This is a genomic window from Vogesella perlucida (genome assembly GCF_979366545.1).
Genome location: NZ_CEETRO010000006.1, coordinates 55,352 through 110,508, shown reverse-complemented (window position 1 = coordinate 110,508; position 55,157 = coordinate 55,352). Strand labels below are relative to the sequence as shown.

Annotated in this window: 61 protein-coding genes and 1 other RNA gene (1 of these 62 cut by a window edge); 25 read left to right on the top strand and 37 right to left on the bottom strand. The window is 60.6% G+C overall.

Annotation, left to right across the window (positions count from 1 at the left end; genetic code table 11):
- The 5 genes in view from ACZ9XP_RS10525 to ACZ9XP_RS10505 are tightly spaced (at most 13 nt apart) and all read right to left on the bottom strand, a layout consistent with a single transcriptional unit that may run on beyond the window.
- Window positions 1-347: the 5' portion of a CvpA family protein gene (locus tag ACZ9XP_RS10525; RefSeq protein WP_147682293.1), read on the bottom strand. 139 nt of this gene lie to the left of the window's left edge; the window shows 347 of its 486 coding nt (coding positions 1-347); the start codon lies at window positions 345-347; its stop codon lies beyond the left edge, outside the window.
- Window positions 344-1,222 (bottom strand): SPOR domain-containing protein, encoded by an 879-nt coding sequence (locus ACZ9XP_RS10520; protein WP_240803340.1) that lies wholly within the window; start codon window positions 1,220-1,222, stop codon window positions 344-346. Before ACZ9XP_RS10520 ends, ACZ9XP_RS10525 begins: the two co-directional genes overlap by 4 nt.
- Before the next feature lie 9 nt (window positions 1,223-1,231).
- The gene (folC, locus tag ACZ9XP_RS10515) at window positions 1,232-2,521 is read right to left on the bottom strand and encodes a bifunctional tetrahydrofolate synthase/dihydrofolate synthase (protein ID WP_147682291.1); all 1,290 of its coding nucleotides are present in this window, start codon (window positions 2,519-2,521) and stop codon (window positions 1,232-1,234) included.
- Window positions 2,522-2,524: 3 nt separating this feature from the next.
- Complete coding sequence (locus tag ACZ9XP_RS10510; protein WP_147682290.1) at window positions 2,525-2,959, bottom strand: protein YgfX; 435 nt, start codon at window positions 2,957-2,959, stop codon at window positions 2,525-2,527.
- Between the two features lie 13 nt (window positions 2,960-2,972).
- Window positions 2,973-3,329, bottom strand: a complete 357-nt coding sequence (locus ACZ9XP_RS10505; RefSeq protein WP_147682289.1) for a hypothetical protein — start codon at window positions 3,327-3,329, stop codon at window positions 2,973-2,975.
- Between the two features lie 146 nt (window positions 3,330-3,475).
- Between ACZ9XP_RS10505 and ACZ9XP_RS10500 the strand changes: the two genes are divergently transcribed.
- From ACZ9XP_RS10500 to ACZ9XP_RS10470, 7 genes are all read left to right on the top strand, one after another.
- Window positions 3,476-5,395 (top strand): ATP-binding cassette domain-containing protein, encoded by a 1,920-nt coding sequence (locus ACZ9XP_RS10500; RefSeq protein WP_465188386.1) that lies wholly within the window; start codon window positions 3,476-3,478, stop codon window positions 5,393-5,395.
- Window positions 5,392-5,934 (top strand): NlpC/P60 family protein, encoded by a 543-nt coding sequence (locus ACZ9XP_RS10495; RefSeq protein ID WP_240803339.1) that lies wholly within the window; start codon window positions 5,392-5,394, stop codon window positions 5,932-5,934. Before ACZ9XP_RS10500 ends, ACZ9XP_RS10495 begins: the two co-directional genes overlap by 4 nt.
- Window position 5,935: 1 nt before the next feature.
- Window positions 5,936-6,505, top strand: a complete 570-nt coding sequence (locus ACZ9XP_RS10490) for a hypothetical protein (protein ID WP_147682287.1) — start codon at window positions 5,936-5,938, stop codon at window positions 6,503-6,505.
- Between the two features lie 132 nt (window positions 6,506-6,637).
- On the top strand, window positions 6,638-7,189 hold the full coding sequence (locus tag ACZ9XP_RS10485; RefSeq protein WP_147682286.1) for a TRAP transporter small permease subunit: 552 nt from the start codon (window positions 6,638-6,640) through the stop codon (window positions 7,187-7,189).
- 8 nt (window positions 7,190-7,197) lie between these two features.
- Window positions 7,198-8,679, top strand: a complete 1,482-nt coding sequence (locus tag ACZ9XP_RS10480) for a TRAP transporter large permease (RefSeq protein ID WP_465188385.1) — start codon at window positions 7,198-7,200, stop codon at window positions 8,677-8,679.
- A 138-nt stretch (window positions 8,680-8,817) separates the two neighbouring features.
- On the top strand, window positions 8,818-9,906 hold the full coding sequence (locus ACZ9XP_RS10475; RefSeq protein WP_147682284.1) for a TRAP transporter substrate-binding protein: 1,089 nt from the start codon (window positions 8,818-8,820) through the stop codon (window positions 9,904-9,906).
- A gap of 85 nt (window positions 9,907-9,991) precedes the next feature.
- Window positions 9,992-10,264 carry a hypothetical protein gene (locus ACZ9XP_RS10470; RefSeq protein WP_465188384.1) on the top strand — a complete coding sequence of 91 codons (273 nt, stop codon included), beginning with the start codon at window positions 9,992-9,994 and terminating at the stop codon, window positions 10,262-10,264.
- Here the strand turns inward: ACZ9XP_RS10470 and ACZ9XP_RS10465 are convergent.
- From ACZ9XP_RS10465 to argE, 3 genes are all read right to left on the bottom strand, one after another.
- Window positions 10,261-10,626, bottom strand: a complete 366-nt coding sequence (locus tag ACZ9XP_RS10465; protein WP_465188383.1) for a cupin domain-containing protein — start codon at window positions 10,624-10,626, stop codon at window positions 10,261-10,263. The two genes, ACZ9XP_RS10470 and ACZ9XP_RS10465, sit on opposite strands and share 4 nt — an antisense overlap.
- Before the next feature lie 71 nt (window positions 10,627-10,697).
- The gene (locus ACZ9XP_RS10460) at window positions 10,698-12,086 is read right to left on the bottom strand and encodes a sodium-dependent transporter (protein WP_465188382.1); all 1,389 of its coding nucleotides are present in this window, start codon (window positions 12,084-12,086) and stop codon (window positions 10,698-10,700) included.
- 127 nt (window positions 12,087-12,213) lie between these two features.
- On the bottom strand, window positions 12,214-13,386 hold the full coding sequence (argE, locus tag ACZ9XP_RS10455; RefSeq protein ID WP_465188381.1) for an acetylornithine deacetylase: 1,173 nt from the start codon (window positions 13,384-13,386) through the stop codon (window positions 12,214-12,216).
- Between the two features lie 149 nt (window positions 13,387-13,535).
- On the opposite strand from argE, the gene ffs reads away from it, so the two are divergent.
- Window positions 13,536-13,634: signal recognition particle sRNA small type (ffs, locus tag ACZ9XP_RS10450), an RNA gene on the top strand.
- A 233-nt stretch (window positions 13,635-13,867) separates the two neighbouring features.
- Complete coding sequence (locus ACZ9XP_RS10445) at window positions 13,868-14,194, top strand: helix-turn-helix domain-containing protein (protein WP_017509137.1); 327 nt, start codon at window positions 13,868-13,870, stop codon at window positions 14,192-14,194.
- Between the two features lie 64 nt (window positions 14,195-14,258).
- Here ACZ9XP_RS10445 and ACZ9XP_RS10440 read toward each other — a convergent pair whose 3' ends face one another.
- Window positions 14,259-14,711 (bottom strand): universal stress protein, encoded by a 453-nt coding sequence (locus ACZ9XP_RS10440; RefSeq protein WP_147682279.1) that lies wholly within the window; start codon window positions 14,709-14,711, stop codon window positions 14,259-14,261.
- A 109-nt stretch (window positions 14,712-14,820) separates the two neighbouring features.
- On the opposite strand from ACZ9XP_RS10440, the gene ACZ9XP_RS10435 reads away from it, so the two are divergent.
- From ACZ9XP_RS10435 to ACZ9XP_RS10420, 4 genes are all read left to right on the top strand, one after another.
- Window positions 14,821-15,267: a thioesterase family protein gene (locus tag ACZ9XP_RS10435; RefSeq protein ID WP_147682278.1), complete on the top strand. Its 447-nt coding sequence runs from the start codon at window positions 14,821-14,823 to the stop codon at window positions 15,265-15,267.
- Window positions 15,264-15,680 (top strand): hypothetical protein, encoded by a 417-nt coding sequence (locus tag ACZ9XP_RS10430; protein WP_017509134.1) that lies wholly within the window; start codon window positions 15,264-15,266, stop codon window positions 15,678-15,680. Before ACZ9XP_RS10435 ends, ACZ9XP_RS10430 begins: the two co-directional genes overlap by 4 nt.
- Window positions 15,681-15,750: 70 nt before the next feature.
- Window positions 15,751-16,602, top strand: a complete 852-nt coding sequence (locus ACZ9XP_RS10425) for an AAA family ATPase (protein WP_147682277.1) — start codon at window positions 15,751-15,753, stop codon at window positions 16,600-16,602.
- The gene (locus ACZ9XP_RS10420) at window positions 16,602-17,498 is read left to right on the top strand and encodes a tyrosine recombinase XerC (RefSeq protein WP_147682276.1); all 897 of its coding nucleotides are present in this window, start codon (window positions 16,602-16,604) and stop codon (window positions 17,496-17,498) included. Before ACZ9XP_RS10425 ends, ACZ9XP_RS10420 begins: the two co-directional genes overlap by 1 nt.
- 86 nt (window positions 17,499-17,584) lie before the next feature.
- On the opposite strand, the gene ACZ9XP_RS10415 is transcribed toward ACZ9XP_RS10420, so the two are convergent.
- The 7 genes from ACZ9XP_RS10415 to orn all read right to left on the bottom strand — a co-directional run bounded on the left by ACZ9XP_RS10415 (window position 17,585) and on the right by orn (window position 25,426).
- Window positions 17,585-18,532 carry an ABC transporter permease gene (locus tag ACZ9XP_RS10415; protein WP_147682275.1) on the bottom strand — a complete coding sequence of 316 codons (948 nt, stop codon included), beginning with the start codon at window positions 18,530-18,532 and terminating at the stop codon, window positions 17,585-17,587.
- 10 nt (window positions 18,533-18,542) lie between these two features.
- Window positions 18,543-19,643 (bottom strand): ABC transporter permease, encoded by a 1,101-nt coding sequence (locus ACZ9XP_RS10410; RefSeq protein WP_465188380.1) that lies wholly within the window; start codon window positions 19,641-19,643, stop codon window positions 18,543-18,545.
- Entirely contained in the window at window positions 19,640-21,163 is a 1,524-nt protein-coding gene (locus ACZ9XP_RS10405; protein WP_147682274.1) for an ABC transporter ATP-binding protein, read from the bottom strand. Before ACZ9XP_RS10405 ends, ACZ9XP_RS10410 begins: the two co-directional genes overlap by 4 nt.
- Before the next feature lie 337 nt (window positions 21,164-21,500).
- The gene (locus ACZ9XP_RS10400) at window positions 21,501-22,505 is read right to left on the bottom strand and encodes a BMP family ABC transporter substrate-binding protein (RefSeq protein ID WP_147682273.1); all 1,005 of its coding nucleotides are present in this window, start codon (window positions 22,503-22,505) and stop codon (window positions 21,501-21,503) included.
- 226 nt (window positions 22,506-22,731) lie between these two features.
- Entirely contained in the window at window positions 22,732-23,232 is a 501-nt protein-coding gene (locus ACZ9XP_RS10395) for a CinA family protein (RefSeq protein ID WP_465188379.1), read from the bottom strand.
- Window positions 23,219-24,871 carry a glucose-6-phosphate isomerase gene (gene pgi / locus ACZ9XP_RS10390; protein WP_147682271.1) on the bottom strand — a complete coding sequence of 551 codons (1,653 nt, stop codon included), beginning with the start codon at window positions 24,869-24,871 and terminating at the stop codon, window positions 23,219-23,221. The genes ACZ9XP_RS10395 and pgi overlap by 14 nt, the downstream gene beginning before the upstream one ends.
- A gap of 9 nt (window positions 24,872-24,880) precedes the next feature.
- Entirely contained in the window at window positions 24,881-25,426 is a 546-nt protein-coding gene (gene orn, locus ACZ9XP_RS10385; protein WP_147682270.1) for an oligoribonuclease, read from the bottom strand.
- 63 nt (window positions 25,427-25,489) lie between these two features.
- Here orn and ACZ9XP_RS10380 point away from each other — a divergent pair, with 63 nt between their 5' ends.
- The 5 genes from ACZ9XP_RS10380 (at window position 25,490) to ACZ9XP_RS10360 (ending at window position 29,497) form a co-directional block, all read left to right on the top strand.
- On the top strand, window positions 25,490-26,734 hold the full coding sequence (locus ACZ9XP_RS10380) for a M48 family metallopeptidase (protein WP_206211084.1): 1,245 nt from the start codon (window positions 25,490-25,492) through the stop codon (window positions 26,732-26,734).
- Window positions 26,731-27,057, top strand: a complete 327-nt coding sequence (locus ACZ9XP_RS10375; protein WP_465188378.1) for a 4a-hydroxytetrahydrobiopterin dehydratase — start codon at window positions 26,731-26,733, stop codon at window positions 27,055-27,057. Before ACZ9XP_RS10380 ends, ACZ9XP_RS10375 begins: the two co-directional genes overlap by 4 nt.
- Complete coding sequence (gene rsgA, locus ACZ9XP_RS10370; protein ID WP_465188377.1) at window positions 27,054-27,923, top strand: ribosome small subunit-dependent GTPase A; 870 nt, start codon at window positions 27,054-27,056, stop codon at window positions 27,921-27,923. Before ACZ9XP_RS10375 ends, rsgA begins: the two co-directional genes overlap by 4 nt.
- Before the next feature lie 123 nt (window positions 27,924-28,046).
- Window positions 28,047-28,784: a beta-ketoacyl-ACP reductase gene (gene phbB / locus ACZ9XP_RS10365; protein ID WP_147682266.1), complete on the top strand. Its 738-nt coding sequence runs from the start codon at window positions 28,047-28,049 to the stop codon at window positions 28,782-28,784.
- Between the two features lie 227 nt (window positions 28,785-29,011).
- A complete protein-coding gene (locus ACZ9XP_RS10360; protein ID WP_465188376.1) occupies window positions 29,012-29,497 on the top strand; it encodes a GAF domain-containing protein in 486 nt (161 codons plus the stop codon).
- Here ACZ9XP_RS10360 and ACZ9XP_RS10355 read toward each other — a convergent pair.
- Window positions 29,486-30,544 carry a DNA-binding protein gene (locus ACZ9XP_RS10355; protein ID WP_465188375.1) on the bottom strand — a complete coding sequence of 353 codons (1,059 nt, stop codon included), beginning with the start codon at window positions 30,542-30,544 and terminating at the stop codon, window positions 29,486-29,488. The genes ACZ9XP_RS10360 and ACZ9XP_RS10355 overlap by 12 nt on opposite strands.
- Window positions 30,545-30,685: 141 nt before the next feature.
- On the opposite strand from ACZ9XP_RS10355, the gene ACZ9XP_RS10350 reads away from it, so the two are divergent.
- On the top strand, window positions 30,686-31,783 hold the full coding sequence (locus tag ACZ9XP_RS10350; protein WP_465188374.1) for a tyrosine-type recombinase/integrase: 1,098 nt from the start codon (window positions 30,686-30,688) through the stop codon (window positions 31,781-31,783).
- A 77-nt stretch (window positions 31,784-31,860) separates the two neighbouring features.
- Here the strand turns inward: ACZ9XP_RS10350 and ACZ9XP_RS10345 are convergent, their stop codons facing one another.
- Window positions 31,861-32,220: a hypothetical protein gene (locus ACZ9XP_RS10345; protein ID WP_017509117.1), complete on the bottom strand. Its 360-nt coding sequence runs from the start codon at window positions 32,218-32,220 to the stop codon at window positions 31,861-31,863.
- Window positions 32,221-32,410: 190 nt separating this feature from the next.
- On the opposite strand from ACZ9XP_RS10345, the gene ACZ9XP_RS10340 reads away from it, so the two are divergent.
- The 4 genes from ACZ9XP_RS10340 to ACZ9XP_RS10325 all read left to right on the top strand — a co-directional run bounded on the left by ACZ9XP_RS10340 (window position 32,411) and on the right by ACZ9XP_RS10325 (window position 37,173).
- Complete coding sequence (locus ACZ9XP_RS10340; RefSeq protein ID WP_147682262.1) at window positions 32,411-33,547, top strand: imelysin family protein; 1,137 nt, start codon at window positions 32,411-32,413, stop codon at window positions 33,545-33,547.
- 70 nt (window positions 33,548-33,617) lie between these two features.
- Entirely contained in the window at window positions 33,618-35,033 is a 1,416-nt protein-coding gene (locus ACZ9XP_RS10335; RefSeq protein ID WP_465188373.1) for a di-heme oxidoreductase family protein, read from the top strand.
- A gap of 63 nt (window positions 35,034-35,096) precedes the next feature.
- Window positions 35,097-36,107: an imelysin family protein gene (locus tag ACZ9XP_RS10330; protein ID WP_465188372.1), complete on the top strand. Its 1,011-nt coding sequence runs from the start codon at window positions 35,097-35,099 to the stop codon at window positions 36,105-36,107.
- Window positions 36,097-37,173 carry a DUF1513 domain-containing protein gene (locus tag ACZ9XP_RS10325; RefSeq protein WP_465188371.1) on the top strand — a complete coding sequence of 359 codons (1,077 nt, stop codon included), beginning with the start codon at window positions 36,097-36,099 and terminating at the stop codon, window positions 37,171-37,173. The genes ACZ9XP_RS10330 and ACZ9XP_RS10325 overlap by 11 nt, the downstream gene beginning before the upstream one ends.
- Before the next feature lie 156 nt (window positions 37,174-37,329).
- Here the strand turns inward: ACZ9XP_RS10325 and ACZ9XP_RS10320 are convergent, their stop codons facing one another.
- Both ACZ9XP_RS10320 and ACZ9XP_RS10315 read right to left on the bottom strand, forming a co-directional pair.
- Entirely contained in the window at window positions 37,330-38,475 is a 1,146-nt protein-coding gene (locus ACZ9XP_RS10320) for a GGDEF domain-containing protein (RefSeq protein ID WP_465188370.1), read from the bottom strand.
- 157 nt (window positions 38,476-38,632) lie between these two features.
- Window positions 38,633-39,001 carry a YkgJ family cysteine cluster protein gene (locus ACZ9XP_RS10315; RefSeq protein WP_465188369.1) on the bottom strand — a complete coding sequence of 123 codons (369 nt, stop codon included), beginning with the start codon at window positions 38,999-39,001 and terminating at the stop codon, window positions 38,633-38,635.
- A 66-nt stretch (window positions 39,002-39,067) separates the two neighbouring features.
- Between ACZ9XP_RS10315 and ACZ9XP_RS10310 the strand changes: the two genes are divergently transcribed.
- Window positions 39,068-40,240, top strand: a complete 1,173-nt coding sequence (locus ACZ9XP_RS10310) for an alkaline phosphatase family protein (protein ID WP_465188368.1) — start codon at window positions 39,068-39,070, stop codon at window positions 40,238-40,240.
- Here ACZ9XP_RS10310 and ACZ9XP_RS10305 read toward each other — a convergent pair.
- Complete coding sequence (locus tag ACZ9XP_RS10305; protein ID WP_465188367.1) at window positions 40,237-41,229, bottom strand: hypothetical protein; 993 nt, start codon at window positions 41,227-41,229, stop codon at window positions 40,237-40,239. The genes ACZ9XP_RS10310 and ACZ9XP_RS10305 overlap by 4 nt on opposite strands.
- Window positions 41,230-41,369: 140 nt before the next feature.
- Here ACZ9XP_RS10305 and ACZ9XP_RS10300 point away from each other — a divergent pair, with 140 nt between their 5' ends.
- Complete coding sequence (locus ACZ9XP_RS10300) at window positions 41,370-42,632, top strand: methyl-accepting chemotaxis protein (RefSeq protein WP_147682254.1); 1,263 nt, start codon at window positions 41,370-41,372, stop codon at window positions 42,630-42,632.
- Window positions 42,633-42,733: 101 nt separating this feature from the next.
- Here ACZ9XP_RS10300 and nagZ read toward each other — a convergent pair whose 3' ends face one another.
- The 16 genes from nagZ to rpoE all read right to left on the bottom strand — a co-directional run bounded on the left by nagZ (window position 42,734) and on the right by rpoE (window position 55,046).
- On the bottom strand, window positions 42,734-43,822 hold the full coding sequence (gene nagZ, locus ACZ9XP_RS10295) for a beta-N-acetylhexosaminidase (RefSeq protein ID WP_170253462.1): 1,089 nt from the start codon (window positions 43,820-43,822) through the stop codon (window positions 42,734-42,736).
- An 8-nt stretch (window positions 43,823-43,830) separates the two neighbouring features.
- Complete coding sequence (gene acpS / locus ACZ9XP_RS10290) at window positions 43,831-44,226, bottom strand: holo-ACP synthase (RefSeq protein WP_147682253.1); 396 nt, start codon at window positions 44,224-44,226, stop codon at window positions 43,831-43,833.
- Window positions 44,226-44,957: a pyridoxine 5'-phosphate synthase gene (gene pdxJ, locus ACZ9XP_RS10285; protein ID WP_206211088.1), complete on the bottom strand. Its 732-nt coding sequence runs from the start codon at window positions 44,955-44,957 to the stop codon at window positions 44,226-44,228. The genes acpS and pdxJ overlap by 1 nt, the downstream gene beginning before the upstream one ends.
- A complete protein-coding gene (gene recO / locus ACZ9XP_RS10280) occupies window positions 44,957-45,712 on the bottom strand; it encodes a DNA repair protein RecO (RefSeq protein ID WP_147682251.1) in 756 nt (251 codons plus the stop codon). The genes pdxJ and recO overlap by 1 nt, the downstream gene beginning before the upstream one ends.
- Complete coding sequence (locus tag ACZ9XP_RS10275) at window positions 45,693-46,046, bottom strand: antibiotic biosynthesis monooxygenase family protein (protein ID WP_465188366.1); 354 nt, start codon at window positions 46,044-46,046, stop codon at window positions 45,693-45,695. The genes recO and ACZ9XP_RS10275 overlap by 20 nt, the downstream gene beginning before the upstream one ends.
- A 22-nt stretch (window positions 46,047-46,068) precedes the next feature.
- Window positions 46,069-46,959 carry a GTPase Era gene (gene era / locus ACZ9XP_RS10270; protein ID WP_017509102.1) on the bottom strand — a complete coding sequence of 297 codons (891 nt, stop codon included), beginning with the start codon at window positions 46,957-46,959 and terminating at the stop codon, window positions 46,069-46,071.
- Between the two features lie 3 nt (window positions 46,960-46,962).
- Window positions 46,963-47,667, bottom strand: a complete 705-nt coding sequence (gene rnc, locus ACZ9XP_RS10265) for a ribonuclease III (protein ID WP_147682249.1) — start codon at window positions 47,665-47,667, stop codon at window positions 46,963-46,965.
- 3 nt (window positions 47,668-47,670) lie between these two features.
- Window positions 47,671-48,039 carry a DUF4845 domain-containing protein gene (locus ACZ9XP_RS10260; protein WP_147682248.1) on the bottom strand — a complete coding sequence of 123 codons (369 nt, stop codon included), beginning with the start codon at window positions 48,037-48,039 and terminating at the stop codon, window positions 47,671-47,673.
- Window positions 48,040-48,049: 10 nt separating this feature from the next.
- Window positions 48,050-49,009, bottom strand: a complete 960-nt coding sequence (lepB, locus tag ACZ9XP_RS10255) for a signal peptidase I (protein ID WP_147682247.1) — start codon at window positions 49,007-49,009, stop codon at window positions 48,050-48,052.
- The gene (gene lepA / locus ACZ9XP_RS10250; RefSeq protein ID WP_147682246.1) at window positions 49,009-50,802 is read right to left on the bottom strand and encodes a translation elongation factor 4; all 1,794 of its coding nucleotides are present in this window, start codon (window positions 50,800-50,802) and stop codon (window positions 49,009-49,011) included. The genes lepB and lepA overlap by 1 nt, the downstream gene beginning before the upstream one ends.
- A gap of 64 nt (window positions 50,803-50,866) precedes the next feature.
- Window positions 50,867-51,121: a glutaredoxin family protein gene (locus tag ACZ9XP_RS10245; protein ID WP_147682245.1), complete on the bottom strand. Its 255-nt coding sequence runs from the start codon at window positions 51,119-51,121 to the stop codon at window positions 50,867-50,869.
- Window positions 51,118-52,542, bottom strand: coding sequence for a DegQ family serine endoprotease (locus ACZ9XP_RS10240; protein WP_465188365.1), 1,425 nt, complete (start codon window positions 52,540-52,542; stop codon window positions 51,118-51,120). Before ACZ9XP_RS10240 ends, ACZ9XP_RS10245 begins: the two co-directional genes overlap by 4 nt.
- The gene (locus tag ACZ9XP_RS10235) at window positions 52,524-52,997 is read right to left on the bottom strand and encodes a SoxR reducing system RseC family protein (protein ID WP_147682243.1); all 474 of its coding nucleotides are present in this window, start codon (window positions 52,995-52,997) and stop codon (window positions 52,524-52,526) included. The genes ACZ9XP_RS10240 and ACZ9XP_RS10235 overlap by 19 nt, the downstream gene beginning before the upstream one ends.
- Window positions 52,998-53,942: a MucB/RseB C-terminal domain-containing protein gene (locus ACZ9XP_RS10230; protein ID WP_465188364.1), complete on the bottom strand. Its 945-nt coding sequence runs from the start codon at window positions 53,940-53,942 to the stop codon at window positions 52,998-53,000.
- Entirely contained in the window at window positions 53,942-54,439 is a 498-nt protein-coding gene (locus tag ACZ9XP_RS10225; RefSeq protein ID WP_438698997.1) for a sigma-E factor negative regulatory protein, read from the bottom strand. Before ACZ9XP_RS10225 ends, ACZ9XP_RS10230 begins: the two co-directional genes overlap by 1 nt.
- Before the next feature lie 7 nt (window positions 54,440-54,446).
- Complete coding sequence (gene rpoE, locus ACZ9XP_RS10220) at window positions 54,447-55,046, bottom strand: RNA polymerase sigma factor RpoE (protein ID WP_147682240.1); 600 nt, start codon at window positions 55,044-55,046, stop codon at window positions 54,447-54,449.
- Between the last annotated feature and the right edge of the window lie 111 nt (window positions 55,047-55,157).

The window sequence follows — 55,157 nt, the reverse complement described above, 5'->3', positions numbered from 1 at the left end:
ATCACCACCGTCACTAGCAGCATGCCGCGTATCAAGCCGAATACGGCGCCAAAAAAACGGTTTACCCCACCCAGCCCCACTGCATCCAGCATGACCGTGAGCGAAGCCCGCAACACGCCTGCCAGCAGCCACACGCCCACCAATAACAGCAGGAAAGCCGCTACCAGGCGCAGGCCATCGCCGGGCAAGGGGATAAAATCAGCCACCATGGGCGACAGGCTACGCGCCGACCAGAAGGCGATAAGCCATGAAAACAGTGACAGCACCTCGGCCGCCAGCCCGCGAAACAGTGACAACATGATAGAGCCGGCAATCAGCGCCAGAATCAGGTAGTCCAGCCAGGTCATTCCGCCCCCACCACAATGCCGGTCACCCCGGCCTTGCTCAGGCGGCGCATGGCAGCATCGGCCTCTTCGCGCGATTTGAATGGCCCTACGCGCACGCGCGTGACCTCACCCTTGCTGGTTTGCACCTTGCTAAAACGGGCAGCCACACCGGCTGCGGCCAACCTGCTACGCAAAGCATCCACCTTCTGCGGGTCGGACAAAGCAGCAAGCTGGATACTGAACTTCTTGCCACCTTCGGCCTTGGCGGGCGTGGCTTCGGCGACAGTTTCTTTGGCCGGCTTCGCCGGCTCGGGATGTGCCTCACGCCCTTCCAGAATAGCCATCGGGTCGGGGGCTTTTTTCTCGGCGACGGGCTTGGGCTTGTTGTCCTTGGCGGGTCCTTTCGGCGCAGGCTTAGGCTCGGCCTTGGGCTTGGCCTGTGGTTTAGGCTCGGGCGGCACTTCAGGCTTAGGTGCCGGTTTGGGCTCTGGCTTGATAGCCGGCACTGCCGCTTGTACCACCGCTTGTGTTGACGCAGCAGGTGCAACTATCGGCACAGGCTCTGCCACAGGCGGCTTGGCCAGCACAACAGGCGGGCGAGCTGCAGGCAACGAGGCAGTTTCCGGTTCGTCTGGCGGTAGTGTGGCCAGCAAATCCGTCACGGGCTGCGAGGCCGCCACCGGGGGTGCAGGTGGTGCCACCACTGCGGCAGGTTGAGAAGCAGCCTGCAAGCCGGTGATGTCTACCGCCTCCGGCTTCATGGCCTGCTCCGGCAAGGCATCCACCACATTCCACAGTACCGCTGTAGACAAGCTCACCATCACGACAGCGCCCACCAAGCGGCGGCGCGCTCGCTTGCGCAGCAACAGCAATTCGTCATGGGTGGAAAGTGCCATCAGGTGTCCTTATGATGCGCGGTGAAGGCGATGTTCCATCACCTCGGCCACGGTGTGGAAAGAGCCGAATACCACGATTCTATCATTCTCGCCGGCCTGCGATAAGGCGGCATCCCAGGCCAGGGGTATCGTTTGGTAACGGCTAACACCCTTTACCCCCAGATTTTCCAGCTCGTTGGCCATGTCTTCTGCCGTGCGGCCGCGCGGCATGCCCAGCCCACCCACCAGCCACACGTCGAATTCGTCCTTCAGCAAGCCCACCACCGCAGCCATGTCTTTATCAGCCAGCATGGAGAACACGGCGATGCGTTTGCTGGCAAAGGCCATGCGCTTGAGGCTATCGGCCAACGCACGTGCCGCATGCGGGTTGTGGCCGACATCAAGAATGGTAAGCGGGCGGCCCGGCAATACCTGGAAGCGCCCCGGCCAGTCCACCTCCAGCAGGCCGCGCTTGATGGCGCCAATACCTACCGGCAGCCAGGTTTTTACCGCCTCGAGTGCCGCCAGTGCCGCCGCGGCATTCACCATCTGGTATTCGCCACGCAGCGCCGGGATAGGCAGCGCGTGCTTGTGCACAGCGCCCATATGGAACGACCACTGGTTGTCCATGCGCGTAATGCCGAAATCGCGCCCTACCAGCTTCAGGTCCGCACCCAGGTGCGCAGCATGGTCCAGCAGGCTTTGCGGCGGGTTGGGGTCGGCGCAAATGGCCACTTTACCGGCGCGGAAAATACCGGCCTTTTCAAAACCCACCAGCTCGCGCGTATTACCTAGGTAGGCCTGGTGGTCCAGATCCACACTCACCACCACCGACACTGCGGGCTCGAAAATGTTTACGGCGTCCAGGCGGCCACCCAGCCCTACTTCCAGCACAGCCACATCAACGCCCTCTGCCATAAAGGTATGCATGGCGGCCAGGGTGCCGAACTCGAAATAGCTTAGCGAGGTGTCGCCACGGGCATCATTGATGGCCGCAAAGCTATCCACGATGCGCTGGTCGCTCACCGGCTGCATATCGATGGCAATGCGCTCGTTGTAGCGGATGATGTGCGGCGAGGTATACGTACCCACCTTGAAGCCGCCACGACTCAGCATGGTAGACAGCATGGCGCACACCGAACCCTTGCCATTGGTACCGCCCACGATAATGACGGGAAAGCCCGGCTGCAGGCCCATGGCATCCCGCACGGCGGCCACGCGGACCAGGCCCATATCGATTGCCGTTACGTGCAGACCTTCCTGATACTGCAGCCAGTCTTGCAGGCTGCTGTCGCGATGTGGTGGGGTGTTCGTACTCATTCTCTAATTTTCTTCTGCAAGGTTGGCCGCTGGCGTACGGCACCACTGCACGTAGACACGCAGCGCCCGGTGCGTCTGGGCCGGCACGGCATCGCGCCACACCAGCAGGGTCAGGTCTTTTTTATCGGCCGTGCGGCCACACAGCACCACCAGCCAGGGCAGCGCCACACTGGCGGGCAACACGGCCACCCGCTGCAGCTGCACATGGCAGGCACCACGTGCATCCACGGTAAAACTGCCCACCCGCCCTGCCATACCGCTACTGCGCAGCAAGGACACACTGGCCAGGCCGCCGCACAGCAGCAGCACCAGCTGCGATTGCGTATCCAGCACGCTGGCCGCGGCCAGCAAAGCCAGCCACATCAGCAATAGCACCCCGCAAGCCAGCCGGCTGGTCGCCAGGTTGGCCGCAAAAGGCGGGATGGCTGTCTGATGCACGGCAGGCTACCAATCAGGCTGGGTCAACCGGCGAGTTGATGATGTCAGCGTCCACGGTATCCAGCAGCGTGGAGTGGATCTCGACATCGAACCATTCCCAGAAGGTTTTCAGCGAGCGGTCTTGCGGCCACAGCGACTCGTCTTCGTACCACGATGCCAGTTCCAGGCGGAACAGCTGCTCGAAAATCTCGTCTACGTGGGCCACGGCCTCTTCCGGCTCGTCGAACTCCGGCAGCAGGATCACGGTACTGTCTGCGCGCAGCGTATCCAGCGTCAGCTCGATCATGTCGTTGTCCGGCACGGCGTTGAGCCACGCCAGAAACGGGGCTTTGGGTTTGATTACGGCTACCGATCGGTCAACAAAATACATGGCGAATCCTTTCACAGATACCCGCCGGCAGGCAGGCTTCAAGTTGGCGCGCATTGTAGCAGCCACAGGGCGGCAGGCGAAGGGCAAACACACGCTCATGCTACAATCGCCACCATTGCAATTGCCCCGTACACCCACAATACATTATGGCCCTGATTACCGTAGATAACGCTTGCCTTGCCTTCGGGCACCATGCCCTGCTGGACAAAGTGGACTTTTCGCTGGAAAGCGGCGAGGTCGTCGGCCTGATCGGCCGCAATGGCGCTGGCAAATCGTCTTTACTGAAAGCCATCGCCGGCACGGTAAAGCTGGACGATGGCCGCATCATCCAGCAAAGCGATATCAAGGTAGCCTACGTCCCGCAAGAGCCGGTATTCAGTGACGGGCACACCGTATTCGAAGCCGTCGCCGAAGGCCTGGGCGCGCTCAAAGCCCTGCTGACCGACTACCACCACCTGACACAGCAGCTGGCCGACCCTGCGGCCAACCACGAAGCCGTACTGGCGCGCATGACCGACATCCAGCACGCACTGGAAGCGCACGACGGCTGGCAGTTCGACGCCCTGATCAGCACCACCCTGTCCCACCTGGGGCTGAATGCAGACACGCTCGTCAGCGAGCTGTCCGGCGGCTGGAAAAAACGCGTCGCCCTGGCCCGCGCGCTGGCCGCCCGCCCGGACGTGCTGCTGCTGGACGAGCCTACCAACCACCTGGACATGAGTGCCATCGAGTGGCTGGAAGGCCTGATCAAGAACTTTGCCGGTAGCGTGCTGCTGATCACCCACGACCGCCGCTTTCTGGACAACATCGCCACCCGCATCATCGAGCTAGACCGCGGCCTGCTGCGCAGCTACCCCGGCAGTTTTGGTGCCTACCAGGTACGCAAAGCAGAAGAACTGGCTGTAGAAGAAGAACAGAACCGTATCTTCGATAAATTCCACGCACAGGAAGAAGTGTGGATCCGCAAAGGCGTAGAAGCACGCCGCACCCGCAACGAAGGCCGCGTGCGCCGCCTGGAAGAAATCCGCCGCCAGCGCGCCGCCCGCCGCGAGCGCGTAGGCCAGGTCAACTTCCAGCTGGACGCCGGCGAGCGCTCCGGCAAGCTGGTGGCCGAGCTGGAGCATGTGAGCAAGGGCTTCGAAGGCCGCACGCTGATCAAGAACTTTACCAGCCGCATTCTGCGCGGCGACAAAATCGGCCTGATCGGCCCCAACGGCGCCGGCAAAACCACGCTGTTGAAACTGATTCTGGGCGAGCTGGAAGCCGACAGCGGCAGCATCAAGCGCGGCAGCAAGCTGGAAGTAGCCTACTTTGACCAGTTCCGCACCCAGCTGGACGAAGAAACCAGCGTGGCCGACATCATCAGCCAGGGCAACGATTTTGTGGAAATCTGCGGCCAGAAAAAGCACGTAATGAGCTACTTGGAGGACTTTCTGTTCTCGCCACAACGCGCGCGCAGCCCGGTGCGCTCACTCTCCGGTGGCGAGCGCAACCGCCTGCTGCTGGCGCGGCTGTTTACCCGCCCGGCCAACGTATTGGTGCTGGACGAACCCACCAACGACCTGGACATCGATACCCTGGAGCTGCTGGAAGAGCTGATCGAGCAATACACCGGCACCGTCTTTGTGGTCAGCCACGACCGCGCCTTTCTGGACAACGTCGTCACCCAGGTGATTGCCTTTGAAGGCGAAGGCCGGCTGGAAGAATACCCTGGCGGCTACCAGGACTGGGTAGACACCAAAGCCCGCATGGCCGCCATGAAGCAGGATACCCCGGCGCGCAAAGATAACCTGGCGGCCAACGTGGATGCGAAGCCGGAACGCGACCGTAGCGCCCGCACGCAGAAACTCAGCTTTAACGAAAAGCGCGAGCTGGAGCGCCTGCCGCAAGAGATCGCCGACCTGGAAAGCGAACAAGCCCAGCTGAACGAGAAACTGCTGGACCCCAACGCCTACCGCAGCGCCCCGCTGGAAGCACGCGGCTGGCAAGCGCGTATCGAAGAAATCGACCTGCTGCTGCTGGAAAAACTGGAGCGCTGGGAAGCACTGGAGGCAAAACAGGCATGACGAAACGCACCACCCTCGCGCAGCTGGCCAGCCGCCAAGGGCTGGTGCTCTGGGCCACGGCGCTGGCACTGGCGGGCTGCGCCAGCGCCCCACCCACCCCGAAAAAACCGGCCAAACCCGCCAGCCGGCCCGGCATTAGCCTAGCCGGCCTGCAAGCCGAGGGCGCTGGCCGTGAAATCCTGATGTACACCCTGAGCCTGCTGGATATCGATTACAAATTTGGCGGCAGCAACCCGGAAGCCGGGCTGGACTGCAGCGGCATGGTGGCCTACATCTACCAGAACGCCGCCAAGGTAAAGCTGCCACACAATGCCGCGCAGATCGCCAGCCTGGCCCGCCCCATCGACAATAGCCGCATGCGCGTGGGTGACCTGGTGTTCTTCAACACGCTGGGCAAACCGTTCTCGCACATGGGCATCTACATCGGCGACGGCAAGTTCGTGCACGCGCCCCGCAGCAATAGCGTGATTCGCGTGGACCGCCTGGACAACAGCTACTTCGCCGCCCGTTACGAGGGCGCGCGAACCCTGTTCGACTGAGATGGACACCGCGCGCTGGCAGCGCTGGCAAACCCTGCGCCCGCGCCTGCACCGCGACGGCATCAGCCTGCCCGCCGCGCTGCTGCTCAAACAGCTGAAAAGCTGGCTGGATAGCGACGAACTCACGGTGGAAGACCTGCTGCTGGACGAACACGGTGCGGTTTTCTGGCTACACCTGCACCACCCCGCCGCCACCATCCTGCAGCTGCACTGCCAGCCCGAACCCGTCACGCCAGGTGACGACAGCCTGCGCCTGCGCTACCACCTGCAAGCTGACGACATGCAGCCCGGCCTGCGCGGCCACTTGCTGGGCAAGGCAGCCAGTCTGGCTGCCAATAGCGGCATGGCCACGCGCCTGCTGCAAAGGTTGGCCGCATCCCTGCCGTGGCTGGCCATAGACCAACAACACCTCACCCTGCACTGGCGCGACATACCCACCGTACAACGCTGGCTGCACACCACCGTGCTGGGTTACCAGCCGCTACAAAGCTGGCGCATAGCCGCAGTGCACACCTGCCACGACTGCCTGCGTTTGCAGCTCAAACGCCGCCAGCCAGACAACCAAGGGTAATCCCCTACCCGTTTGTACTTTGCAAGTGCCACGCCCTGTGTTTCTATAGCAGCAACCGATAACGGTAGCAGCCTTGGAGAAGGCTGATAAAAAGCAGCTAAAGCTGTAAAAACACTACACAGGAGAAAACCAGTGCATTCACTGCTTGCCTTGTCGCGTCTGATCGACGCGATCAACGCACGCGTGGGCCGGGCTGCGTCATGGCTCGTGCTTGTCGTCGTGCTCATCAGCGCCGGAAACGCGGTCATCCGCAAGGCGTTCGACATCAGCTCCAACGCCTTCCTTGAAATCCAGTGGTATCTGTTCTCGGCCGTGTTCCTGCTGGCCGCGGCGTATACCCTGCAAAAGAACGAACACATCCGCATCGATTTGCTGGCCGGCAAACTATCCAAGCGTGGTCAGGCCATGATCGACATTATTGGCACCGTGTTCTTCCTGTCCCCGGTCTGCGTGATCATCATCATGTATGGCTGGCCCATGTTCATGGACGCCTGGGCAAGCGGCGAAATGTCGTCCGACGCCGGCGGCCTGATTCGCTGGCCTGCCTTCCTGCTGATTCCGGTAGGCTTCTCGCTGCTGCTGGCGCAGGGCGTGTCCGAAATCATCAAGCGCGTAGCTTTCCTGCAAGGCCTGGCTACCGACCCTTCCGAAAAAAACACTGACGTTCACAAGGAGCCGGTATGAGCCTCGACATGCTAGCCCCCATTATGTTCTGCTCGCTGATCGCCTTTTTGCTGATCGGCTACCCGGTAGCTTTTGCCTTGGGCGCGGTCGGCCTGCTGTTCAGCTGGATCGGCATCCACTTTGAACTGCTGCGCCCCGAGCTGCTGCAAGCCCTGCCCAACCAGGTATACGACATCATGCGTAACGACACGCTACTGGCGATACCGTTCTTTACCTTCATGGGCTTGATACTGGAACGCTCCGGCATGGCAGAAGACATGCTGGATACCATCGGCCAACTGTTTGGCTCGGTACGCGGCGGCCTGGCCTATGCGGTGATCTTTGTCGGCGCCCTGCTGGCTGCTACCACCGGCGTAGTGGCCGCCTCGGTAATTTCGATGGGCCTGATCTCGCTGCCCATCATGCTGCGCTACGGCTACGACACGCGTATTGCCACTGGTGTCATCGCGGCATCCGGCACCCTGGCACAGATCATCCCGCCATCGCTGGTGCTGATTGTGCTGGCCGACCAGCTGGGCACCTCGGTAGGTGACATGTACGCTGGCGCCATGGCACCAGGCCTGCTGCTGTGCCTGTTCTACGCCATCTTTATCTTCCTGATCACGCTGTTCAAACCACAGTGGGCCCCAGCCCTGCCACCCGAGGCGCGCACCCTGCGCGGCGCACAGCTGGCCAAGCGCGTAGTCCTGGTGATGATTCCGCCGCTGCTGCTGATCTTCCTGGTGCTGGGCACTATTTTCCTGGGTATTGCCACGCCTACCGAGGGCGGTGCCATGGGCGCAGTCGGTGCCATCATCCTGGCGCTGATGAACAAACGCCTGGACATGAAGCTGCTGCAACAAGCCATGGACTCCACCGTGAAGCTGTCCACCTTCGTGGTGTTCATCCTGATCGGTGCCCGCGTGTTCCGTATCGCTTTCCTGGGCGTTAACGGCGACCAATGGGTAGAGCACCTGCTGACTGGCCTGCCAGGCGGTGCTACCGGCTTCCTGATCGTTGTGAACATCATGGTGTTCTTCCTGGCGTTCTTCCTGGACTTCTTCGAGATCGCCTTCATTCTGGTACCGCTGCTGGCCCCGGTAGCACAGAGCCTGGACATCAACCTGATCTGGTTCGGGGTGATTCTGGGGGTGAACATGCAGACCTCCTTCATGCACCCGCCGTTCGGTTTTGCGCTGTTCTACCTGCGTAGCGTGGCACCCAAGGAAGTGAAGAGCACGCAGATCTACTGGGGTGCCGTACCTTACGTGCTAATCCAGATGGTGATGGTAGGGCTGCTGATTGCCTTCCCGAAACTGGTAACCGGCTCGCTGCATGAAGAAGTCAAGACCAACGCAGAAGACGCCGCCGCCATCATGCAGCAGATGGACAGCGCCCCGTCCGCCGAGCTGCCAGCCGACATTCCGGCAGCCGACGCCTCGGCCAGCGAAGCCTCGGCACCGGAGAGCAGCCAGTCTGACGACCTGCTCAAAGAGCTGACAGGCAAATAAACCACACAAAATGAGGCGACAGATGTCATGTCGCCTCTATCGAAACAAGCTGCTGGACATCGTATCCGGCAACAAATAGATTTTCAGGCAAACCACAAAGCCTGAGAGCACAGCAGTAAACAACACTAGGAGATCACTGTGGAAAGACGCTCGTTTCTGAAGAAAGCCGGTGCAGCCGGCCTGGCCACCGCAGCGGTGGCAGCCCCGGCGCTCGCCAATGACGGCCCAACCGTCCGCTGGCGCCTGGCATCCAGCTTCCCGAAAAGCCTGGATACCATTTATGGCGCAGCCGAACAGCTAGGCAAACGCGTTGCCGAGCTGACCGGCGGCAAGTTCCAGATCCGCTCCTTCCCGGGCGGCGAGATCGTACCGGGCACCCAGGTGCTGGACGCAGTACAGAACGGCACCGTGGAATGCGGCCATACCGCCAGCTACTACTACGTGGGCAAGAACAAAGCCTTTGCGTTTGACACAGCCCTGCCCTTCGGCCTGACTTCCCGCCAGCAAAACGCCTGGCTCTACTACGGCGGCGGCATGGCGCTGATGCGCGAGTTCTTTGCCAAATACAATGTGGTGAACTTCCCCGGCGGCAACACCGGCACCCAGATGGGCGGCTGGTTCCGCAAAGAAGTGAAATCCCTGGCCGACCTCAAAGGCCTGAAAATGCGTATCCCGGGCTTTGGTGGCGAAATCATGGCCGCACTGGGCGCCGTACCGCAAACCCTGGCCGGTGGTGACATTTACCCTGCGCTGGAAAAAGGCACCATCGACGCTACCGAATGGGTAGGCCCGTACGATGACGAGAAGCTGGGCTTCTATAAAGTAGCCAAGCACTACTACTACCCGGGCTTCTGGGAACCGGGCCCGAACCTGTCTTTCTATGTATCCAAGAAAGAATGGGACAAGCTGCCACCAGCCTATAAGGCTGCGTTTGAAGTCGCCGCAGCGGAAGCCAACATCAGCATGCAAGCCGAATACGATGCCAAGAACCCGGTAGCACTGGTGAGCCTGCTGCAAAAAGGCACCAAGCTGCACCAGTACCCGGCCGACATCATGAAAGCCGCGCAAAAAGCCGCCTTCGAGCTGTACGAAAAAGAAGCCAGCACCAACCCGGATTTCAAGAAAATCTATACCGAGTGGAAGAAGTTCCGCACCTTGCAGCACGGCTGGTTCAACCTGGCCGAGAACAAGCTGGAAAACTTCATGTACGCTAACAAGGTGAAGTAAGCCTTGAACAAAAAAGCCGCGCACTGCGCGGCTTTTTTCATTTGCCTATACTGCATGGCGTACACGGACAAACCAAGGAGCCCCCATGCGCAAGCTTATTCTGGTTTTATGGCCATCGTTCTTGACCGCCCTGCTGGCCACCACCTGCTTCTTCTCGGTTTTCGACCCCTACGAGCTGGCACTGCATGGCAAACAGCTTTTCCGCGATGAGCTCAGCGCCTATTCGGTATTCTTTCTGCTAGCCTGGCTTTTTGGCGGACTCAACGGCTTGATACTGCTACAGCTGAACAAACCCGCCAGAGACATCAACGGCTTTGATGCCCCACCCGTGGACCCGGACGCTTACCAACGCGACTAAACCGCAGACACCGCCGTCACGATCACGTAGTACTTGCTTACCGGCTCCAGCACACGAAACTCGCCGCGAAAGCCCGCCGGGATCACCGCTGCCTCACCCGGGCCAAATGTCTCGGCATGCCCTGCCTCGTCTACAAGACATACGCGGCCGGTGATCACGGCAAAAAATTCGTGTTTGTTATCGGCAAAAGCAATGCGCCAGGCACCGGTTTCGCACGACCAGATGCCCGCAGCGCACACGCCATCTGTGCTGTCATAGACCGGCCAGGTATGCCGCAACGGGTTACCTGCCACCAGCCGCTGCGGGTTGGGACGGTCTTGTTGCGGCACGATATTTTGCTGGCTGATACGAACAATTTTCATGACATCTCCCATAAACAAAAAGGTTGGCCGCACGCTGCGGCCAACCTTGCTTCACTGACAACCCACCTGCATTACAGCAAGCCCAAACCCTTGAGCATCACCAGCAAGATCAGCAGCGGGGTCACAAACTTCAACAGCACATACAGACCTGCCACCACCTTGCCATTGGCCAGTCGGCCTTCGTTGCTCAGCGCGGCGGCCATATTGCCCTTGCCCCACACCCAGGACACAAACAGGCAGATGAAAATCCCGCCCAGCGGCATCAGGATATACGACGAGATATAGTCAAACAGGTCGAAGAAGGTCATGCCGAACGGTTTGACATCGGCCAGCAGGCTGTTGGACAGCGCGCAGGTCGCACCAATCAGCGCCAGCAACAGCAGGTTGATCAGCGTGGCTTTCTTGCGCGATACACCCAGACGGCCTGCCATCACCGATACCGGCACTTCCAGAATGGACAGCATGGCACCGGTAGCGGCCACGGCTGCCAGCACAAAGAACAGCACCATGAACAGGTGGCCCATCGGCATGCTGGCAAACACCGCCGGAATGGTAATGAACAAGAGCGACGGGCCCGCCTCCGGCTTGAAGCCGAAGCTGAATACCGCCGGGAAGATGGCAATACCGGCCAGCATGGACACAAACAGGTCGGCACTCATTACGCGCAGCGTGGTAGCGGGAATGTTCTGGTCATCACGGAAGTAGCTGCCATAAGTCATCATGGTGCCCATGCCGATAGACAGCTTGAAGAAAGCCAAGCCCATAGCCACCAGCACCACTTCGCCGGTGATCTTGCTCCAGTCCGGGGTAAACAGGAACGACAGCCCATCCATGGCGCCCGGCAGCATCAGGCTACGCGCACAAATCACCAGCAGCAGCAAGAACAGCACCGGCATCAGCTTTTTGGTCACCGCCTCGATACCCTTGGCCACGCCCATCAGCAAAATGCCGCCAATCATCAGCAGCACGGCCCACTGCCACAGCAGCGACTGCACCGGGTCGCTAATCAAGGCACCAAACGCAGCCGACGTCACCGCCGGGTCGCTGGACAGGATGTCGCCGCGCACTGCCTTGAACACATAGGCAAACACCCAGGCGGCCACTTCGGAATAAAACGACATGATCAGAAAAGCGGCGATCACCCCAAAACCACCAATCAGCCACCACGGCTGGCCAGCGGGGGCCAGGGTACGCAAGGTGGTCACCGCATCGGCCTTGGCCTTACGGCCCAGCATGATCTCGGCAATCATCACCGGCAGGCCTACCAGCAAGGTGGCCAGCACGTAGACCACCAAAAAGCTGGCACCACCGTTGGCACCGGTAACGTAAGGAAACTTCCAGATATTGCCCAGCCCCACGGCTGAGCCCAGCGTTGCGGCCAGCACGCCAAAGCTGGAGGTAAAGGCGTCCCGGCTATTGCCCGCAGTCTGTTGTGCTGCGGGTCTTGTTTCGTTTTTCATATGCGGTCCAACGTCAAAACCAATAACAAACCCGCCCTGCTTGTGACAGGGCGGGTACTCGGCCCCTTATTCGGGAGCAGGGATTCTGAGGCTGGACGCGTCGGGCGTAAAGTAGTTTACCGCCGCTTTATGCCTGTTTCAGGCGCAAGAACAGCTGATCCAGCCAGGCATCGCAGGCCGCCAGCTGCGCCTGGGCGACAAATTCATCCGGGCGGTGCGCCTGCTCGATAGACCCAGGCCCGCACACCACGCAAGGGATGCCGGCCTCGTGAAAACGACCGGCCTCGGTGGTGTACGCCACCGCATCGTGGCTGCAGCCTTGGCATAGCGCCTCGACATGGCGGGTAATTTCGCTACCCGGCGTGTATTCGAACGGTGGGCAATTCACCAGGGCTTCGAACTGGATATCCGCCTCGGGCGCCACCTGCTGCATCTCGGCCAGCAAAACTTGCGCATAGTCTTTGACGGATGCCACAAAACGCTCGTGCTGATCACCCGGCAACCAACGCATCTCGAACACGAACTCGCAGTCCTTGGGCACGATATTGGCCGCATTGCCGCCTTTTATCAGCCCGGTTTGCAGCGTGGCAAAGGGCACATCATATAAAGGGTGGCGACTACCGAATGACTGCTCGGTATCCGCCAGCTTACGGATGTGCGTCACCAGCCGCGCCGCATACTCGATTGCATTCACCCCCTGCGGTGTGAGCGACGAATGCGCCGCACGGCCACACACGTGCACGCGGTAGTGCGCGATACCCTTGTGGGCGATCACCGGGCGCATCATGGTAGGCTCCCCGATAATGCAACCCGCCACCGGCACCTGGCGGGCGATCAGGTCATCGATGAGCCGCCCCACCCCCAGGCAGCCGACTTCCTCATCATAGGACAGCGCAATGCCCAGGCTGCGCGTCATGCCACCGTCGGCCTGAAGCTGCTGCCAGCGCGGCACGGCGGCCAGCACGCAAGCAATAAAACCCTTCATGTCGGCACTGCCGCGACCATATATCCGGCCATCGCGCACGGTCATGTCAAAAGGCGGAAACTGCCATGACTGGCCGTCTACCGGCACGACATCGGTATGCCCCGACAGCACCACGGCAGGCAGCGCCGGGTCACCGATATGCGCAAACAGGTTAGCCTTGGTTTTTTCATCATTAAATGTGAGCGTACTTGCCACGCCATACTGCTCAAGCCAGCTCGCCACCCACTGGATCAGCGCCAGGTTAGAGTCGCGGCTGGTGGTATCAAAGGATAACAATCGGGACAGGATCGCTTCGGTGTGGGGCAGACAAGTCATGGCGGGTGCCTTTCAACAGGTGGTGTGCTATGGGCAGCATACCCAATTGCCAGCGGCATGCAAACTACGGCAAGCTGGCTTTTTCGGCTAAAAAACCCGCGCCAGGCTTGGCAGACCGGTCTAAGGCATGTATTATGCGTTCTCTCTACGGCGGGCCCCCCCGCATTGTACGGTAGCCAACCTGGTCAGGTCCGGAAGGAAGCAGCCACAGCTATTCAGTGCAAGTGCCGGGGTTCAGGCTCGCCACCCCTCCCCCCTCGTCTTATCCGTTCCTCTGCTTCACAAATTTTGATTGAACTAAATTTGTTGATCAAAATCTATTGACAATCCCTAGAGCATTTTTCTTTTGATCGCTTAAAAATACTGCTATCATATGCAGTACATAAAGGGACTCGGCAATGACCTTGTTCCATAGTTTCATCTTTAAAACGTCACCCGGATAGCATCCGGATCCCTGAATTGAACAGAAGCGAGGAACGCTATGAAACTGTTTGACAAAATCGCCAATCCACGTGAAATCCGCCGCAAACTGGGCCTGAACCAGCAAGAATTCTGGAGCCGCATCGGCGTTACCCAGTCTGGCGGCAGCCGCTACGAAAGCGGCCGCAACATGCCCAAGCCAGTACGCGAACTGCTGCGCCTGGTCCATGTTGAACAAATCGACCTGACAAAAGTACGTCGCGAAGATTTCGAAATCGTGGAATACCTGAAAGAGACCCACCCTGACCTGTACAAGAGCCTGCGCAAAGCCGTACGTGCCCGTATGGATGCCCAGACCGAAGGCAGCGCAGATACTGCCGAAGCCTGATCGTCAGCGTGTGAAAACCCCGGCTAGTTGGCCGGGGTTTTTTTATGGCTAACAAGCCAGCCCGTCAGTCATCACCCGGGTTGCGCACCAGCAGCACAGGCACATCCGCCTGCTTTAACACGCCCTCCGCCACACTGCCCATCAGCAAGTGCAGCAAGCCCCCCAGGCCGTGCGTCCCCATCACCATCAGGTCGGCACCCCAGCTATTGGCATCTTCGACAATCACGCTGGCAATACGGTCGCCCCAGCTTTCCAGAATATGCGACTCTGCCGTGAGCCCCTGCGCCAGCACCTTGGCATGGCATGCGGCCAACACCTGCTCGCCAGCCTGCTTGATAGCCCCCTGCAGCTCGGCCGCATCCAGAAACTCGGCACCGCCCCAGCCAAATTGGGCCAGATCGACCACATGCACCAGACGCACCGCCGCGCCGACTTCTTTCGCTAGCTTGCATGCCTCAGCCAGCGCCAACGCAGATGTGGTGCTGTCGTCTACCGGAATATAAATACGCTGATACATATGACCTCCTGTCTCACGTGTTATTCAAGTCTAGCGCAAGCCATCACACAGGGATTGATAAAGATTAACAGCAAGCGCAGTATTACATCATTGGAATAAGGACAATCGCATGGCTCGCATCGTACTAGACCTTCCGCAAAACATGGTGTTCCGCACCGAACTGCAAGTCGCCATTGCCGACATCAACTACGGCGGCCATATGGGCAATGACGCTGCGTTGCGCCTGGCACACGAAGTACGCTTGCGCTGGCTCAAATCACTCGATTACACCGAGCTAAATATCGAAGGCTTCGGTATTATCGTTAGTGACGCTGCGGCAATGTACAAGGCTGAAGTGTTTCATGGCGATACACTGTGCTTCGAACTGGGCCTGACAGACCACAACCGGTACGGCTTTGATATCGTCTACACCGCCAGCAACACCCGAACTCAACAAGAAGCACTACGCATCAAGACGGGTGTGGTGTTTTTTGACTATCAACAACGAAAAGTTGCCCCGGCCCCCATGGCATTCACTGCCCGGCTGGCGGCACACGAAAAAGGAAACGCGCCATGAAAAAATACGCGCCAAACAGCCCGGAAGCCCTGGCACGCATTCTTGCCATGTTCATGATTACCGATGGCAATATGGACCCGCGCGAAATCGAAACCCTGGAAAACCTGCACGTCTACGAGCTGCTGGGGCTGAGCCGCAAAGACTTCATCAAGGTACTGGTAGATTACTGCGATGATATCTCCGATGAAGCCGAAGAAGACGGCACCATCCACCTGCTGGCCTCCGAGCGCACCAACGTCATCCTGGATGGCGTAACCGAGCGCAACAAGCGCGTGATCTGCTGCGCACTGGCGCTGGACATTTGCAAATCGGACAATACAATCAGTGATCCGGAAATGCTGCTGCTACGCCACATGATGCACTACTGGCACATTACCCTGGACGACCTCCAGGCCGAGCTGGCAAAAAACTAAGCCAGCCACCGACAGCAGCCGCCGCCAGGCGGCTGTTTGCATTTATGCATAACAACACACAGGCTAAACCATGACAACCCGCTTCAACGGCACCGACAACTACATTGCCACCGATGACCTGATGATGGCCGTCAACGCCGCCATCACCCTGCAGCGCCCGCTACTGGTAAAAGGCGAACCCGGTACCGGCAAGACCATGCTGGCCGAGGAAATTGCCCGCGCACTGGGCAAACAGCTGATCGTGTGGCCGATCAAATCCACCACCAAGGCACAGCACGGCCTGTACGAGTACGACGCCGTGTCGCGCCTGCGCGACTCGCAGCTGGGCAATGACAAAGTGCACGACATCCGCCACTACATCCGCCAAGGCAAACTGTGGCAAGCCTTTGCCAGCGACGAGCAGGCCATCCTGCTGATTGACGAAATCGACAAGGCCGACATCGAATTCCCCAACGACCTGCTGCGCGAGCTGGACCAAATGGAGTTCTTTGTGCACGAAACACAAGAATTCATCAAAGCCCGCCATCGTCCCATCATCATCATTACCTCGAACAATGAAAAAGAGCTGCCGGACGCCTTCCTGCGCCGCTGCTTCTTCCATTACATCCGCTTTCCGGACCGCGACACCCTGCAACAAATCATCCAGGTGCACTACCCCGACATCCGCCAGCAGCTGGTACGCGAAGCGCTGGAAGTGTTCACCGGCATTCGCGATATGAACGGCCTGAAAAAGAAGCCCACCACCTCCGAACTGCTGGACTGGCTGAGGCTGCTGGATAGCGAAGGCATTAGCGAACAGCAGCTGCAACAGCACCGCGACAGCAATACCCCGCCCCCCATGGCCGGTGCATTGCTGAAAAACGAGCAAGACATGCACTTCTTCGAGCGCCTGATGCAAATGGCCAAAATGCGGCGCGGCTAATGGACGCACACTGGCAAGCCCTGATTGACGCCTACGACGACCAGCTAAGGTTGGCCGCACGCAGCGAGCACACCCGCATCGCCTACCGTCGCGACCTCACCAAGCTGGCCGAGCTGCTAGGCAGCAGCCAGCCCGAGCAGACCGACGGCCCAGCCATCCAGCGAGCCCTGGGCCAGCTGCGCCGCCACGGCCTGTCGCCGCGCACGCTGGCGCGCATGTTGTCTACCTGGCGCAGCTTGTTTGAATGGATGATCCGCCGCGAATGGCTGGCGGCCAACCCTTGCGCTGGCGTACGCGCCCCACGCGCCGGGCAGCGCCTGCCCAAGACGCTGAGCGTGGACAGCGCCATGCAGCTGCTGGACGCCCCCGCCGAGGACGAGCGCGATATACGTGACGCCGCCATTTTCGAGCTGATGTACTCCTCTGGCCTGCGGCTGTCCGAAACCGTGTCGATCAACCTGGCCGACATCGATCTGCGCGAAGCCCTGCTAAAAGTACAAGGCAAAGGCAACCGCGAGCGCATGCTGCCCATCGGCAAACAGGCGGTCGCCGCACTGCAACGCTGGCTGCCACTACGCCAGGCTGCCGACGGTGAGGAAGCGCTATTTGTCTCCAGCAAAGGCGTACGCATCAGCAGCCGCCAACTGGCGCGCCGGCTGGAACGCTGGGCGCTGCACAGCGGCAGCGAACAGCACGTGCACCCGCACATGCTGCGCCACTCCTTTGCCAGCCACATGCTGCAATCCTCTGGCGACCTGCGCGCGGTGCAAGAGCTGCTGGGCCACGCCAACCTGGCCACCACGCAGATCTACACCAGCCTGGATTTCCAGCACCTGGCCAAGGTGTACGACACCGCCCACCCGCGCGCCAAGCTGGGCGATAAAGACAAACAGTAAGGCCGAACAAGCATGGCCGTCCGGCACGGCGCCAAAAGAAAACCCCCTGCCACCGGCAGGGGGTTTTGTCATGGCTTGCGGCCAACTTAGCGTGATTTCACAAAGGGCACGCCAATGGCTTTCGGCGCCACGGCTCGGCCCATGAAGCCCGCCAGCAATACCACGGTCAGCACGTATGGCAGCGCCTGGATGAAGGCATCCGGAATGCTGCCGATCAGCGGCAGCTCCACGCCCTGCAGGCGAATCTGGATCGCGTCGGTAAAGGCAAAAATCAGGCAGCCCAGCACGGCAGACCACGGGCGCCACTTGCCAAAGATCAGCGCAGCCAGCGCCAGATAGCCTTTACCGGCCGTCATGTCCTGAATAAAGGCGCCGGTCTGCGCCAGCACCAGGTAAGCGCCGGCCACGCCACACAGCGCACCACCGATGGCCTGAGCCATATAGCGCACACCCTTCACGCTGATACCCGCCGCATCTGCTGCATGCGGGTTTTCACCGACGGCGCGCAAACGCAGGCCGAAGCGGCTCTTGTACACCACCCAGCTCACCACAAAAATCAGCAGCAGGGCCAGGTACACCAGAATGTTATGGCCAAAGAAGGTTTTCAGCGCCGGACTGTGGGCAATGGCATCGGCAAACGGCAGGTCGATGGCGGTAAAGCGCGCCTCATCCGACAACGTAGGCGTGCGGCCACCCTGCTGGAACCAGGCCAGCGCCAGCACCGGGGTAACACCCGACACCATCATATTGATGGCCACGCCGGAAATCAGCTGGTTGCCGTTATAGGTAATCGACACCATGCCATGCAGCATGGCTACCGCCATACCGGCGGCAATGCCGGCACCCAAGCCCACCCACGGGGACTGCGCAATATACGCCACGCAAGCAGCAGCAAACGCTGCGGCCAACATCTTGCCTTCCAGCGCCAGGTCTACCACACCGGAGCGCTCGGAGAACAAACCGGCCAGCGCCGCCAGTACCAGCGGGGTACTCACACGCAGCGTGGCATCCAGCACACTAAAAATCATGTCCATGCTGTGCTCCTTACTGGTTCTTCAGCATGCGTTTGAACGCAGCCGATAGCGGGGTCTGGAACAGGTTTTCCAGCGCACCACAGAACAGGATGATCAAGCCCTGGGTAAAGATGATCATCTCGCGTGTAATGGCCGGCTTCTCGAACGACAAGTCCAGGCCGCCCTGCGTCAGCGCGCCAAACAACAGCGCCGACAGCAGGATACCTACCGGGTGGTTACGCCCCATCAGCGCCACCGCAATACCGACAAAGCCGATACCGTTGGTAAAGCCCATATTCATGCGGTGGGTCGAGCCCAGCAGCTCGTTGATGGCCGCCAGGCCAGCCAAGGCACCCGATACGCACATTACGGCGATAATCACCTTATCTACCGGGATACCGGCATAGCGGGCGGCTTTTTCGTTCAGGCCCACGGTACGGGTCACAAAGCCTTTCGGGCTATGCCACACCACCAGGTAAAACAGCACCAGGGCGATCAGCGCCAGGAAGAAGCTGGCATTCAGCGGTGTATTGGGCAGCTCGACACCCAAGGGCGCAAACAGCTCGTGCAGCATGGACACCCAGGCGTTCTGGGCGAACTCGCGGGTAGCCGGTGTTTGCGAGCCTTCCATGCGCAGCTTGTCGACCAGCAGCCAGGTCATCAGCGAGCTGGCAATAAAGTTAAACATGATGGTGGTGACCACAATGTGGCTGCCACGCTTGGCCTGTAGATAGCCCGGCACCAGCGCCCACGCCCCGCCAAACAGGATGGCGGCCAACATGGCCAGCGGAATCACCACATACGCCGGCAAGTAATCAAACTGCAAGCACACCAGGGTCACGCCCAGGCCGGCCAGATACATCTGGCCTTCGCCGCCGATATTGAACAGGCCGGCATGAAACGCTGCCGCTACCGCCAGGCCGGTAAAAATAAAGCTGGTGGTGTAAAACAGCGTGTAGCCGATGCCTTCCGGGTAACCAAATGCACCGTTAATCATCAGTTTCAGGCACTCCACCGGGTCTTCGCCGATCAGTGCAATCACCAGGCCGGATACAAACAGTGCCGCAAACAGGTTCAGCAGCGGCATCAGCCACAGGCTGGCCCAGCGCGGCATATTGGCTGGCTGACTCATTTATGTCCCCCCATCAACAAACCCAGCGAGGTGGCGGTGGCTTCAGCCGCCGGCAGCTCGCCGGAAATGGCACCACCGTTCATCACGATAATGCGGTCACTCAAGGCCATGATCTCGTCCAGCTCCACCGACACCAGCAGCAGGGCCTTGCCCTCGTCACGCAGCTGCATCAGGCGCTTGTGAATGAACTCGATCGCGCCGATATCCACGCCACGCGTAGGCTGGCCGATCAGCAGCAGATCCGGGTTAGCGTGAATTTCACGCGCCAGAATCACCTTCTGCTGGTTACCACCCGAGAACAGGCCGATACGGCGGTGCGTCAGCGCCGGGCGTACGTCGAACTCGTCGATGAAACGACGGCAGCGCTCGATGATGGCCTTGCGGTTAAACAGGAAGCCACGACGCACGCTCGGGTCATCGTGATAGCCCAGGATAGCGTTTTCGAAGGTCATGAAGTCCTTCACCATGCCCTCGCGCGAACGGTCTTCCGGAATATGGGCAATCCCCAGCTTGCGGTAGGCAGCCGCCTTCGGCTCGCGGGTTTTCAGCGTCGCCAGCTCCATGCCCTTGAACTGCACCGAGCCAGACGTGGCCTCGCGCATGCCGGACAGCACTTCCAGCAGCTCGGACTGGCCATTGCCGGACACACCGGCAATACCCACGATCTCGCCAGCATGCAGGTCAAAGCCGATATCCTTCAGCAGCGCTACACCACGGCTGTCTACCAGGTTCAGGCCGGAGACGCTCAGCACCTTTTTGCCCGGCACGGCAGCGGCCTTGTCCAGGTGCATGTTCACCTTGCGGCCAACCATCAGGTCGGCCAGGTCTTCCTTGGTAACATCTGCGGTGCGTACCTGACCCACGATTTCGCCAGCACGCATAACCGTGACATCATCGGTGATATCCAGCACTTCGCGCAGCTTGTGCGTAATCAGGATCACCGTCTTGCCCTGGTCGCGCAGCAAGCGCAGGATGCGGAACAGATCGTCCGCCTCTTGCGGTGTCAACACGGCGGTGGGCTCGTCCAGAATCAGCACATCGGCACCGCGATACAGCGTTTTCAGGATCTCCACGCGCTGCTGCGTGCCCACCCCCAGCTCGCCCACAATCGCGTCCGGGTCAACTTGCAGGCCGTAGTCCTGGTTCAGCTTTTGCAGATGGGTACGCGCGGCAGCCAGGCTGCCCTCCAGCGTCACGCCGCCTTCAGCACCCAGCACAATGTTTTCCAGCACGGTAAACGGGTCTACCAGCATGAAATGCTGATGCACCATGCCAATGCCCAGGCCAATAGCCGCATGCGACGAACGAATGCGCACGGCCTTGCCGTTAATCTTGATCGTTCCGGAATCCGCCTGATAGTAGCCGTAGATGATGCTCATCAGTGTGGATTTGCCGGCACCGTTCTCGCCAATAATGCCGTGAACGGTACCTTTGCGAACTCCGAAAGTAATGTTCTTATTGGCATGCACTTCACCGAAGTGTTTGTTCACGCCAATGAGCTCGATGGCTAATTCGGCCATAGTGATCTCGCTCTCGGTTAAAATGCCGTTTCCATATAGCGCCCTGCATACGGCAGGCACAACAAAGCGCGGCAAGCAGGGTATTGCTTGCCGCACGCGCCACGCGAAACGCGATAATCAGACAGTAGCCAGCCCGGCTGGCCACCTCCCCCGGCGGGCCGCATGGCAAGCCTGCCAAGCAGCACACGGGGACCTACCCCTCCCGGGCCAAGCTGCAGCCGGGTCGATCTGCAGCGACAGGCTTCACTATACCGCCACCGCAGACACAATAAAGTGCGGCAAGCAGAATGAACTGCTTGCCGCACAAGTCGTCTGGATCAAACAGACGATTACAACATTATTTTACCGGGCAGCTATTGCCAGCGCGGTAGTCAACCACTTTTACCTTGCCAGAAATGATGTCTTTCTTGGCCTGGTTCACTTTGGTTTCGATATCTTTGCTGATCAGCTTGCGGTTGTTCGCATCCAGCGCCCAATCCACACCGCCCTCTTTCAGGCCCATGGTCACCACGCCTGGCTTCCAGGTGCCTTTCTGGCCATCCAGCATCAGCTGGTAAACAGCATTGTCTACGCGCTTGAGCATGGAGGTCAGCACAAAGCCCGGGAACAGGTGGTTCTGGTTGGAATCCACACCGATACCCAGTTTGTTCTTGTCTTTGGCAGCTTGCAGCACGCCCATACCGGTACCGCCGGCGGCGTGGAATACCACGTCTACGCCACGGTCAAACTGGCTGCGAGCCAGCTCGCCACCGCGTGCCGGGTCGTTAAACGCTTGCGGGGTGGTGCCGGTCATGTTGGATACCACCTCGACCTTGGCATCGGCTGCCTTGGCGCCCTGGGTATAGCCACAGCCGAAAGCACGAATCAGCGGCACATCCATACCACCGATGAAGCCCACTTTTTTGGATTTGGACGCCAGGGTAGCCGCCATGCCCACCAGGTAGGAGCCTTCCTGTTCCTTGAAGATCACCGACTGTACGTTTTCACCTTTGGCCACATCATCCACGATGGCGAATTTCACTTTCGGGAATTCAGCAGCAACGGTCTGTACAGCCTGGGTAAAGGAGAAACCAACAGCAATGACCAAGTCAACGTTCTTGCGCGCCAGGTTACGCAGCACTTGTTCTTTTTGTGCTTCGTTAGCGATCTGCGCTTCGCGGTAAGCAACACCAGTGGCTTTCTTGAAACGTTCGGCGCCGGTGTAGGCTGCTTCGTTAAAGCTCTTGTCAAACTTGCCAGCCTGGTCGTAGACCACGGCAGGGGTAAAGGCAAAACTGGATGAAGCCGCAGCCATCAGGGTTGCAGCAGCAACAGCCAGGCTCTTTTTCTTGGTAATTTGCATGAGATGTCTCTCCCAACGTCGTGTCTGTAAAGTGGCTGACTCATAGTAGCGATAATCTTGCCGCTACACACGGCCAACATATTAGTAAAGCAGGCTTACCGTCGCATTAGCGCCAACGGGCCTGCCTCAATTATGCGAGCAGGGGCGTGATTATACGCATAGCCGCACGGTGCGACACCTGCGTTTTTGCATAAATATCACACCAACAGCACACAAAAAGCATTTTTTATTGCGATTGCACCGCGCCCTGTCCGGAAAGACAGCTCTGCAAAAAGTCCAGCACCCACACAACCGCCTGAGCACGCACTGCATCACGGTCGCCATCAAAATGACAACAGCGCGTCTGCGTGCCAGCCGCATGCGCCACGGCAAAACATACGGTTCCTACCGGCTTTTCTGCCGATCCGCCGCCTGGGCCCGCAATGCCGGTAACCGCCATGGCCCAGTCGGCCCCGGCCAGCGCACGCACCCCTTCCGCCATGGCAGCAGCAACCGGCAAGCTCACAGCACCGTGCGCCTGCAATGTTGCCTGCGGCACGCCTAACAAACGCTGCTTGGCTTCGTTGCTATACGTCACCACAGACAGATCGAACCAGGCAGAGCTGCCAGGAATGGCGGTCAGCGCTGCCGCCACGCCGCCGCCGGTGCAGGACTCGGCTACCGTCACACGCTGCCCTGCTGCGGCCAACTGTTGGCCCAGCTGCGCCGCCAGCTCATGCAGATGCATGGTTGCGCTCCATAAAATGACGCATCAAGCCGCGGGTAGAGGCATCGTGAGCCGCGACTTGCCCTGCCTCCAGCTCGGATAGCAAACGGCTGGCCAATTGCTTGCCATACTCGACGCCCCACTGATCAAACGAGTTCACCCCCCAGATCACCCCCTGCACAAACACCTTGTGTTCGTACATGGCCAGCAACATGCCCAGGTTGTAGGGCGTTACCTTGTCCAGCGCGATGGTATTGCTGGGCTGGTTGCCCGGGAACAGTTTCTGCGGCAGCAGCATATCGAGCTCGTCGCCACTGATATGGCTCAGCTCTTGCAGCACTTCCGCCTCGGTCTTGCCGCGCATCAGCGCCTCGGTCTGGGCAAAGCAGTTGGCCACCAGCACCCGGTGCTGATCACCCACCGGGTAGTGCGTATTCATGGCAATAATGAAATCGCACGGCACCAGGCGCGTGCCTTGGTGCAAGAGCTGGAAGAATGCATGCTGGCTATTCACCCCCTCCTCGCCCCAGATCACCGGGCCGGTGTCAAAATCCAGCTGCTCGCCATAACGGCCCACCCGCTTGCCGTTGGACTCCATATCCATCTGCTGGATATGTGCCGGCAAGCGGCGCAGGCCGTGGTCGTAAGGCATGATGGCGTGCGTATGCGCGCCATAGAAGGTGTTGTACCAGATACCAATCAAGCCCAGCAGCACAGGGATATTGCGCTCGAACGGGGTGTTAAAGAAGTGCTCGTCCATCCGCGCGCCGCCGGCCAGAAACTCGGCAAAACGCTCTGGACCAATCTGCAGCATGACCGGCAAGCCAATCGCCGACCACACGGAATAGCGGCCACCCACCCAGTCCCAGAAACCGAACATATTGTCCGTATCGATACCAAATGCCTGCACCGCAGGCGCATTGGTGGATACCGCCACAAAATGGCGAGCGATATCCGCTTCGCCCGCATGCTGCAAAAACCAGCGCCGCGCCGCCTGGGCATTCAACAGGGTTTCCGGCGTGGCAAACGATTTCGATGCCACGATAAACAGCGTGGTAGCGGCATCGCACTGCTGCAGCACTTGCGCCAGATGCTGCCCGTCCACATTGGACACATAATGGAAAGTCAGCGCCGGGTCGGCATAGGGCTTGAGCGCCTCGGCCACCATCAGCGGCCCCAGGTCTGAGCCGCCAATACCGATATTCACCACCTGGCGCACACGTTGGCCGCTAAAGCCCAGCCACGCCCCCGAACGCACCCGCTGCGCAAAGGCTGCCATACGCTGCAGCACCGCATGCACCTGCGGCACAACATCCTCGCCATCCAGCGGCAGGCTGGCATGCGCTGGCAAACGCAAGGCGCTATGCAGTACAGCGCGCTTCTCGCTGATATTGATACGCTCACCGGCACGCATTTTGCGCATCCAGCCAGGCAGGTCTGCTACCTGGGCCAGCTCTTGCAACAGCTCCAGCGTGCGGTCGGTAATACGGTTTTTGGCGTAGTCCAGCATCAGGCCATCCAGCTGCAGGGAATAGCGGTCAAAACGCTGCGGATCCTGCGCAAACAGCTCTTTCATGTGCAGATGGCGCGTGGCGCGCTGGTGCTGATGCAGGCGGGCCCAGACGGGCTGCTCGTTAATGCAGGTACGGTCGGTAGACATGGGCAGGCATTACACTTTCAGGAAATGTTCGCGGTAGTAGCGCAGCTCTTCGATGGACTCCAGAATATCGGCCAACGCCTCGTGCTTGCCCTTCTTCACCACACCTTTGGCCAGCTCTGGCCGCCAGCGCTTGCACAGTTCTTTCAGGGTGGAAACATCCAGGTTGCGGTAATGGAAATACGCCTCGAGGTTTGGCATCCAGCGCGCCATGAAGCGGCGATCCTGGCAAATGGAGTTGCCGCACATGGGGGATTTGCCCGCCGGTACATGCTGCTGCAAGAATGCCAGCAATACCTGCTCGGCTTGCGCCTCGCTGACAGTGGATGCCTTGACGCGAGCCACCAGACCAGACTTGCCGTGGGTGTTCTTGTTCCAGTCATCCATGGCATCCAGCACGCTATCAGACTGATGCACGGCAATCACCGGCGACTCGGCCACCACATTCAGCTGGCTATCGGTGATGATCATGGCTACCTCTATAATGCGGTCGCCATCCGGGTTCAGGCCGGTCATTTCCATGTCCAGCCAGATGAGGTGTGTCGGTTCTTGCGGCATAATGAGCTTCTTTCAAAATTCAGCCATTTTCTGATATTTACCCACACAGGGCAAACGCACTTGATGAATGCATTTTCATGGGCCACCCTGCTAGCCCTGCTAAGCAGCCTGGCGATACAAGCCTGGCTAGCACACCGCCAGATCCGGCACGTGCGCCACCACCGGCAGCAGCTACCCGCCAGCTTTGCCCACAGCATTACCCTGGAAGCCCACCAGAAAGCGGCTGACTACACCTGCGCCCGTACCCGGCTGCATATTGCCAGCCTGCTACTCGACACCGCCACCGTACTGCTACTGACCTTTGGCGGCGGTATCAGCCTGGCAGCACAGCTGGCTGACAGCTGGTTTGACAGCACGCTGCTTGCGGGCATGGCCACGATCGGCCTATGCCTGTTTGCCAGCAGCTGCGCCGGGCTGCCGCTTTCCCTGTATCGCACCTTTGTGCTGGAGCGCCGCTTTGGCTTCAACCGCACCACGCCTGCGCTTTTTGCCGCCGACCTGCTACGCGGCCTGCTACTGGGCATCGTGATCGGCGCGCCGCTCCTCGCCGCAGCACTATGGCTGCTAGAGCACGGCGGCGCGTACTTCTGGCTATGGCTCTGGCTAGCCTGGTGCAGCTTTGTGCTGCTGCTCAGCTGGGCTTACCCCACACTGATTGCGCCACGCTTCAACCGCTTTACACCGCTGCAAGACGTCACATTGCAAAGCCGCATCCAAACACTACTGCAGCGCTGCGGCTTTACCAGCAACGGCTTGTTTGTGATGGACGGCTCACGTCGCTCCGCCCACGGCAATGCCTACTTTACCGGCCTGGGCAAAAACAAGCGCATCGTGTTTTTTGACACCCTGCTAACGCAGCTGGATGCCGACGAGATTGAAGCCGTACTGGCGCACGAGCTGGGTCACTTCCACCACGGCCACATCCGCAGCCGCTTGGCACTGACCTTTTTCAGCACGCTGCTTTTCCTGGCAGCCTTTTCCCTGCTACTGCACAACAGCGCTTTCCATACCGGCCTGAATGTCAGCCAGGGCAACCCGGCCAACTCGCTGCTGTTATTCATACTGTGCGCGCCCGCCTTTACCTTTTTCCTGGCGCCGCTGGGCAGCCTGCTATCGCGCCATCAGGAATACCAGGCAGATAGCTACGCCGTAGCTCACAGCTCGGCAGGCGCCCTGCAAAGCGCCCTGATAAAACTCTATCGTGACAATGCAAGCACGCTCACGCCAGACCCGCTACACTCCGCGTTTTACGACTCCCACCCACCGGCGAGCCTGCGTATCGCCCACCTGCAAGGAACCACAACATGAATCTGCTCGAGCTTCACTGCGAAGCGCAACACGGCGCCCACCCGCTAAGCCAGCAAACCGTTAGCGAACTGCTGGGCCACCTGCCGCAATGGCACGTAGAAGGCATCGAACTGGTCAAAACCTTCATGTTTGACGACTACTACAAAACCATGGCATTCGTGAATGCACTCGCTTGGGTAGCCCACGCAGAAGACCACCACCCTGACATGTCGGTGCACTACAACCGCGCCGTGGTGCGCTTCAGCACCCACGACGCTGGCGGCCTGACGCTGAATGACTTTATCTGCGCAGCCAAAGCAGAAGCCCTGCTCCCCCGCGCATGAAACAGCCAGGCCAGATTATCCGCAGCTACGGCCGCCGTTTCATTGTAGAAACCGCCGGCCGCACCTATGACTGCACCAGCCGCGGCAAGCGCGTGGATTTTGCCTGCGGCGACCATGTGCAGCTCAGTATCATCAATGACGAACAAGCCGTCATCGAATCGGTAGACGAGCGCAGCAGCCTGCTGTATCGCCAGGACGATTGGCGCACCAAGCTGATTGCGGCCAACGTGAGCCGTATCATCTTTGTAACCGCCGCCGTACCCAGCCCCAACGAAGAGCTGCTGAACCGCTGCCTGCTCGCCGCAGAAGCCGCCGACATCGAGCCGGTCATTCTGGTCAACAAGCGCGACCTGCCAGAAACAGCCGCCTGGCTAAGCAAGCTGCAAGCTTATGAAAAGCTGGGTTACAAACTGGCCGTGGTCAGCGCACTGGATGGCGCCGCCGAACTGCGCCCACTGCTACAAGGCCACACCAGCGTACTTGTCGGACAATCCGGCATGGGCAAGTCCACGCTGACCAACGCCCTGCTGCCCGAGGCTGCCGCACGCGTGGGGGACATTTCCGTAGCGCTGGATTCAGGCAAGCACACCACCACCCACGCTGCGCTTTACCACCTGGATAGCGAAAGCCACCTGATCGACTCGCCCGGCTTGCAAGAGTTTGGTCTGGGCCACATTGACGCAACAACATTGCCAGCGCTATTCCCGGAAATTCGCCCTTATATTGGTCAGTGCCGCTTTCACAACTGCAGCCACCGCATGGAGCCATCCTGCGCGATCAAGCAGGCTTGTGACGAGGGCCATATCACCCCGGCCAGGCTGACCTTGCTGCAAAAACTGGTGACTCACGCCCAAAATGCAAAATAAATAATATCTATAAGGGAAAACACCATTTACATTTCATGATGCTGACTCTAATCTGTCACCCAGAAGAAAAATTTCAACGGTAATGTGTGTACCCACATTACATACAGACAAGGAGTCAGCACCATGACAAAACGTATCGCACTGGTTACCGGTGGCATGGGTGGTATCGGTACCGCCATTTGCAAAGCCCTGGCGCAAACCGGCCATACCGTCGTCACCACCTACAGCCGCCCCGGCAAGGAGCAAGCCTGGACAGCTGACATGAAAGGCCTGGGCTTTGAGGTACACGCCGTACAATGCGACGTGAGCGATTTCGACTCCTGCCAGGCTGCCATCGCCAAAATCACGGCCGACATCGGCCCGGTAGACGTACTGGTAAACAATGCCGGCATTACCCGCGACAGCAGCTTCCGCAAACTGGGCAAGGCCGACTGGGATGCTGTGATCAGCACCAACCTGGACTCCCTGTTCAACGTATGCAAACCGGTAGTGGACAGCATGCTGGAGCGTGGCTTTGGCCGCGTCATCAACATCTCGTCCATCAATGGCCAGAAAGGCCAGTTTGGCCAGACCAACTACTCTGCCGCCAAAGCTGGCATGCACGGCTTCACCATGGCACTGGCGCAAGAAGTGGCGCGCAAAGGCATTACCGTCAACACCATCAGCCCAGGCTATATCGGTACCGACATGGTGATGGCGGTACCGGAAGACGTACGCAACAAGATCATTGCCCAGATCCCGGTTGGCCGCTTGGGTCAGCCAGAAGAAATTGCCGGCTTGGTGAACTACCTGGCCAGCGACATCGCAGGCTTCATTACCGGTGCCGACTTTGCTATCAATGGCGGCCAGCACATGATGTAAGCCTGCCCGCAGGCAGACAAAAAGCCGGGGCTCCACCCCGGCTTTTTTGCACCCACCAAGCCCCATCCGCCAGACGCCCCGCAACGACAACACCGCCGCCCGCAAAGCCAAGCTGGCCATTGTTGTGCACCTGCCTCACCGTGCATGAAACAAAAAAGCCGGCGGCACAGCCGGCGGCTTTTTTGTTATGCTGCCCGCCCTCCCTGCTTTTAACAAGGACTCGATCCGTGGCTGAAAACCTGATCATCGACGGCCAGACCAAGGCCGAACGCTACGCTACCCTGCTACCGCAGGCCTTTGCCCTGATTGATGGCGAAGACGACCTGATCGCCGCCATGGCCAACACAGCCGCCGCCATACATCACACTTTCGGCTGGCTGTGGACCGGCTTTTATCTGGTGAAGAACGACGAGCTGGTACTCGGCCCCTTCCAGGGCCCCATTGCCTGCACGCGCATTCGCAAAGGCAAAGGCGTGTGCGGTAGCGCCTGGCAGCAAGCCACCACACTGGTGGTAGCGGATGTGGATGCCTTTCCCGGCCATATTGCCTGCTCATCGCTGTCGCGCTCGGAAATCGTGGTACCACTACTAGACCAGACCGGCACCGTACGTGCCGTGCTGGATGTCGATTCCATCGAGCTGGCGTCGTTCGACGACGACGACCGCGTCGCACTGGAGCAAATCTGCGCCCGCTTTAGCCGCCTATTCGGCTAACAAGCCCAGCCACCCCGCCAGCTGCGCTGCCGCCTCGTCCGCTGGCAGTGCGGCCAACTGTTCGCGATGCAGCAACAGCCATTGCTGCAGCTGTGGCATGCGCTGCTCGCGCACAATCTGCAGCTCGGTGCGCAAGGCAGATGCCTCACCGGCCAGTGCCATCAGCTGCTGCTGCCGCGCCGCATCGGCCTGCTGCCACTGCTGGCAAGCTTGCTGCAGCTGCGCTTCGCGCTGCGCCGCCGCCTCTTGCATGGCCGCCGCCTTGCCCAGCTCGCGCGCACTATCGGCTTGCCATTGTTGCTGCTGCTTGCGCTGCGCCTCCAGCTGCTGCTGCGATGCGGCCAACTGCTGCTCCAGCAACTGCGTGCGCTGCTTCATTTGCGTACGCTCTTCCTCCACCTGCTCGTACAAGCGCACGCGCATACCCTCAAAGCGCTCGTACGCCAGCGCCTCGCGCTGCGCCGCTTCGGTAGCCAGCTGCTGCACACGCGCTTCCTGGCGTGCCTCCAGCGCCGCCACGCGCTCATCAGCCTCTTTTTGCTGCATTAATGTTTGCGCACGCGCCTCATCCAGCGACGCCGCCAGGCCGGACAGGCTTTCTTCCAGCGCCTGCCGCCGCCCCTGCTCTTCGGCTAGCTGCTGCCGAGCTTGCTGCGCCAGCTCGCGCTGCTGTGCCAGCTCGCCGGACAGGCTGGTCAACTGATCGGCCCGTGCATCCAGCTCGCGCTGCGCTGCGGCCAACTCGGCCACCACCTGCTCCAGCTTGAGATTAACCTCCTCACGCAGTGTGGCCAGGTTCTCCTCCGCCACATCGCAGGCCTTTTGCCATAGCTGGCCAAATGCATCTGCCAGCGCTGGCGGCCAGTCCGGCCGGCGTACGCTGGTGGCCATGCGTGACAGAAACTCCTGCCGCCACTGCTTTAGCGTGTTGTTGATGGTGGTATTCGAGCCGGTGCCCAGCCGCGCCCTCACCTCTACCACCGTAGGCCACTCCCCCTCAGACACCATATCAAATGCCACCTGACGGATGCGCGCATAGATATCCATAAATTCCTCCTGATTTTTACGCATTATACCCTTTTCTGTATATTATTTTTATTACGTATTACATGTATTTTTTAATGATTTGCCAATTACTTTTCCGATAATTATACTTATCGGAAATTTTTACCAAAGAAAGCTGAAAAATTGCTGCCCGCACTTGCCCCTACCCCGCAAAACAGCCTGATCAGCGCACACAGCGACACCGAAGCGGTACTGGTCTGGCTGGCGGAATACGCCCAACGCCCCGCCACCCTGCGCAGCTACCGCAAAGAAGCCGAGCGCTTTTTGCTCTGGCTGAATAGCCGGCAGCAAGGCCTGGCCGAGGTAAAACGGGAAGACGTACACGACTACCGGCGTTTTCTGGCTCACCCCCACCCTGCAGAGCAATGGATAGGCCCCGCCGTGCCGCGCAGCCACCCGCAATGGCGCCCCCTCACCGGCCCGCTCTCCGCCAGCAGCATCGACCACGCCTTTACCATCTTGGGCGGGCTGTACAGCTATCTGAATCATGCCGGCCACCTTAACGGCAACCCGTTCCGGCTACACAAAGCCCCGCGGCAGCGCCGCACCGTAGAGAACGGCCGCTTTTTTGACGCCGACTGCTGGGCCCACATCTGCCATACCCTGCAGACACTCCCGGCAGACTCGCCGCGCCAGGTCGCTCACCGCGAGCGTGCCATCTGGGCATTCAGCCTGCTGTACTACAGCGGTGCACGCCGCAGCGAGGCTAGCACAGCGCGCATGGGGGATATGCATCAGAAACGCGGCAACTGGTGGTGGCGCGTGCACGGCAAAACCGGCACCGGCGACATTCCTGTGAGCCCGCCGCTGCTGACTGCCCTGCAGCGCTACCGGCAGCACCTGGGCCTGAGTCCGCTACCCGCCAACCAGGAAGACACGCCACTGCTGTGCCGCCTGGGCGATGGCCGCGGCGCACAGCAAGGCATTAGCGACAAGGCGCTGTATCTATTGATCAAGGAAATCCTGCAACGCGCCGCCGAGCAGGCCCCCGACGCCATGCGGCCAACCTTGCAGCAAGCCAGCACGCACTGGCTGCGCCACACCGCCGCCACGCACCAGCTGGACGCCGGCATCAGCCTGCTGATGGTGAGCCAGAACCTGCGCCACTGCAGCATACAAACCACGCGGCGCTACCTGCACAGCGAAGACGACGCCCGCCACGCCGCCATGCAAAACCTGCCAGCCATCCCGGCAGGCAGCACAACGGAGCAAAACGATTAAGCCATCACCACGCAGCAATGAGAAACAGCAATAAAAAAGCCAGTCACGATCGACTGGCTTTTTTGCTAGCACACGGCTTACTCGGCTTTTTTACGGCTGCGCTTTTTCACTGGCTGCGGCAGCAGAAACTCGGCGTCAAATTCGAACAGTGTACCCGTGCGCCCGGTTTGCGACTGGCAGGCAATCAGCATGGCACGGTTGATGGCTTCTTTCTTACTCACCCCCCACCATTCGATCATTTTATCCAGCGCCTTTTGTGCGTCCCGCGACAGCTCTACCGTTACCGATAGCTCCTGCAAACGGTTGCGGCGCAGCTCGCGGCTACGGCGCTTGCGCTCGGCAGGCGTCATGGCACGCTCGCCCAGCGGCTTGCGCCCGGGCTTGGCGCGGGTGCCGCCAATCAGGTCGATAGTGTAGTGATCGCAGGGGTCTCGCATGTAACGGTGACGGGTCACTGTGCAAAAAAGGGGCGCAAGGATACCACGAAGGCAGCACATCACCCAGCGCCGCACCAGCAAAAAGCACGCTTGGCGCAAAATAAAACGGCGGCAAGTGCCGATTGACTACTCAAATGATAATACTTATCATCAATACTACTTTTTACAACCAATAAAGAGACTCACTTTCATGCGCCAAACCCTGCTTGCACTCGCCCTTGGTTCTGCCCTGCTCGCCCCGGCCGCCTTCGCTGCCGACGTAAACCGCGCCAGTGTAGTAGAAACCTATAGCCAGATCGTTTTTGCCAGCTACGAAGATTCGCTGCAGGGCGCGCGTGAACTGAAAGCGGCGGTCGATGCCTTTGTCGCCGCCCCGTCCGAAGACACCCTGGCCAAAGCACGCAAAGCCTGGCTGGCCGCACGCGAGCCGTACGGCCAAACCGAAGCCTTCCGCTTTTACGGCGGCCCGATCGACGACGCCAAAGGCCCGGAAGGCCAGATCAACGCTTGGCCACTGGACGAGGCTTATATTGATAGCGTAAAAGGCAAGCCGAACGCCGGTATCGTCAATAACCGCAAAGTCGCCATTACCAAAGAAAAGCTGTCGTCGCTGAACGAGCGTGGCGGTGAAGAAAACGTCTCCACCGGCTACCACGCTATCGAATTCTTGCTGTGGGGCCAGGATTTCGATGTGGCCGGCCCAGGCAAACGCAGCTTTACCGACTTTGTCGACGGCAAAGCCCCCAATGCCGACCGCCGCCGCGAATACCTGAAAGTGGCCGCCGAACTGTTGGTAGACGACCTGGCCAGCGTTGCCAGCCAGTGGAAGCCGGGCAGCAACAACTACCGCGCCAAGTTTGCCAAAAACCCGGACGCCATCCGCCAGATCATGGTGGGCATTGGCGTACTGTCGCGTGCCGAGCTGGCTGGCGAGCGCATGGAGGTGGCTCTGGATAGCCGCAACCAGGAAGACGAGCACAGCTGCTTCTCCGACAACACCCACCGCGACGTGATCAACAACGCCAAAGGCATCCAGAACGTGTGGCTGGGTGAATACAAGCGCGTAGACGGCAGCGTGGTAAAAGGTGCCAGCCTGCGCGACCTGGTTGCCGCCAGCAACAGCAAGGCAGCCGAGCGTGTGACCACCGACATGGATGCCACCCTGAAAGCCGCAGAAGGCATTCAGGCACCATTTGACCAGGAAATCGTTAAAAAAGAAGGCCGCAGCCGCGTACAAGCCACGGTTGCCGCGCTGAAAAAGCAGGCCGGCAGCCTGGTAGAAGCCGCCAAAGCACTGGGTATCAAGAAACTGAACGTTAACGGCTAAGCCGTACTCACCACCACCCACCACCCCGCCTGCAGCCGCAGGCGGGTATTTGCATTGACCGGAAAACACCATGCAAAAGAAATATCTCTCCCTTGCAGCCACGCTGGGTGGCACGGCTGCAATCCTCGGCACGCTGGGCTTTACTGCCGCACAAGAAGTTGCCCCCTATCAGGACGGTGACGAAAAACTGGGTGGCAACACTACCGTCTACGAAGTTGGCCGTAATGCTTTCTCGCTGCCTGCGGCCAACATGGCCAGCGACCGCCAGACGCAGTTTTTCATCGGTAACTCTTTCTTCAAGAAAGCCTGGGTAGAAGCGCCATCGTCCACCACGGCGCGCGACGGCCTGGGGCCACACTTCATCGCCCGCTCCTGCGGTGCCTGTCATGCACTGGACGGCCGCGGCGCCACCCCCAATTTTGAAAACGGCCTGCAAGCCGAACAACCACTGGCCTTGCTGTTCCGCCTGTCTATCCCCGGCAAAAATGGCAGCACCCTGCCAGAGCCCAACTACGGCGGCCAGTTCAATAACGACGCCATTCCCGGGGTAAAACCGGAAGGCAAGATTGCCATCAGCTACACCGAACAAGCCGGGCGCTTTGCCGATGGCGAAAGCTACAGCCTGCGCCAGCCCACCTACCAGCTCACCGAACTGGGCTACGGCCCGTTGCACCCGCAAGTACAGATCTCGCCGCGCATCGCCCCGCAAATGATCGGCCTGGGCCTACTGGAAGCCATTAGCGAAAAAGACATCCTGGCCAACGCCAAAGCCCAGGCCGCAGCAGGCCAGGGCATCAGCGGCAAGCCAAACTACGTGCACGACGCCTACGCAGGCAAAACCTTGCTGGGCCGCTTTGGCTGGAAAGCCAACGTAGCGACCATCGCCCACCAATCTGCCGGTGCGTTCAATGGCGATATCGGCATTACCTCGCCCAAATTCCCCAAAGAAGAATGCATGCCATCGCAGCGCGACTGCCTGAAAGCCCCGCACGGTGGCAAGCCGGAAATCAACGCCAGCAAGATGGACGCCGTTATTTTCTACAGCCGCACGCTGGCCGTCCCCGCGCAGCGCGATGCCGATACCCTGGCAGTACGCCGCGGCAAGCTGCTGTTCAACCAGGCACAGTGCACCACCTGCCACACGCCAAGCTACACCACCGGCAAGCTGGCTGGCCTGCCAGAAGTCTCCGGCCAGAAAATCAGCCCCTATACCGACCTGCTGCTGCACGACATGGGCCCGGGCCTGGCGGATAATCGCCCGGATGGTCTGGCCGACGGCCGCGAATGGAAAACGCCGCCACTATGGGGCATTGGCCAGTTCGTGGATGTCAACGGCCACACCCAGTACCTGCACGATGGCCGCGCACGCAACCTGACCGAAGCCATCATGTGGCACGGCGGTGAAGCCGAAGCCGCCAAACAGCGCTTTGCCAGCTTCAGCAAAGCCGACCGTGAGGCCGTACTGCGCTTCCTGAACTCGCTGTAAGGCCACCACGTACCGTACCAGCCGGGCCCGGCGCACGGGCCCGGCACACACAAAGGAAACCGCATGTCACGCACCCTGCTGGCCACCCTGCTACTGGCCGCGCCACTAGCTCACGCCACCAGTGCCGAGCAAAGCTTCATCGACAGCCTGGCCCGCCACACCCTGCTACCCCGCTACACCGCCCTTAGCCAGCAAAGCCAAGCGCTAAGCCACAGCCTGACACAGCTGTGCCAGGACAATAGTGCGGCCAACCTGGCCAGCGCCCGCGAGCAATGGCGGCAAAGCTACCGCAGCTGGATGGCCGTCGCCCCGCTGAACTGGGGCCCCACCGCCGAGCTGCGCAGCCAGCGCGTGATCGCCTTCAAACCCGCACGCCCGGCGCTGATCGAACAAGCCGTCAGCGAAAACCTGGGCCGTAGCAAAGACAGCTACGAAGAAGCCGGTGCCGCCGCCAAAGGCTTTACCGCCATCGAATACCAGCTGTTTGCACAGCAGAAAAACCTGGGCGATGCCGCACGCTGCGCCTGGCTACAACAAAACGGCCAGGAAATTGCCAGCCACACCCCGGCACTGGCGCAAGCCTGGCAAGACTTTGCGGCCAACCTGAGTCGCAGCGGCCAAGCCGGCGCCCAATACGCCAACGCCAGCCAGCCGCTGGAAGAAGTCATCAATCTGACCCTGGCGGGCGTCAACGAGATGCATAAAGAAATCTCGCGCCTGCCGCAGCAAAAGCCCGAGCTGGTCAATGCACAGCGCAGCGGCGAAGGCCGCGCCCTGCTGAAAGCCCAGTTCAGCCTGCTGCAAGCCGTGCTTGTCGGCAATGCAGGCCAGCCTGGTGTTAACAGCCTGCTGCAAGCCAAAGGCCAGCCTGCCCAAGCCAAAGCCCTGCAAGACGCCACCCTGGCCGTTGCGGAAGCACTGGACAAACTGCCGGAAAACCTGGCGAAAAACGGCAACAGCGGCCGCGAAAAGCCCGCCGCACAAGCCCTGGAAAAACTGCTGGCCCAGATAGAAGGCCCGGTAGCGCACACCCTGGACATCACCCTGAGCTTTAATGAATCCGATGGCGACTAAGCTAACCCGCCGCCAGCTGCTGCAAGCCGGCGCCCTCACCCTGGCGGCCCTGCCGCTGCGCAGCTGGGCTGGCGAACCAGACCAGCCGGCCATCATCTCGGCCTGCGACGTTGGCCGCAACCAGCACCGCGCCGGCCTGGCCGGTGCCAGCGGCCAGCTCACCCTGCCCGAGCGCGGCCACCACCTGGCGCTGGACCCGGCGCGCCCCGGCGAATGTCTGGTATTCGCCCGCCGCCCCGGCTACCAGATCGCCCGCTTCAACTGGCGTAGCGGCCAGCAGCTAGCGTGGTACGACTACCCGGACAATCGCCACGGCTTTGGCCACGGCATCTTGGCGCACGGCAAGCTGTACACCACCGACAACGACATCGACAGCGGCAACGGCCTGCTAACCGTACGCGATGCGCAAACGCTACAGCCACTGCGCGAGATGCCCAGCGGCGGCATCGGCCCGCACGAGCTCAAGGCGCTGGACGACGGCAACATCCTGGTGGCCAACGGCGGCATCCTCACCCTGCCGGAAAGCGGCCGCATCAAGCTCAACCGCAACAATATGAAGCCGCAGATCGACATCGTGGACCCGGCACAAGGCCGCAGCATCGCCAGCTACGTGCTGGACGACAAGCGCCTGTCGCTGCGCCACCTGGCCCGCATCAACACCCGCGACTTCGCGGTAGCGCTGCAGTACGAAGGCGACGGCGCCGCCCCGCTGGCCGCCATCTGGAACGCCGAACAAGGCCTGCGCCTGCTGGACACACCCGACGCACTGGCACTGGCCAGCAATGGCTACGCCGCCAGCGTAGCCGCCGGCGCCAACCGCATCGCCTGCACCGCCACCAAAGGCGACGCCGTGGTGTTCTGGGACGGCAGCGGCAGCTACCTGGGCCACGTAGCGCTCAGCAAGCCAGCCGGCATCGCCCTCAGCCGCGATCAGCGCTACTTTGTCACCAGCAATGAGCTGGGCGAGATCGTGTGGATAGACAGCCAGACCCTGCAAATCGACCCGCGCCGCAGCCAGCGCTTCCCGGTGAAGTGGGACAACCACCTGAGCCTGGCGTACAGCTAGTCCTGCACTTGTCGCCACGAAAAACCCCAGCCTGCTGGCTGGGGTTTGTTTTTGCGGCCAGCAACTGGTTGCGCGCTACTTGTAGCTGCCCGCCACGACTCCATGCGGCCAACCCGCCTAGGCAAGCGCGTTGCGACATAAGGGCTTACGCCCACACTACGGTGGCGATGCTGTCTGAGAAGCCGTGGCGTGATGGAGGTGTACTGCGTTACGTCCCGCGTGCTTGGCGGCATAGAGAGCCCTGTCGATGCCGGCGAGAAAGCTTGCCTCGCTTTGACTGGCATGCCATTGACCCAGCCCCAAGCTTACGGTTACCGCCAGCGTGGCATTGCCAGCCCGCAAGGGCGCAGCAGCAATGCGCTGCCGCAGCGCTTCACACGCCAGATGAGCCTGCTCCAGCGTACGCTCAGCCAACAAGATGGCGAACTCCTCACCACCAATACGACAGACTCGGTCTTCGTACCCCGCACCTTGCTGCAACAACGCAGACAAGGCGCGTAGCACCTGATCGCCAGCTTCGTGGCCATAGGTATCGTTGATGTGCTTGAAATGATCAATATCCAGGATAGCCACGCAGAATGGCCGCTGCTTTACGTGGTAAGCGGTTTGCCATTGCGCCAGCGTCTGGTAGAAAACACGGCGGTTGGCCAGACCGGTCAGCTCATCGGTACTGGCCATTTGCTGGATGCGACGCTCCAGCGCCTCGGAAAAGTAATCGCCAGCCAGCAGGGCAATGAACAAGACTAACGTGCCGGACAGCAACACATTCAGGTACAGCAGCTTGATGGTGGCCGGCCCCAGCGCCTGCACCGCGGGGCTGGCCGGCCAGGAGAACCACTCGAACAGGCAGAACCAGCTGATGCAGACCAGACAGACGATGGCCATGCCCCGCTTGTCGTGGGTGGGCACCACCAGCGGCGTGGTCAGGAAAAAGAACAGGAAGTAGTGATGGCCACCGATCTGCGTACCCTGGCCACCCAGAATGCCAGCCAGCACTGTAGCCTGGCAGATCAGGCAGGCTTTCCAGTAGTGCGGCGGTTGGCCGCGGCGCTGCAGCCAGTAGAACCAGGCCATGCCCAATAGCGGAATGGCCATCATCTTCAGGCTGAGGGTAGCCAGTGCCGCATTGCCCAGCCATGCAAACAGCAAGCTGTAGAACAACACCATCGTCAATACCAGCACAGGCACGGCATTGGTGATGTACTGCCGCCTGCGCAATGCGCCGCTTAGCGCCGGATCCACGCCCATCTGCAGCCAAGACCACAACCACTGCTGCCATTGTTTGCTTGAGCCTGGATTCATAGCGTGTCGTTCAATCCTGATAAGATTCCGCGGCAGTGCTCAGTGGGCAAGCCGACCCAAGCGCTGCAAACGCGCGTCAGCTCTCTCAATATAGCCGGCCTGCATGCATGATGTTCTCATGCCATCCGGTGGCACGGGGGCGCACTGCCACTATGGCTTACCAGCTATCGTCCACCTGCAGCCGTGGCAGGCCGTGGCGGGCGCGGGCGCGGTTACAGGCTGCTTCGTAGATGCCGACGCTAGCCAGCGCGCCGAATTCGCGACAGGGTGACGGACGCTGGTCGTAGATGCTGCAGCTCACCGCTTTACCTACGGTGCCGCATAGCGCCACGCAGCGTGGTGGCTGGCCGTTGGCGGCGCTGTCGTCGGTGCCTACCATGCGCCAAGTATTGCCCACCTCGTGCACGGCCATGTCGGCGGGTACGCCGGGGCGGTCGTCTGCGGCCAACTCGCTGCGGTGGAAAGACACGCGAAACGCCGAACAGCAGGCGCCGCACTCGGTACAGCTCACACGCAAATCACTCATGATGCTTACAAAACCCGCCAGACAAGGTAAAACCCACACTATAAACACATGCACGAAAGCACAACAGTGAGCCCCTTGCCCGACAGCCTGCTGGCGCAGTGCCAGCTACCCGATTACCAGCACAGCCTGGCCAACCTGGCCGCGCGCCTGCATGGCCATACCGGCTGCCCGCCGCTGCAGCACCCTGCCTTGGACGATCTGGATGACTGCAATACGGTCATCCTGCTGCTGATCGATGGCATGGGTTGCGCCCAGCTGAACGCCCTGGCACCCGGCGGCTGGCTGCAGCGGCAGCAATGCGCCACGCTGTCGTCGGTCTTCCCCAGCACCACCACGGCGGCCATTACCACGCTGATGACCGGCCTGCCGCCCAGCCAGCACAGCCTGCTGGCGTGGCACGTCTGGGCGCCGGAGGCAGGCTGCATTGCCACCCCGCTGCCGCTACGCAGCCACTGGGCCAGTGGCGAGGTACCCGATAGCGACACCCTGGCCGCGCGGCTTTACAGCCGGCCATCCGCGCTGCAGGGCCAGGGCCGGCAGCAGTATGTACTGCAGCCGCAGTACATTGCCGACTCGCACTACACCCGCCACCACGGCGGCCAAGCGCAGCACCTGCCGTGGCGCACTTACGCCGAGCTGTTTGCCAGCCTGGCCACCCTGGCCGCCACGCCGCAGCGCAAGTTTGTCTACGCCTACATCCCCGACCTGGATTCGCTGATGCACGGCAAAGGCACCACCCACCCCAAAGCCCAGGCGCTGCTGGCACGCCTGCAGCAACATTGCGCAGAGCTGGCCGCCACGCTACCGGCCAACTGCAAACTGGTGATTACCGCCGACCATGGCCAGATCGATATCCCGCCAGAACGCCTGCTATTCCTGAACGACTACCCTACGCTGGCAGCGCTGCTGCGCCAGCCGCTCAGCGGCGAGCCGCGGGCGGCCATCTGCCATGTCAAACCCGGTATGGCGCAGGCCTTCCGTACCGTGTTCGAACACACGCTGGGCCATATTGCGTGGTGCTTGCCCGCCGAAGATGTCATCGCGTACGGCTGGTTTGGCCCGCCGCCGCACCACCCGCTGCTGGCCGAGCGCGCCGGTGATTTTGTCTTGCTGATGAAGGACAACTGGGGGCTGCTGCACATGGTGAACAACGATGAAAAACGCCCGCCGTTGCTGGGCAACCATGGCGGGCTATCGGCGGCGGAGATGCAGGTGCCGCTGATCGTGTGTGGCGGCTAGCTTTCCAGCGCGGGCCAGCGCTGCTGCCACTCGCGCAGGTCACTGCGGCTAAGGTTGGCCGCAAACACCACTCGGCGGCGCTTCTGCAGATAACCCATGTCGATATTGGCGTAGTCCAGCTGCTGGCCACCCTCGGCAGGCGACAGCACCACGCCCATGCGGTCTACCCAGGCGGTTTGCAAGCTGGCGTGTACAAAATCATCCGGCGACTCGATCACCTGCCGTATCAACCTGAGCTTGCCCTGTAGCGATGCCACCAGCTGCGATGCTGCCAGCGCCTGCTCCACCTGCGCCAAGCGCTCGGCCATTTGCGCCGGGGTCATGCTGCCGTGCAGGTTTAGCGCCTCGGCGTTCAGCACATTGGTTTTGTGCTGCAGCTGTAACTGCAAGGCACGACGCTCTACTTCCAGCAGGCGGCGCTCGCTTTCGGCCTGGCTGATGCCATACGCCAGATTGCGGCACAGCAAGCCATAGGCTTGCTGGCGTGATACGCGCAACAGCTCGTCGCGCTGCGCGCTGGCAGCAATAAACCGGTGCCGCTCAAAGCACAGCACGCGCTGTGGCACGTCGCTGCGCACGCTGCCATCGGGCAATAGCTGGCTACCCAGCCGTGTTTCTTCGTTCAGCTGCATCACCAGCATGACCTGCAGCTGCTCGGGCGACTGCGGGCTGGCCAGGTGCGCACGGATGGCGTCGCTGGCGCGCAGGCTATCGCACAGGCTTTGCGGCGAGGCAAACAGCAAACCCACGCGCCGGTCACTGCTATAGCCTGCAGGACTCAGGTCCAGCGGCGCGGGCAGCAAGCGGCCAACCTCCTGCAGCTGTGCCAGCATATGTTTCACCCCGCGGCGCAGCTGGCGCCGGCCGCCGGGTAGCAGTTTTACCTTGGGCTCCACCTCGGCAATCAGCAGGTCTACCGCCTCTTGCACCTCACGGCTGGCGAAGTGGTCGCCCACCCCGCGCATCATCCAGTGAAAAAACGTCTGCATCTTCAAAATACCTGCTCATTTGCTTTCAAAACCCTACGTGTACAAGGGTATACTTTGCATAAAATCATGTGTCACATTCGCCAAACAGTGTTGACTTACACTGGCAGTACAACCGTGGCATCAGCCATACCGAGAAGAACATGAAAGCTACGCTGATTCGTCTGATTGCACCTGCATTTATCCCGCTGCTACTGATTCCTGCGCTCTGTCTGTTATTACCCGAAAACAGCATGGCCGGTCTGCTGGGTGGTCTGTTGACCGGGCTGGCCGTGGTGGCCACGCTGGCATGGCGCATCCAGAAACACTTCATCAGACCTGCCCGCACCTTTCGCCGGCACTTGCAGTCGCTTAAACAAGAGCCTATCGACTTTAGCAAGACACTGGACCTGGCCACCAGCCCGGACTGGGAAGGCTGCAGCCGCCACTTTAACCAGCTGATGGACGAACTGGACGATATCTTTACCCAGGTACTGAGCTCCAGTGCGCGGCTGATACCCATGTCGCAAGAGCTGACCGACACCTACAGCGCCATCCTGCAGAAAAACCTGCTGCAATCCAGCCACGGCCAAGTGTTGATTGGCGCCATTTCCCGCATGATAGAGCAAGCAGAACGCCTGCGCGTGGACCTGGAACAAATTACCGCTGCAGCGCAGCACGCCGAGCAGGACATGAACGAAAGCCGCGAAGCCACGCTGATCGTGATCAATGGCGTGACCGACGTCGCCAGCATGCTGGAGGAAGCCACCCGCGACGTACGCGCCCTGGCACAGGCATCCGGCAATATCGGCGGCATTCTGGCCTCCATCAAGGACATTGCCGACCAGACCAACCTGCTGGCGCTGAATGCTGCCATTGAAGCTGCTCGCGCCGGCGAATCCGGCCGGGGTTTTGCCGTGGTAGCCGACGAGGTACGCAAGCTGGCACACCGCACGCAGGAAGCCACCCAGCAGGTACAGAACATCATGGGCGACGTGCAGCGCGGTACCGAAAAGGTGGTCGGTGCCATGACCACCTCGCTGGAGCGTGCCGGTTTTGCCGCCACCCACGCCGATACCTCGCGCGAAAAGCTGAACAACATCACCCGCTCCATCAGCGAGATCAATGCCTCGGCCAGCGAAATCGGCAACGCGGTCAGCATGCAGGCTCAAGCGGTACTCGACTCCAAATCATCTGGCGACATCCTGATCCAGCTGAACCAGGATGCACTGGACTGCAGCCGCATCCACGCGGTGTCGCCGGACGACCTACGCAACCTGGCCGCCAAGCTACGCAACAGCCTCAGCCGCCTGCACATGCATGAAAAGCAATGGAACGACCAGCGCCGCACCCGCGCACGCCCCAGCGAAATGCAGCTGGCCGGCGGTGGCAACGGCAGCGACACCGGCGATATCGAGCTGTTCTAAACGCTACGTCACCCAGGCCCGCTACAGCGGGCTTTTTCATGCACAAGGCCTGTCTGCGTTGGCAGACAGGCCTTGTGCATTGTGGGGCGCGGCGTGGGCGCTTAGTGCGCCTCGCCCACCTGCGGACCGGCTACCAGCTGCTGCGGTGGCACAGCCAGTGCTGCGACCTTGGCGGCGACAGCGGCAAAATCTGCGCTGGCCACGGTGTTTTCCCACGCAGCTTGCTCACCCTGCCCGGCCATGCCTTGCAGGCGCTGGGCCAGCTGCGGCTGCGCCGGTGCGGCCAACCTGGCCAGCAGATCGTCCACCAGGTCGGGGCGGTTGCACACCAGGGCCATGTCGCAGCCAGCGGCAAAGGCGCGCTCGCTACGCGCCACGATATCGCCGGCGCCAGCGGCGCCTTCCATGGTCAGATCATCACTGAAAATGGTGCCATCAAAGCCCAGCTCGCCGCGCAAAATGTCTTGCAGCCAGATGCGTGAAAAACCGGCCGAGGTGTTGTCTACCTGCGGGTAGATCACATGCGCCGGCATCACTGCCTTCATCCCGCTGGCTGCCAGCGCGGCAAATGGCTGCAGGTCGGCAGCGCGAATTTCGTCCAGGCTGCGCAGGTCTTGCGGCATGGCCACGTGGGTATCGCCCTCGACAAAACCGTGGCCGGGAAAGTGCTTGCCACAGCTGCCCATGCCACCACGCGCCAAGCCGCGCTGCAGCGCGCTGGCCAGGGCGATCACCACCGCCGGGTCGCCATGAAAGCTGCGGTTGCCGATCACGGCGCACTGCTGCCAGTCCAGGTCCAGCACAGGGGTAAAGCTCAGGTCGACGCCGCAGGCGCGCAGCTCGGCCGCCAGCACGTAGCCGGTTTCCTCGGCGGCGGTTTCTGCCACCGTCTGGCCTTGCGCATCCCACAACTCACCCAGCACACGCATGGGTGGCAGGCGGGTAAACCCGGCCAGAAAGCGCTGTACGCGGCCGCCTTCATGGTCCACAGCAATCAGCAGCTCGGGCTGGCGCAGCGCGCGGATCTCGGCGGTCAGCGCCTTGAGCTGCGCCACGCTGTCAAAGTTACGGCGAAACAGGATGACGCCACCCACCAGCGGGTGGCGCAGGCGCTGCTTTTCATCATCGCTCAGGCTAAAACCGGCAACATCGGCCATCACCGGGCCGCGCGGCAGAGTAAGTGTGCTCATATTCAAGCTCAAAGGTTGGCCGCAAGGCCGGTTTCACACACCACAAAGGCCAGCGCGTGCTCGGCCTCGTCGGTAATGGACAAATGCACGCGCACAATGCCGCGCTCGGCCAGAAAGGCGTGCAAGGCATCGTCGTAAGCAAACATGGGCTTGCCCAGCGCATCGTGCGTAATGGCGATGGCGGTAAGCAGCACCGGCGCGCGCACGCCCGTGCCCAGCGCCTTGGCCAACGCCTCTTTGGCGGCAAAGCGTTTGGCCAGCAGCCGCGCCGGGTTGGCCGCAGCAGCCAGCTCGCCCTGCTCCACCGGGGCCAGCAGACGGCGGCCCGCCTTCAGCCCCCAGCGGTCCAGCAGGGCTTGAAAGCGGTCGATGCGCGCCATATCGGTGCCGATACCGTAGATCATTACAGACCCTGGCGGCCTTCGATCATCAGCGCCTTCATTTCACGTACGGCATTGGCAAAGCCCACCATCAGCGCGTGGCTGACCAGCGCGTGGCCGATATTGAGCTCGGCGATTTCCTGAATGGCGGCGATCGGCTTCACATTGTGATAGTTCAGGCCGTGGCCGGCGTTCACCACCATGCCCAGATGGTCACCAAACACGGCCGCTTCGCGGATGCGTGCCAGCTCGGCCTGCTGCGCGTCGTGCTGGAAATCGGCGTGGGCGTAGGCACCAGTGTGCAGCTCGATCACGCGGGCGCCAGCATCCCAGGCGGCTTGGATCTGCTTCACGTCCGGGTCGATGAAGATGGACACGCGGATGCCGGCCTCGGTGAGCTGGCGGGTGAACTCGCGCACTTCGTCAAAGTAGCGGATCACGTCCAGGCCGCCTTCGGTGGTGACTTCCTCGCGCTTTTCCGGCACCAGGCACACGTCTTCCGGCTTGACACGCAGCGCGTTGGCCAGCATTTCGTCGGTCAGCGCCATTTCCAGGTTCATGCGTGTCTTGATGGTGGCGCGCATGGCGTCCACGTCGTGGTCCTGGATATGGCGGCGGTCTTCGCGCAGGTGCAGGGTAATCAGGTCGGCCCCGCTGGTTTCGGCCACCAGGGCGGCTTCGATCGGGCTGGGGAAACGGGTACCACGCGCCTGGCGCAGGGTGGCAACGTGGTCGATATTGACGCCTAGCAGAATCATGATGGTCTCCGGCTGGGGGCGCTGTCTTCTTGCAGCGCGTAAAGCGTGGTTAACAGTTCGCGGGTGGCCAGTGGTTCCGGCCCCAGCAGTTCATCCAGATACAGGCGCAGCAGGCCGCGTACGTCGCGGCGGCTGTGCGGCTGCGTAAAATCGGCACTGGCCAGCGCCAGCAAGCTGTCACCGCCCACCACCAGCTGGCGCGGGCTGGCGTCCGGTGCGGCCACGCGTTGCGGCAGCTCGCCGAAACGGCACAGATAGTAGCTGCCCACCTGCACCGGCTGGCCGGCAGCGTCTTCCGCGCACGGTGGCGCGTAACCCAGCACGGCCAGCAGGCTTAGCTCGAAACGCCGCAAGATATCGGCCAGGTTATCGGCACGGGCCATGCTGCGCACGGTGCGGTCGTATAGCTGGAACAGCTCGGGGGACGGGTCGTCGCGCGGCGACAGGCGCAGCAGCAGCTCGTTGAGGTAAAAGCCGCACACCAGGCGCTGGCCGGCAAACTGTGGCACGCCACCGCGCCAATCTACCGTGTGCAGGGTGCGCAGCTCGCCTTTGCCAAACCAGGCCAGCTGCAAGGGCTGAAACGGCAGCAGCTGGCCGCGCAGGTCGGAACGCGGGCGGCGCGCCCCGCGCGCCACCAGGGTGAAGCGGCCATGGTCGCGGCTGAGCACCTCTACCAGCAGGCTGGTTTCACGGTAGGGCTGGGTGTGCAGCACGTAGGCCGGCTGGCGATCAACCTTGACCTGGCGCATCGGCTTGCGGCTTGTCCCATAGATGGTCGCGTCCAACGTAGGCTACGCGGGTGGCAAAACAGCTGTACCAGCGGTCGAAACCGGCGGCGATGGCTAGCTGGTGCGCGGCGTGGGCACGCCAGGCGGCAATGTCGGCCTCGCTTTGCCAGTACGACACGGTGATGCCGAAGCCATCGGCACCACGTGCGCTTTCGGCCCCCAGAAAGCCGGGCTGGTCGGCCGCCAGCGCTACCATGTGCTCGGCGGTGACACCGTAGCCCGCCGCGTCGGCGGCGGTGCGCTGGTTGCTGAAAACGACCGCCCAGTACGGCGGCGCGGGGGTGCGTGCTAGCATGCGGCCAACCTTTGGCGGGGGCTTAATTCAGGCCAAAATCGCGCAGGAAGCGCACGTCGTCGGCCCAGCCGGATTTCACTTTTACCCAGACTTCCAGGTACACCTTGCAGTCGAACAGCTGCTCCATGTCGAGGCGCGCTTCGGTAGAGATCTTTTTCAGCTTCTCGCCGCCACGGCCAATCACGATGGGCTTCTGCCCTTCTTTGTCCACCAGCACGGCCACGTGGATGCGGAACATGCTGCCGTCCACTTCGAACGATTCTACTTCGACGTTCATCTCGTACGGCAGCTCTTCGCCCAGGTAACGGAACAGCTTTTCGCGCACGATCTCGCCGGCCAGGAAGCGCTGGCTCTTGTCGGTGACCATTTCTTCCGGGTACAGCGGTACCGATTCGGGCAGGTGCGGGCGTACTTTGTCCAGCAGCTCGGCCAGGCGTTGGCCGTGCTTGGCGCTAACCACTTCCACGTCGGCAAATTCAAACTCGGCGCGCACTTCTTCGATGAAGGCCGACAGCAGCAGGCGGTCTTTGGCTTTATCCAGCTTGTTGATGACCAACATCACCGGGGTATTTTTGGGCAGCAGCGCCATGACTTCGCGGTCGGCACCGGTAAAGCGCATGGCTTCCAGCACGAACAGCACACAGTCCACGCTACCCAGGGTGTCTTTTACGCTCTTGTTGAGCGTTTCGTTCAGCGCGCCCTTGTGAAAGGTCTGGAAGCCGGGGGTGTCGACAAACACAAACTGCGCCGCCGGCTCGGTGTAGATACCGTTCACGCGGTGACGGGTGGTTTGCGCTTTTTTGGAGGTGATGCTGATCTTCTGGCCAATCAGGTGGTTCATCAGGGTGGATTTGCCCACGTTCGGGCGCCCTACGATGGCCACAAAGCCGCAGCGGTGTGTGATATCGGTCATGGTTTATTTCTTGCCAGCGGCAAAATGTTGTTCAAGCAGCAGCAAGGCCGCTTCGGCCGCCTGCTGTTCAGCACCGCGGCGGCTATTGCCGTCGCCGGTAGTCATGATGGACAGCTCGGCCAGGTCGCACTGCACGCGGAAACTCTGCTCGTGCGCCTCGCCGCTTTGCTGCAGGATGGTGTAGCGCGGCAAGGTGTGGCGACGGGCTTGCAGGGCTTCTTGCAGGCGGGTTTTGGCGTCTTTGGCGTGTTTGGTGGGGTCGATGGCGGCCACACGGCTGGCGTACAACCGGCGCACTACCTGCTCGGCAGCCATGAAGTCGGCGTCGAAGCTGATGGCGGCAAAGGTGGCTTCCAGCGCATCCGCCAGAATGGACGGGCGGTTGTAACCGCCGCTTTTCAGCTCGCCCTCGCCCAGGTACAGGTAGTCGCCCAGCTTCAGCTCGTGCGCCAGCTCGGCCAGGGTGTTCTGGTTGACCAGGTTGGCACGCAGGCGCGACAGCTCGCCCTCGCTCAGCTGCGGAAAGCGGTCGAACAGCATGCGCGCTACGGTGTAGTTCAGGATGCTGTCACCGATAAACTCGAAGCGCTCGTTATTGGGCGTGCCGAAGCTGCGGTGCGTCAGCGCCTGGCGCAACAGCGCCGGCTGCGTAAAAAAATAATCCAGCGCCTGGGTCAGGCGCCGGAAACGGTTGTCTTGGTTGCTCACAGTTTATTTTGCGTCTTTCAGTACAGGTGCCCCTGCCTGGTATTCAAAATCAAAGACCAGTTTCACATGGTCGCGTAACGGTACTTCGCGGCTATAGCGGGCACCCACGCCAATAATGGTGGGGCTGCTGACGATCACCAGGTCGTCGGCACGCAGCGATACGATGTCCTGCACCGCCGCACGGTTGGCAAAGTCGCGGCGCAGCTCGTCGTCTGCCTTGCCAGGGGTTTGCGCCATGGCGTCCAGCGTTTCCTTGACGGCATAGTATTCGGAATACACCGGCACGATCTTGAGAAACATCAGTACCACGGTAGCGGCCACGATGCCCATGGCCATCACCACCAGTAAAGAAAACCCTTGCTGCTTGCGCATACTGCCTCGCTTAATGAATGCGGCTGCCGATACGGCTCAGGTCGCCAAAGTTCATCCACACCAGGAAGGCCTTGCCTACCAGCAGGCGGTCTTCTACAAACCCCCAGTAGCGGCTGTCTTCGCTGTTATCGCGGTTGTCGCCCATCATGAAATACTGGCCGGCGGGTACCTTGCAGGTAAAGCCGTTCTCGACATACTCGCAGTTCTCACGGCCGGCAAACTGGCGCACGCCTTGCGGCATGTAGGCCGGGGCCTCAGGCACCACCAGGGTACGGAAGGTTTTACCCTCGATACTTTCCTGATACTGCTGGGTTTGCACCATCATCAGGCCTTTTTCAAGGTACTGGTGCTCGCCCTGGCTGACATGTTCAACCGGCTTGCCGTTAATGGTGAGCTGCTTGTCACGGTAGCTCACCACGTCACCCGGCAAACCGATAACGCGCTTGATGAAGTTCACTTTTTCGTCTTCGGGGTAGTTGAACACTACCACGTCGCCGTGCTCTACCTTGCCCACTGGTACCAGTACGTTATTCAGTACCGGCACGCGCACACCGTAGCTGAATTTGTTCACCAGGATGAAGTCGCCCACGATCAGGCCGGGGCGCATGGAGCTGGACGGAATCTGGAATGGCTCGACCAGGAAGGAGCGCAACAGGAACACCACCGCGATGATGGGAAAGAACCCTCGCGGAAAGTCGATGTAGTGCGGCACCATGGCACCCGGCTCGCGACGGCGTGCCAGCATGAACTTGTCCAGTGCCCAGATACTGCCGGTCACCAGCACAATGATCAGCATCACGGCGGAAAAGGTCATGTAGCCGGACAGCAGGCCAAAGCAGCCACCCAGCACGGCCAGGTAGCCCCACTCGGTAGACGCTGACTTGCCGTCGGCACCCTTGCCGGAAAACAGGATCAGCATCACGCCAACAATGGCCAGCACGGACCAGATCCAGACCAGATTCGAACCCATTATTTATCCCCGACTTGCAGAATGGCCAGGAAGGCTTCTTGTGGAATCTCCACATTACCCACCTGTTTCATACGCTTCTTACCGGCCTTCTGTTTTTCCAGCAGCTTTTTCTTACGCGTGATGTCACCGCCGTAACACTTGGCCAGTACGTTTTTGCGCAGGGCCTTGACGGTTTCACGGGCGATGATGTGGCCACCGATGGCTGCCTGCACCGCTATATCGAACATCTGGCGCGGAATCAGCTCGCGCATCTTGGACACCAGCTCGCGGCCACGGTACACGCTGGAAGCGCGGTGCACGATGAGGCTCAGGGCATCCACTTTTTCGCTGTTTACCAGCACGTCCAGCTTGACCAGGTCGGCGCTCTGGAACTCTTTGAACTCGTAGTCCAGCGAGGCATAACCACGGCTGGTGGACTTGAGCTTGTCAAAGAAGTCCATCACCACTTCGTTCATTGGCAGATCGTACGTCAGCATGACCTGGCGGCCCATGTACTGCATATTGCGCTGTACGCCACGCTTGTTGTTGCACAGCGTCATCACCGAGCCCACGTAGTCTTGCGGCACCAGGATAGTGGCGGTAATGATGGGTTCGCGCAGCTCTTCGTACTTGCCGCCTTCCGGCATGCGCGACGGGTTGGACACCACCTCGACCACGCCGTCTTTCATCACCACTTCGTAGTTCACCGTTGGCGCGGTGGTGATGAGGTCCATGTCGAACTCGCGCTCCAGGCGCTCTTGCACGATTTCCAGGTGCAACAGGCCCAGGAAGCCGCAGCGGAAGCCAAAGCCCAGCGCCTGCGACACTTCCGGTTCGAATTTCAGCGAAGCATCGTTCAACTGCAGTTTTTCCAGCGCATCGCGCAAGGCTTCGTAGTCGTGGCTTTCCACCGGATACAGGCCGGCAAACACCTGCGACTGCACCTCTTTAAAGCCTGGCAGCGCTTCGCTGGCCGGTTTGGCAGCCAAGGTAATGGTGTCGCCCACCTTGGCCGATTTCAATTCCTTGATACCGGCAATCACAAAGCCCACTTCACCCGCATTCAGCTCGGTACGCTGTACCGATTTCGGCGTAAACACACCAACCTGTTCGCACAGGTGCTCGGCCTGCGTGGCCATGAACTTGATCTTGTCTTTGGGCTTGAGCTTGCCGTCGATCACGCGCACCAGCATGACCACGCCGACGTAGTTATCAAACCACGAGTCGATGATCAGGGCTTTCAGCGGGGCATCCGGGTCGCCCTCCGGCGCCGGAATCTTGCTGACCACGGTTTCCAGAATGTCTTCGATACCAATGCCGGACTTGGCCGAGGCGCGCACGGCGTCGATGGCTTCAATACCGATAATGTCTTCGATTTCCTGGCTCACACGCTCCGGGTCGGCTGCGGGCAGGTCGATCTTGTTCAGCACCGGCACCACTTCTACGCCCAGCTCGATGGCGGTGTAGCAGTTGGCCACGGTTTGCGCTTCTACGCCCTGGGAGGCATCCACTACCAGCAGCGCGCCTTCGCAGGCAGACAGCGAGCGCGATACTTCGTAGGAAAAATCCACGTGGCCCGGGGTGTCGATCAGGTTCAGGTTGTACACCTGGCCGTCACGCGCCTTGTATTGCAAGGCAGCAGTTTGCGCCTTGATGGTAATGCCGCGTTCTTTCTCGATATCCATCGAGTCGAGTACCTGCGCACTCATTTCACGCATTTCCAGACCGCCGCAATACTGGATAAAACGGTCTGCAAGGGTCGATTTGCCATGGTCAATATGGGCAATGATCGAAAAATTTCGGATATGTTTCATCGGAATCCAGCAAAAATTAAGGGCACCGAGATGTGCCCTTGCTAACTCAACACTGGCGCGGATTTTAGCCGATTTCGCCCGTGTGTGCAGCCAAACGTGCGGCCAACCTGGCCTCATCCAGGTGCCAATGGCAGATTTCGGTATCGCCATCGACAAGAACCGGTACCAGCTCGTTGTAGCGTTCTTCCAGCACCGGGTCGGCATCCACATCAATTACATCGATATCAAAGCCGTACTGTGCCTGCAGCGGCTGCAGCTGCGCCAGCATCTGGTGGCACAGGCTGCAATACTCGCGAAAATATAAGGTGAGTGTTTTCAACGGGTTTTCTTCTCGGGTTTCAGGGCAACAAACAGTGGCGCACCGTCACGCAGTACACGCAAGGCCAAGGCATCGCCAGCGGGTACCGCCTGGATAGCCTGCACCAGCTGGCGCGCATTTTGCAGCTCTTCGCCGCCCACGCCAACAATCACGTCGCCCTGCTGCAGACCGGCCTTCAATGCCGGGCCAGTGGCACTGCGCACCGCCAGGCCGAACTTCACACCCAGCTTTTGCAGCAATGCCGGTGCCACGGCCTGCAGTGCCAGACCGGTACTGGTGCCCACTTCGTCCTGGGCACCTTCCTGCTTGCCTTTGTAGGCACGCTCGGCGGTACGCGGGTCTTCGTCCTGCATTTCAGCAGTGATCACAGTGGCTTTGACCAGCGCACGGCCACGCCACACGCCCAGCTCTACCTTGCTACCGGGCTGTACGCTACCCAGCAGGCGCGGCAGGTCTTCACTGCTTTCCACCGCCTTGCCGCCCACCTGCAGTACCACGTCACCGGCACGCACACCGGCCTTGGCAGCCGGGCCGTCTTTTTCTACCAGGGTAATCAGCGCGCCTTGCGCACCTTGCAGACCAAAGGATGCGGCCAACTCTTTGGACACATCCTGAATGGAAACACCAATACGGCTACGGTTCACCTTGCCGTGTTTTTTGAGCTGCTCGGCCACATCCAGCGCCACATCTACCGGAATGGCAAAAGAAATGCCCATGAAACCGCCAGAACGGCTGTAGATTTGCGAGTTGATCCCGACCACCTCGCCCTTCAGGTTAAACAGCGGGCCACCCGAGTTACCCGGATTCACCGCGGCGTCGGTCTGGATGAACGGTACGTAGGATTCATCCGGCAGGTGGCGCCCCTTGGCCGACACGATGCCGGAGGTAACGGTATTGTCAAAACCGAACGGCGAGCCGATAGCCAGCACCCATTCGCCGACCTTCAGCTGGTCTACCTTACCTAGTTTCACAAAGGGCAGATCTGCGGCGTCGATCTTCAGCAAGGCCACGTCGGTGCGGGCATCAGAGCCCACGACTTTGGCTTTGTACTCACGCTTGTCGTTTAGCGTGACAATCATTTCGTCGGCGTCGGCAATTACGTGGGCATTGGTCAGCACGTAACCATCGGCAGACAGGATAAAGCCGGAGCCCATGCCGCCAGTACGGTATTCGCGCAGCTGCGGCGGGGCAAAGCGGCGGAAAAATTCGGCAAACGGGTCGTTTTCCATGCCTTCCGGCACGTTGCGTACTACTTCGCGCACGGTTTGCACGGTGCGGATATTAACCACGGCGCGGCCCTGGTTTTCCACCAGCTGGGTGAAATCCGGCAAGGCCAGTTGCGGGGCCGCCATCAGCGGCGCAGAGCCACCCAGCAGGCCGGCTACCATCATGGAAGAGACAATCAGCTTCTTGATCGGCATGTTTTGACAAACTCCATGGAAACAGTCTGAACATCGACAAGGCTGGCAATATGCGGCTGATAGCGGGCATCCCCCGCCAAACGCCGTGCATAAACATGCACACAGCCCAAAGTGAACAACAGGCAAACCAGCGCCAGCAACGCGGCGATGGCATCACCATAACGGCTACCCAGTACAGCACCGCCAATCAGCGCCAGTACCGGCAAGCCATACAGCAAGCCGGCGCTGCGCAGCATGCCGGATTCCGGCACCGCAATATTGACCTGCTGGCCAGGCGCTACGCCCAGTGGGTCCAGCACACGAAAGCGCGGCTCGCGCAGGGAGAACAAGCGCGCCATCTGCAAAGAGCGGCAACCATGTACCGGGTGGCACTGCCCGCAGGGGGCGTGCGGCCGTGGTGCTACCCAGGCAAAACCGGGTTCCACAGATAGCACGCGCGCTTCGGTTTCTATCATTTACTTGGCAGTCAGGCGGATATTTTTGAGCACGGACTGCAAGCCAGCCTCGGGCAAATCACCTACCACAGTCAGCAGCATGTCGCCGCTCTGACGTGATGCCACGCCGATACCGTTGGCCGCAGTGGCCGCCGTCTGATTTACCCCCTCGCCAGTGGCGGCTTCGACAAACAGCGACACTTTGGCAAAGCCATCGGAGAACACGTAGTGCTGCACGGCTTTTTCATGGCCTGGCAGGGGGCGATTCACAAAGCGCACCATGCGAAAGCCACTGGGCAAGCCTTTGATGTCGTGCACGGGCTGCATGCCTTGCTGCACGCCGCCTACCTTACCCAGCACCAGGCTTTGCTTGTAGCGCGGCTTGAGCTGGGTTTTGTCCTTGGGTGGCTGTAGCTGCAGCTCGGTAAAGGCAAACTGCTCGACCACCTCGCCCTTGCCCGTTGCCGTGACAACTTTCAGTGGCAGTGCACTTTGCGGGTCAATACAGAAACGCTGGGTATAACGCGATGCCGCATCCCTAGGCTTGAGCGTAAGCCACTGGCAGTCCTTCTGCGCCACGCGATCCATACCGCCGCGCACCAGCTGGTAACCCTGCGCCAGCTCTTCGGTGTGATCCGGCAGCAAGGCAGGAAACAGCTTGATGGCACTGAGCTTGGCCGCACTGAGCGCCTTGGCATCCGGCGCGTAACAGGTCAGCTCGTTGCCTACGCGCACGATCTCGCGCGGCATGCCATCCAGTGATTCGCGGCGCTCGCGCACCACGCCCGCGTCCACGGCACGCTGCAGGCGGAAGGTTTCCAGCTCGCTACCCAGCTGGTGCATATAAGTAGCGCTTAACGGCAGGTTGACTGCCGCCTCGGCGGCTTTGTCCAGCAAAGCCCAGTCGTCATCCGCCAGGGCGGCCAGGGGCAAGGCTGCTACAACACAGGCTGCTATTACGCGCATCAGTGCAGACCTTTCGCCGCAGGTTCCACCAGGCTGGCACGGGCCAGGCCATCGCTCAGACTGATATCCTGGTGTGCATCCAGGTAAGACTGGTTGGCCGCATTGACCGTATTGACCACCTGCACCTGGGCACCAGGCGTCGGCACGGCTTGCGCCATCAGTGCCGGGTCGCTGGCTTGCTGGCCCTGCCAGCTATACCAGCCCACTACCCCGGCCATGGCCACTGACGCAGCCAACGCAAGGCGCGCCACCGGACGGCTGCGTTTTTGCACCAGATTGCGCGGGGCCAGCACCGTAGGTTCGGCTTGCAGTGCCTGCGACACCTGCTCGCGCACGTCTACCTGCAACAAGGCATTGCCACGCAGTGCGTCGCCGATCAGGTGGTATTCCTGCCAGGCAGCTTTCAGCTGGTCATCGTTACCCAGCATGTGCATGGCCTGAGCGGCGTCCTTGTCGCTCAGCTCGCCATCCATCAGGGAAGAAAGGGTTTCTTTCATAATCTGCTCACCATCTTTTGTTCTTGGCTGTATCCAGCAAAGGACGCAACTCGGTCGCGATTGCTTCACGCGCACGGAAAATCCGTGAGCGCACCGTGCCTATCGGGCAATTCATTGCGCTGGCAATTTCCTCATAGCTCAGCCCTTCCATTTCGCGCAGGCTGATGGCCGTGCGCAGCTCCTCAGGCAAACGCTCTACCGCCGCATTCACGGCAGAGAGTATCTGCTGATTCATCATCTCGGCTTCCGGGGTGTGGTGGTCCGGTATCTGGCTTGCCATATCCAGACTCTCACCATCCTCATCCTCGAACTCCGCGCTAACCACTGGCCGGCGGCCAGCAGAGGTCAGGAAATTCTTGGCCGTATTGATGCCAATACGGTAAAGCCATGTGTAAAAAGCACTCTCGCCACGAAACGAAGGCAGCGCACGATAAGCTTTGACAAAAGCCTCTTGCGTCACGTCTTCGATATCGGCCGAGTCACGAATGAAGCGCGACAACAGGCGCGACAATCGCCGCTGATACTTCGACACCAGCAAGTCGAAAGCGCGCTTTTCACCACGCTGCGCCCTCTCCACCAGCTGCTGGTCGAGCTCACGATCACTCATCGTTATCAAATTCTCCCTGATTCGCCCTGCTTGGTTTTGTTTAGTGCCGGCTCGCGCCGATGCAAGGCAATGCTATGACCGGCCCTCGTCAAAATAAGTTCACCTGCCCGT

Bases quoted from the DNA above. Each gene is read 5' to 3' on its own strand.
- ACZ9XP_RS10520 (WP_240803340.1), bottom strand. From the start codon at position 1,222: ATGGCACTTTCCACCCATGACGAATTGCTGTTGCTGCGCAAGCGAGCG.
- ACZ9XP_RS10325 (WP_465188371.1), top strand. From the start codon at position 36,097: ATGGCGACTAAGCTAACCCGCCGCCAGCTGCTGCAAGCCGGCGCCCTC.
- ACZ9XP_RS10405 (WP_147682274.1), bottom strand. From the start codon at position 21,163: ATGGCCGAATTAGCCATCGAGCTCATTGGCGTGAACAAACACTTCGGT.
- phbB (WP_147682266.1), top strand. From the start codon at position 28,047: ATGACAAAACGTATCGCACTGGTTACCGGTGGCATGGGTGGTATCGGT.
- ACZ9XP_RS10410 (WP_465188380.1), bottom strand. From the start codon at position 19,643: ATGAGTCAGCCAGCCAATATGCCGCGCTGGGCCAGCCTGTGGCTGATG.
- ACZ9XP_RS10505 (WP_147682289.1), bottom strand. From the start codon at position 3,329: ATGTATTTTGTTGACCGATCGGTAGCCGTAATCAAACCCAAAGCCCCG.
- ACZ9XP_RS10275 (WP_465188366.1), bottom strand. From the start codon at position 46,046: ATGCTAGCACGCACCCCCGCGCCGCCGTACTGGGCGGTCGTTTTCAGC.
- ACZ9XP_RS10355 (WP_465188375.1), bottom strand. From the start codon at position 30,544: ATGGATATCTATGCGCGCATCCGTCAGGTGGCATTTGATATGGTGTCT.
- ACZ9XP_RS10225 (WP_438698997.1), bottom strand. From the start codon at position 54,439: ATGAAAGAAACCCTTTCTTCCCTGATGGATGGCGAGCTGAGCGACAAG.
- ACZ9XP_RS10400 (WP_147682273.1), bottom strand. From the start codon at position 22,505: ATGCAAATTACCAAGAAAAAGAGCCTGGCTGTTGCTGCTGCAACCCTG.
- era (WP_017509102.1), bottom strand. From the start codon at position 46,959: ATGACCGATATCACACACCGCTGCGGCTTTGTGGCCATCGTAGGGCGC.
- ACZ9XP_RS10435 (WP_147682278.1), top strand. From the start codon at position 14,821: ATGGCTCGCATCGTACTAGACCTTCCGCAAAACATGGTGTTCCGCACC.
- ACZ9XP_RS10335 (WP_465188373.1), top strand. From the start codon at position 33,618: ATGCAAAAGAAATATCTCTCCCTTGCAGCCACGCTGGGTGGCACGGCT.
- ACZ9XP_RS10330 (WP_465188372.1), top strand. From the start codon at position 35,097: ATGTCACGCACCCTGCTGGCCACCCTGCTACTGGCCGCGCCACTAGCT.
- ACZ9XP_RS10300 (WP_147682254.1), top strand. From the start codon at position 41,370: ATGAAAGCTACGCTGATTCGTCTGATTGCACCTGCATTTATCCCGCTG.
- ACZ9XP_RS10420 (WP_147682276.1), top strand. From the start codon at position 16,602: ATGGACGCACACTGGCAAGCCCTGATTGACGCCTACGACGACCAGCTA.
- ACZ9XP_RS10380 (WP_206211084.1), top strand. From the start codon at position 25,490: ATGAATGCATTTTCATGGGCCACCCTGCTAGCCCTGCTAAGCAGCCTG.
- ACZ9XP_RS10445 (WP_017509137.1), top strand. From the start codon at position 13,868: ATGAAACTGTTTGACAAAATCGCCAATCCACGTGAAATCCGCCGCAAA.
- ACZ9XP_RS10460 (WP_465188382.1), bottom strand. From the start codon at position 12,086: ATGAAAAACGAAACAAGACCCGCAGCACAACAGACTGCGGGCAATAGC.
- recO (WP_147682251.1), bottom strand. From the start codon at position 45,712: ATGCGCCAGGTCAAGGTTGATCGCCAGCCGGCCTACGTGCTGCACACC.
- ACZ9XP_RS10230 (WP_465188364.1), bottom strand. From the start codon at position 53,942: ATGCGCGTAATAGCAGCCTGTGTTGTAGCAGCCTTGCCCCTGGCCGCC.
- ACZ9XP_RS10430 (WP_017509134.1), top strand. From the start codon at position 15,264: ATGAAAAAATACGCGCCAAACAGCCCGGAAGCCCTGGCACGCATTCTT.
- ACZ9XP_RS10240 (WP_465188365.1), bottom strand. From the start codon at position 52,542: ATGCCGATCAAGAAGCTGATTGTCTCTTCCATGATGGTAGCCGGCCTG.
- ACZ9XP_RS10260 (WP_147682248.1), bottom strand. From the start codon at position 48,039: ATGCGCAAGCAGCAAGGGTTTTCTTTACTGGTGGTGATGGCCATGGGC.
- ACZ9XP_RS10490 (WP_147682287.1), top strand. From the start codon at position 5,936: ATGGACACCGCGCGCTGGCAGCGCTGGCAAACCCTGCGCCCGCGCCTG.
- ACZ9XP_RS10415 (WP_147682275.1), bottom strand. From the start codon at position 18,532: ATGGACATGATTTTTAGTGTGCTGGATGCCACGCTGCGTGTGAGTACC.
- acpS (WP_147682253.1), bottom strand. From the start codon at position 44,226: ATGATCTACGGTATCGGCACCGATATGGCGCGCATCGACCGCTTTCAA.
- ACZ9XP_RS10465 (WP_465188383.1), bottom strand. From the start codon at position 10,626: ATGAAAATTGTTCGTATCAGCCAGCAAAATATCGTGCCGCAACAAGAC.
- pgi (WP_147682271.1), bottom strand. From the start codon at position 24,871: ATGTCTACCGACCGTACCTGCATTAACGAGCAGCCCGTCTGGGCCCGC.
- orn (WP_147682270.1), bottom strand. From the start codon at position 25,426: ATGCCGCAAGAACCGACACACCTCATCTGGCTGGACATGGAAATGACC.
- ACZ9XP_RS10340 (WP_147682262.1), top strand. From the start codon at position 32,411: ATGCGCCAAACCCTGCTTGCACTCGCCCTTGGTTCTGCCCTGCTCGCC.
- ACZ9XP_RS10235 (WP_147682243.1), bottom strand. From the start codon at position 52,997: ATGATAGAAACCGAAGCGCGCGTGCTATCTGTGGAACCCGGTTTTGCC.
- ACZ9XP_RS10395 (WP_465188379.1), bottom strand. From the start codon at position 23,232: ATGCATCTGCATGAGCTGGCGGCGCAGCTGGGCCAACAGTTGGCCGCA.
- ACZ9XP_RS10470 (WP_465188384.1), top strand. From the start codon at position 9,992: ATGCGCAAGCTTATTCTGGTTTTATGGCCATCGTTCTTGACCGCCCTG.
- folC (WP_147682291.1), bottom strand. From the start codon at position 2,521: ATGAGTACGAACACCCCACCACATCGCGACAGCAGCCTGCAAGACTGG.
- lepB (WP_147682247.1), bottom strand. From the start codon at position 49,009: ATGGGTTCGAATCTGGTCTGGATCTGGTCCGTGCTGGCCATTGTTGGC.
- ACZ9XP_RS10305 (WP_465188367.1), bottom strand. From the start codon at position 41,229: ATGCAGACGTTTTTTCACTGGATGATGCGCGGGGTGGGCGACCACTTC.
- ACZ9XP_RS10345 (WP_017509117.1), bottom strand. From the start codon at position 32,220: ATGCGAGACCCCTGCGATCACTACACTATCGACCTGATTGGCGGCACC.
- lepA (WP_147682246.1), bottom strand. From the start codon at position 50,802: ATGAAACATATCCGAAATTTTTCGATCATTGCCCATATTGACCATGGC.
- ACZ9XP_RS10500 (WP_465188386.1), top strand. From the start codon at position 3,476: ATGGCCCTGATTACCGTAGATAACGCTTGCCTTGCCTTCGGGCACCAT.
- ACZ9XP_RS10440 (WP_147682279.1), bottom strand. From the start codon at position 14,711: ATGTATCAGCGTATTTATATTCCGGTAGACGACAGCACCACATCTGCG.
- argE (WP_465188381.1), bottom strand. From the start codon at position 13,386: ATGACTTGTCTGCCCCACACCGAAGCGATCCTGTCCCGATTGTTATCC.
- rsgA (WP_465188377.1), top strand. From the start codon at position 27,054: ATGAAACAGCCAGGCCAGATTATCCGCAGCTACGGCCGCCGTTTCATT.
- rpoE (WP_147682240.1), bottom strand. From the start codon at position 55,046: ATGAGTGATCGTGAGCTCGACCAGCAGCTGGTGGAGAGGGCGCAGCGT.
- ACZ9XP_RS10320 (WP_465188370.1), bottom strand. From the start codon at position 38,475: ATGAATCCAGGCTCAAGCAAACAATGGCAGCAGTGGTTGTGGTCTTGG.
- ACZ9XP_RS10375 (WP_465188378.1), top strand. From the start codon at position 26,731: ATGAATCTGCTCGAGCTTCACTGCGAAGCGCAACACGGCGCCCACCCG.
- ACZ9XP_RS10480 (WP_465188385.1), top strand. From the start codon at position 7,198: ATGCTAGCCCCCATTATGTTCTGCTCGCTGATCGCCTTTTTGCTGATC.
- ACZ9XP_RS10425 (WP_147682277.1), top strand. From the start codon at position 15,751: ATGACAACCCGCTTCAACGGCACCGACAACTACATTGCCACCGATGAC.
- ACZ9XP_RS10495 (WP_240803339.1), top strand. From the start codon at position 5,392: ATGACGAAACGCACCACCCTCGCGCAGCTGGCCAGCCGCCAAGGGCTG.
- ACZ9XP_RS10315 (WP_465188369.1), bottom strand. From the start codon at position 39,001: ATGAGTGATTTGCGTGTGAGCTGTACCGAGTGCGGCGCCTGCTGTTCG.
- nagZ (WP_170253462.1), bottom strand. From the start codon at position 43,822: ATGAGCACACTTACTCTGCCGCGCGGCCCGGTGATGGCCGATGTTGCC.